Genomic DNA, 57,671 nt, shown 5'->3' on the forward strand with positions numbered 1-57,671 from the left:
TTGGGACTCCGAGAAGCCAGAGCAAAATGCCACGTCCCATGGATGCCTCCTGCGGCGATTGTGATCAACTACAATGCCTTGAAAGCCTTTCCGTTCCGGCGGTCCTGGTGATCTTTGTTGCGTTGCAGCAGTCGTATTGGTGCGCCAAGGCGCACCAATACACTTCATGCCTGCTGGCTGGGTATCTGGATGGCGGCTCAGATGTCCAGATTGGCAACCGACAGCGCGTTTTCCTGGATGAATTCGCGCCTTGGCTCGACCTCGTCGCCCATCAGCCGTGAAAACAAGCTGTCCGCATCAGTCGCGTCATTGACCTTGACCTGTAACAGCGAGCGCACATTCGGGTCGAGCGTCGTTTCCCAGAGCTGCTCGGCGTTCATTTCGCCAAGGCCCTTGTAGCGCTGCATGGTCAGGCCCTTGCGGCCGGTGGCAAACACGGCATTGAGCAGTGCCAGCGGCCCCGAAATGGTTTCCGAGACATCCTTGCGGCGCAGCACCGGCGGCTCGCCGTAGATTTCCGCCAGGCGCGGCGCATAGCGGTCGAGCTGGCGTGCGTCGGCGGAATTGATCAGCGCCAGGTCGAGATGCGCGAACTCCTTGACGCTGCGCACCGTTCGCTCGAAGACATAGCCGCCAATGCCCTCGTTCGAGGTCGACATGCGGCCGATCCAGCCGCGCTCGGTGTCCTCGGCGATAATGTCGAGACGACGGGCAACACGCTCGGCCGTCTCGTTGGCGCGGCGGAGGTCGGTGAATATCTCCGGGTTGAGCGCGCCGGCAATCGCTGCCTGCTCGACCACGCCTCTGTTATAGCGCGTGTGCAATCCGTTGATGAGCTGGCGGACAGCCAAGGCGTCGTCGATGGCACTGCGCAGGTCCTGCCCGGCCCGCACCTCGCCTGTGCTGAGCGCAAGCGACGCTTCTTCCAGCCCGGAGCCGATCAGGAATTCCTCGAAGGCGGCTTCGTCCTTGATGTATTGCGAGCTCTTCCCGCGCGTCACCTTGTAGAGCGGCGGCTGCGCGATGTAGAGATGACCGCGTTCGATCAGTTCCGGCATCTGGCGGAAGAAGAAGGTCAGCAGCAAGGTGCGGATGTGGGCGCCGTCGACATCGGCGTCGGTCATCAGGATGATCTTGTGGTAGCGCAGCTTGTCGGCGTTGAACTCGTCCTTGCCGATCGAGGTGCCGAGCGCGGTGATCAGCGTGCCGATCATGTCGGAGCCGAGCATGCGGTCGAAGCGGGCGCGCTCGACATTGAGGATCTTGCCGCGCAGCGGAAGAATGGCCTGGTTCTGGCGCGAACGGCCGCCCTTGGCCGAGCCGCCGGCGCTGTCGCCCTCGACGATAAAGATCTCGGATTTCGCCGGATCGCGCTCCTGGCAATCGGCCAGCTTGCCGGGCAGCGAGGTAACGCCGAGCGAACTCTTGCGGGTGATGTCGCGTGCCTTGCGCGCGGCTTCGCGCGCGGCAGCGGCCTGGATGACCTTCTCGATGACCGCCTTGCCCTCGGTCGGGTGCTCCTCGAGCCAGGTGCCGAGCGCTTCGTTGACAAGCCCTTCGACCACCGGGCGGACCTCGGACGACACCAGCTTGTCCTTGGTCTGCGAGGAGAATTTCGGGTCGGGAACCTTGACCGACAGCACCGCGGTCAGCCCTTCGCGGCAATCATCGCCGATTAGCGCCACTTTTTCCTTCTTGGTCAGGCCCGAGGAGTCGCCATAGCCGGTTATCTGGCGCGTCAGCGCGCCGCGGAAGCCTGCCAGATGCGTGCCGCCGTCGCGTTGCGGGATGTTGTTGGTGAAGGCCAGCACGTTCTCGTGGTAGCTGTCGTTCCACCACATGGCGACTTCGACCGTGATGCCGTCGCGCTCGGCGCGGATCGAAATCGGCTTGTCGAGCAACGGCTTCTTCGTCCGGTCGAGATATCGGACGAACTCTTCCAGCCCGCCATCGTAGTGCAGTTCATGGCGCACGATGTCGGCATGGCGGGCATCGGTCAAAACGATGCGCACGCCGGAGTTCAGGAAGGCGAGCTCGCGCAGCCGATGCTCCAGCGTACCGTAGTCGAATTCGACCATGGTGAAAGTCTCGGACGACGGCAAAAACGTGATTTCGCTGCCGCTGCGCCCTTCATAGGTGCCGGGGACCTTGTCTTGTTCATAACTGCCGGTGATGCGCAGCGGCGCGTCGGCATTGCCATGCGTGAAGCTCATCTCGTAGATCTGGCCGTTGCGGCGGATCTTCAGTTTCAGCCAGGCCGACAGGGCGTTGACGACCGACACGCCGACGCCGTGCAGGCCGCCTGACACCTTGTAGGAGTTCTGGTCGAACTTGCCGCCGGCATGCAGCTGCGTCATGATCACTTCGGCCGCCGAAATGCCTTCGCCGGTGTGGATATCGGTCGGAATGCCGCGGCCATTGTCGATGACCGTCACCGATCCGTCCGGATTGAGCGTCACCGTCACCAGGTCGGCATGGCCGGCCAGTGCTTCGTCGATGGCGTTGTCGACGACTTCATAGACCATGTGGTGCAGGCCCGAGCCGTCGTCGGTATCGCCGATATACATGCCCGGCCGCTTGCGAACGGCATCCAAGCCCTTCAAAACCTTGATGGAATCGGCGCCGTATTCGGCTTCAACGCCGTTGGCGATGTCGGTCTGGTCGGTCATGAAAACCTGTCTGATTGATGCCGTGTGCAGAGCGCGAAAAATCGGCTTCGAATCGCGCATTTCTAATGTCGTAGATATAGGCGCAAAAGGCGGTTTTTCCAAGGTTTGCAGGCATTTCGGAACGGAATGACCATCGCGTGAGCCGGCTACCGGCGCCTGGCTTCGATCCTGGCCAGCCGCTCACGTAAAAACTTGATCATGAACTTGTGGCGCGGTGCCAACCGCCCGCTCCGGTCGAGCTCGAGCGTCATGTCGAGCGCCTTGGAAAGCACAGCCTTCGGGTCCTTTGCGACTTGGGCGTAGTCGATATAGGCGACCACCAGGTCGCGCTGCCAGGTGGCGTTGTCCGGATCGGACCGGGCAAGTTTCTCGCGAATGGCCAGGCTGTCCTGAAGGGCTTGCCGGGCGCCCCTGACGTCGCGCTGCCTGAGGCGCAGCGTGGCGACTTCGGACAGCGTTATCGATAAGTCCCGCTGCCAGTCGGAATTGGCGGGATCGAGCTTGGCCAGCCTCTGCGCAATCGCGTAGCTGTCCAGATAGGCTTTCAGCGCGCCTTTGTGGTCGCCCTGTATCGCCAGAACGCCGGCGACTTTCTCGATGCACACGGACAGGTCGCGCTGCCATTCGGTGTTGTTCGGGTCGCCGGCGGCGAGCGCGCTGGCCTGGGAAAGTGCCTCACGATAAGCCGAAAGTGCCGCCGGCCAATTCTGCTGGTCGCTCAGCGCATTGCCGATCTTGGCGTTGCCGACCGACAGGTCGCGCTTCAACTCGGTGTCGTCCGGATCGCGTTTCGCCAGTTGTTTGACGATCGCCAGACCTTCCTTGTAGGCCGCCAGCGCCCCGGCGGCGTCGCCGCGTTCGCGCAGCAGGTCGCCTATCGTATCGTGGCTGACCGAGACGTCACGCTGCCGGTCGGCGTCTCCCGGTTTGTCCGCCGCCAGCGCCAGCCGCACCTTCAGGCTCTCTTCATAGGCCGCCTGTGCGTTTTCCAGTTGGCCTGCGATATGGGCAAGGTGACCGATCTCATCGTAGGTGATGGTCAGGTCGCGCTGCAGTTCGGCACGGTCGGGCTCTCCGGCGGCGAGCTGCTTCTTGATGGACAGGCTTTCCTGGTAGACCTCTGCGGCGCCGGCCAGATCGCCTTGCGTCGCCAATACGTTGCCGATCTTGTCGTCGGCCATGGCGAGGTCGCCGAACCACTCCAGATCGTCCGGTTCTGCCTCGGTCAGGCCCTGCAGAATGGTCTTGGCGGTCTCATAATTCTGCAGCGCTGACGGCAGATTGCCTTGCGCCATCCGCATGTTGCCCAGCTTGACGTGGCTGACGGCGAAGTCGCGCTTCACGTTGGGATCGGTTTCATGATGCGACCGCCGCTCGAGATCGGCTTGCAGCGCCTCGAAGGCACGGCCAGCCGCATCGATATTGCCGACCGTGGTATAGAGCTTGCCGAGCTCGTCCAGCGTGCGGATCAAGCGGTCGGCGTCGTCGAGCGACAGCACAACCTGTCCGGCTTCGCCATAAAGCGCGAGCACGGATTCATAGTCCCTGATGGCTGTGGCGTAGTCGAGGTCGGCGCGCGCGGCCCCGCCGGACAGATAGCGCGTTGCGGCCTCGGAGAGCGTGCGGCTGACGAAATTGGCCTTCAGCGCGTTGCGCGAGACATTGTCGATCTCGGCTGCCTCGGCGAGCTTTTTACGCGCGGCATCGAACGCTCCCAGCGAAAGCTGCTCTTCGGCCTGCCGGCGCAACGCTGCCACCCGCAGATCGTCGGAGCCAAGCGTCTGCATTTCGCTCCGCACCTTGACGAAGGCGTCGGCTGCCTCACGCAGCCTGGCGTTCAGACTGTCCGCGGAGAGGTGGCCGGCATCGGAACTGATCAACGCGCCATAGAGCGGTGCCAGCGGCATGTCGGCGTCGCTGGCGATCTTCTCCACTTCGCCGCGCATCGCGGGCGTCACCTCGGCCATGGCCAGCAACAGGCGTTCGCGTTCCGGCAATTTCTCCTTGGCCGAGGCGGCAAAGAACAGCTGCGGCAGGCCGCTCTCGACATAGGGCAATTGCTTGCCGCGCGAGAGGTCGTAGACCTCCTGCTGCACGAGCGTCAGCACGGAGCGGATCTCGAGACCTTCGGTGCCGAGGTATTTCGTCAGCGCCGCGGTAAACGGCGAATTCTGGTCCGTCCCATCCGCGGCGGTCTCGCCGGGCGCCGCCGAGAAGGCAAACAGGATGTTTTCTGCCCGCCCGATGCGGCCAAGACCCGGCCGGACCTTGTCGCTGACCTCTTTTACCAGCGCCGTTGCGCCGCGGCCTTCGCCGCCCGTAGCCGCAAACGGATCGCTGCGGCAGGCATCGAGCACGATCAGTCCGACCTTGCTGGTGGCGGCGACGGTCGCGCGGATCTCCTCCAGCGGCAGGCTGGTCCTTTCCAGCGTAGCGAGCGACGACGCGTCTGCATCGACCGGCAGGAGCCGGTTCTCGCCGGCGATCTCGACGCCGTGGCCGGAGAAGAACACCAGCGCCACGTCGGCGCCTTTGGCATCCTCGCGGAAATCGTCGAGCGCCCGGCGCATGCGCCGCAGGTCGCGGTTGGTTTCGAGGAAGACCTCGAAATCGAGCTTCCTCAGCACCGTTTCCATGACCTCGCCGTCATTGACGGGATTGGCGAGCGGCCGGATCAGCCGATAGTCGTTCTCGGCGATGACCAGCGCAACGCGCCGCTCCGCCGCAGCAGCGGAACCGGTCGAGAGGATCAGCAGCAAGGCAAACAGAAGACGCAAATCGAACCGCCCCGGCTCGGTCATTTGCCGGAGCATTCCATCTCTTTATGGCATGAGCAAGTTACGGCATCGGCAAGCTGGGCCGTTCGCGTTGTCAGCCGACCCGCATCGGCTTCAGCGCTTCGCTCCAGCGGAACAGCTCGTCCAGCATGGTCCTGGCCCCGCCGAGCACCTGCTCGCTGGGGAAGAAGGCGCCGGTCTCGTCGAGCAGCTTCTGGTACATCGGCAGCGCCACGCCTTCCGGAATCGGCATGACGCCGACGGAGGTCAGCAGCGGTTTGATCGCCTGCGCCGCTCGCAGGCCACCGGAGACACCGCCGTAGCTGAGGATGGCGGCCGGCTTGTATCGCCATTCCCTGAGCAGGTAGTCGACCGCGTTGACGATCGCGGGGGCTGCGAAATAATTGTATTCCGGCGCTACGAAGACGAATGCGTCGGCGGCGTCGATTGCCTTCGACCACGCTTTCGTGTGGCTGTTTTCGTATTTGGCGAGTCTCGGATGATGCGGCTCGTCCAGCACCGGCAAGTTGAAGGCGGCGATGTCGGTGAGCACCGGCTCGAATTTCCCGTGCTCGCGCGCAAAGCTCTCCAGCCAATTTGCGAAAACCGGCCCGGCGCGGCCCGGCCGCGTGCTGCCGATGATGACGTTCAACTGGTGCTTCAAGGCAGGCTCCCGCCGGTTAGTGGCATCTGTGGTGCTGCCACCTAAGACACGCAGCCCGACACAGCAAGCAGGCACTTTCCGGTGCCCCGGTCACATTCCAGAGAGCGGATGCATCACCTTGTCGTCCACTCACATGGACGCCTGCCTTGCCCGCCACTACATTGAGGTGTCAGCGGAGCAAGTCATGGACAGTCAGCCCGTCCCCTTCGTCCCGCCGGCGCCGAAGCCGCGCACCGCGCCGCCGTCGACGCTGGAGATGATCCGCATCGTCTACCGCAATCCGCTCGAACTGTGGGGCGAGCCGACCTACAACGAGCCCTGGATTTCGGTGACCGGCATCGGCGGGCCGCTGGTCATCGCCAACGACCCCGGTCTCATTCGCCACGTGCTTGTCGATAACGCCAAGAACTACAAGATGGCGACGGTTCGCCAGCTGATCCTGCGGCCGATCCTGCGCGACGGCTTGCTGACCGCCGAGGGCGAGGTGTGGAGGCGTTCACGCAAGGCGATGGCGCCGGTGTTCACGCCGCGCCATATCTTCGGTTTTGCCGAGCCGATGCTGAGGCGCACGCGGGAGTTCGTCACGCGCTACGAGGGCGGCGGTACGTTCGACATCGCTCACGACATGACGCTGCTTACCTTTGACATCCTGGCCGAGACGCTGTTTTCCGGTGAGATTTCAGGCGAGCCGGGCAGCTTTGCCAAGGAGATCGACCGCCTGTTCGAGACCATGGGTCGGGTCGATCCACTCGACCTTTTGCGGGCACCCGATTGGCTGCCGCGTCTGACCCGCATCCGCGGCCGCAAGACCATGGCCTACTTCCGCAAGATCGTCACCGACACGGTGCAAATGCGCGAGGCGCGGTTGAAGCGTGATCCGGACACGGTGCCGCAGGATTTTCTCACGCTGCTGTTGAAAGCGGAGGGACCGGGCGGGCTGACCCGGGCCGAGGTCGAGGACAACATCATCACCTTTATCGGTGCCGGCCACGAGACTACGGCCAGGGCGCTCGGCTGGACGCTCTACTGCCTTGCCGAAGCGCCGTGGGAGCGCGAAAAGATCGAGCGCGAGATCGATGCCGTGCTGGCGCGTGAGCCCGACCCGACGAAATGGCTCGACGCCATGCCGCTCACCCGCGCCGCCTTCGACGAGGCGCTCAGGCTCTATCCGCCGGCGCCGTCGATCAACCGCGAACCGATCGAGCCCGAAACCTGGAACGGCCTCTACATACCGCGACGTGCAGCGGTGCTGGTGATGCCGTGGGTCGTCCACCGCCATCGGAAATTGTGGGACCGGCCCGACGCTTTCATGCCGGAACGCTTCCATCCGGGAAACCGCGAAAAGATCGATCGTTTCCAGTATTTGCCGTTCGGCGCCGGCCCCCGCGTCTGCATCGGCGCCAGCTTCGCCATGCAGGAGGCGATCATCGCGTTGGCGATCATGCTGTCGCGCTACCGTTTCGACGCCACCGCGGAAACCCGCCCCTGGCCGGTGCAGAAGCTGACGACGCAGCCGCAAGGCGGCCTGCCGATGCAGGTCACCCGGCGCGGCTCGTAGGCAACCGCACGTCCGTTCGTGTTATGCGGCGGACTTGCGTTGGAACTGGCCGGCGGCGCGGTAGCGCCAGAGATAGCTGGGCAGAATGGTTCCGATCGACCGTGGCTGGATCCCGAGGCCGGCGAGCGTCCTGTTGTCCTTGACGGCGGCTTCCGACACCACATTGTGCTGGCGCAACAGCAGGACCTGGTCCTTGGTCAACAACGGATTGGGCAGCAGCCCGAGAATTGATGCCTGGAGGTTCGCCAGCCACCATGGCACGGGCAGCAAAAACCGCTTGCGTTCGATGATGACAAGCAGCTCTTGCATGCATTCCTTGAAGGTAAGCACCTGCGGCCCGCCGAGTTCATAGATCCGGCCGCCCTGGACCTTGCCGTCGACCGAGTGCGCCACCGCTTCGGCGACGTCGCCGACATAGACCGGCTGGAATTTCGTCTGCCCCCCGCCGATCAGCGGCAGCACTGGGGAAAAGCGGGCCATGTTGGCAAAGCGGTTGAAGAAACCGTCCTCCGGCCCGAAATTGATCGATGGCCGCAAGATCACGGCGTCTTGGACCGTCTCAAGAACGGCCTTTTCGCCGAGCGCCTTGGTACGCGCGTAGTCCGATTGCGCGTGGAGGTCCGCTCCCAGAGCCGAAATGTGGGTGAGGCCGGCGCCGACGGCGCGCGCCGCTTCGGCAATAGCGCGCGCGCCGAACTCGTGGACGGCAGTAAATTTCTGCCGGCCGGCCTCATGCGCGATCGCCACCAGATTGACGACATGGTCGGCGCCTTGCACGGCGCGGTCGACCGACCAGCGCACCCGGACATTGGCCTGCACCGGCTGAATCTGCCCGACATTGCCAAGCGGTTGCAAATGGCCGGCGAGATCGGGCCGACGGCAGGCGACCCGGATGCGGTAGCCGCGCTTGGCCAGCGCCCGCACGACATGACGACCGACAAAGCCGGAGCCGCCGAAAACGACGACGAGCTTTGGGGTCTGAAGGATTTCGGTCATGGCTGGCTCCGGCGTGCTATCCAGATGGTTTGGTTTGAAGCCGTTTCATAGTCGGTTTCGCACCAAAGGCAAAGGGCGACCATGGGTCGCCCGGCATTGTTGAAGCATGATTTCCGGTATCAGTTGGAAACGGCAGAAAACCCGCCGACGCCCGGCTTTAGGTAACTCCATTCGGGACAGGAACCTTTGTTCCGGCCGGCGATTTTAGGATGTATGGTTTGATTCCGAATGGAGGATATTGCCGATGACGACAAAACGCGTTGCGATCTTCGCTCTGGCGTTCGCAACAGGCTGCAGCGTCGGTGCCTCGGCATTCGCGGCAAACCGGCATCACCACCAAGCTCAACCCGAACGCTACGTTCCGGCCAACGGCAACATCATCGACATTCTGTTCGGTGGCCCGCGCTACTATGACAACCACCTGTTCACGACGGCCGCCGAACCCTGCTCCTACAACAGGGTAGGGCCGGACGCGAATGCGGCGAACGTCATCAACGATCATTATTGCGGGAAGTAGGCTCGCGCTGCCGGATCGGCCGGCCTCGTCAGCCGCTCATCGGACAAACGAATTTCTTCAGGACGAATAGCGCGCGGCGAATTCGGAAATGCGTTGCACCACGGCTTTCGGCGCGCTTATGCCGCGCGCCGCCGCCTTCTCCGCGGCCTCGGCCCGGGCACGCCCCGGCACATGCACGCCATAGCGCCGCCGCAGCCGGTCGAGCTGATCCTTCATCCGCTTTTCGAAGTCCGGATCGAGCAGCTTGGGCTCGACGGCAAGCACGAACAGGCCGGTCCCCGGACTGTCCGGCCCGCCGCTGAACCATGGCGCATCGAGCGACCAGTTGGCGCCCGACAGGCCCGCAGCCAGCACCTCGACCATCAACGCGATGTTGGCGCCGCGCTGGCCGCCGAAGGCAAGCATGGCGCCCTTCATGGCAGCTGCCGGGTCCGTGGTCGGATTGCCGCTGGCATCCAGTGCCCAGCCTTCGGGTATCTTCTTGCCGTCCTCGGCCGCCTTGCGGATGTTGACGAAGGCGGTGGCGCTCGACGACTGGTCGATGACCAGCGCCGCCCCGTCCGCGGCGGGTGCCGCAAAGGACATCGGGTTGGTGCAGTAGACCGGCTTGACCGAGCCCGAGCCGGCAAGCACGGCCGGGCCGTTGGTGGCGGCGAACGATACCAATCCCTGCGCGGCCAGCCGTCCGGTGAAATAGCCGAGCGCGCCGCATGTATAGGCATTCTTCTGTGAAAAGATGGCGACGCCGAACAGTCGCGCCGCCTTGGCGAGGTCATCGATCGTGCGGTCGAAACCGGTATGCGCCAGTCCGCCGCGGGCATCGGAGAGATAGACTGCGAGCGCCGGCCTGGTGATCACCGGATCGGCATTGCCGTCGATACGGCCGGCTTCCAGCGCTTCGAGATAATCGATGAAATGCGACAGCCCGACGGTCGACAGTCCTTCCGCCTCGGCCGCGACGATCGAGGCAGCCAGCGACTGCGCTGCCTCTTCGTTTGCGCCGGCGCCAAGTGCGGCCATCCGGCACAGCCCTGTCGCCTGGTCGAGACTGAGTTGCATTGTGATTGCCATGGATATCTGAGGGAATGGGTGAATGGTGAATGGTGAGTGGGATTTAGCCGGTAACACTACGGGCTACTCACTACTGACTATTCACCATTCACCTAACCAATCTTGTTCGGAATCCGCGCCTCGATCTTGCCCAGAGTGAAGACGAGGATGCCGGTGATCGCCATATAGATCAACGCCAGGAGCAGCAAGGGTTCATAGGTGAGGTAGGTATCCTGACGCACCTTTGAAGAGACGGCGAATATGTCGATCACGCTGATGGTCGCCACCAGCGGCGTCGATTTCAGCTGCAGCACGATTTCGCCGGTCAGTGTCGGCAGCGCGCGGTAGAAGGCCTGCGGCAGCCAGATTCGCCGGAAAATCCTCCACCGGCTCATGCCGAAGGCGCGGGCGGCTTCCAATTGGCCTTTCGGTACGCCGGCAAAAGCGCCTCGCATCACCTCGCCCTCATAGCCGGCGAAGGACAGCGTCAGCCCGAGCACGCCATAGGGCCATGCCTGCCTCAGATAGGGCCACATCCAGGACTCGCGAATCCATGGATATTGTGGAAACAGCGAGCCCAGCCCGTAATAGAGCAGCCAGAGCTGCAGCAGCAGCGGCGTTCCCCTGATCACCGTGCAGAAGGCCTTGGCGGGCGCCGCGAACCAGAAAGAGCCTGCGGCTTGTGCCAGTCCGAGCGGCATGGCGAGCAGGAAGCCCAGCGTGCAGGTGACGGCAAGAATCCACAGCGCGCGCCAGATGCCGAGCAATCCCATCCCGTAATATTTCGGCAGCCAGTCCCAGCGCATGAAGACGGCCGCCGCCAAAACCAGCCCCAGCGCGATCAGGATCAGCGCGATACGATGCGGCTTCAGCCACAGCGAAGCGCGTGCGGCTATCTCGACGGCCGCTTCGCCAGTCATCGCCGGGCCAGCCATCACCGGGCCTCCTTGAGCGACGGCATGCCGCGGCGGGCCCATGTCTCGATGCGGCCGATGATCAGATTCGAAACCAGCGTCAACAGAAGGTAGATCGCGCCGGCGGCGATAAAGAATGTCAGATAGGCTTTGGTCACGCCGGCCGCCTGCCGTGTCGCCAATGTCAGCTCGAAAAAGCCGACGACCGCCAGCAGGGCTGTGTCCTTGGTGGCGATCAGCCAGAGATTGGCAAGGCCGGGTATGGCGAAGGGCAGCATCGCCGGCAGCGTGATGCGCCGCAGCAGCAGGCCGGGAGACATGCCATAGGCGCGCGCGGCTTCGATCTGGCCCTGCGGAATGGCGAGGATCGCGCCGCGGATCACCTCGGTCGAATAGGCGCCCTGGACGAAGCCGAGCACGGCAATGCCGGCCGCCAGCCCGCTAATGTCCATACGCTGATAGCCCGTTGCCGTCAGCATCTGATTGATCAGGTCGGTGCCGGCGTAATAGAGCAGAAGGATCAGCACCAGCTCCGGCACGGCGCGCACGACGGTCGTATAGACTGCCAGGAGATCGCGCACCACCGGACCACCATACAGCTTGCCGGAGGCGCCGCCGATGCCGATCAAAAGGCCGAGACAGGTGGCGCCGACCGCGATCTCGATCGTATGGAGCAGCCCGACGATGAGCGTTCCACCCCAGCCCGGCGGCGTGGGCGAGAGAAGCGCGATGGCAGAGGCGGCCCAAGCCGGAACAAATGCGTCGATCAGCGTCGCCCTCGAATTGCTGGCGCTAAAACCGCCGGCGATCTCCGCCCGCGGAAGCACGCGTCGATGGATTTCGACTAACCACGCGGCTCTATCGGGGCCGCGTGGTTAATCGCTCATGGATGAGGTCGTCAGTTCGACTGCGTGTCGGCGCCGTAAATGTCAAAGTCGAAGTACTTCTTCGAAATCTCGTCATATTTGCCATTGGCGCGGATGGCCTTGATGCCGGCGTTGATCTTTTCCTTCAACTCGGTGTCTTCCTTGCGGACGCCGGCGCCGACGCCGGGCCCGAGAATGGCCAGATCCGGCGCGACCATGCCCTTCAGATCGCAGCATTGCTTGCCCTGGTCCGATTTCAGGAAGGCGTCGAGGGCAATGGAATCGGCCTGCACCGCGTCGACCCGGCCGGCGGCAAGATCCTGGTTGGCCTCGTCCTGGGTCTGGTATTCCTTGATTTCCGCCGCGTCGGCGAAGTGCTTCTTGGCGTAGTCGGCGTGTACGGTCGAGACTTGGACGCCGATGATCTTGCCCTTGAGGTCCTCCGGTGTTGAGCCGAACTTCTGGTCCTTCGGCCCGATGATCGCAGTCGGGGTGTTGTAATATTTGTCCGAGAAGGCGATCGTCTTCTCGCGCTCGGCGGTGATCGACATCGAGGCGGCGATAAGATCGATCTTCTTGGTCGTCAGCGCCGGAATGATGCCGTCCCAGGCGACGGGGGTGATGACGCAGTCGAGCTTCTCCTCGGCGCAGACGGCATCGATGAATTCGATCTCCCAGCCGACCCATTTGCCGGAAGCGTCCGGCGAGGCGAAGGGCGGATAGGGTTCGGCGGCGACGCCGATCTTGACCGGATCGGCCTTGGCCACGCCCATCGCGGCAACGCCGAGCAGCAGCGCTGCGGCAAAGGTCTTGAGAATAATCTTCATCGTCATGACTCCCAGTTTTGTTGTTGTTCCCGGTTTTCGTCCGCCCACAGTTTAACTGACGTTGCGGATGAACTGCTTCAGCCTTTCGGATTTCGGCGCGCCGAAGATCTGTTCCGGCGGCCCTTCTTCCTCGACCAGCCCGTTGTGGAGGTAGACGACATGCGTCGCGACCTCGCGGGCAAACTTCATCTCATGGGTGACCAGCACCATAGTGCGGCCTTCGCGCGCCAGGTCGCCGATCACCTTCAGCACCTCGCCGACCAGCTCCGGGTCGAGCGCCGAGGTCGGCTCGTCGAACAGCATGACGCGCGGGTTGATCGCCAACGCCCTGGCAATCGCGGCGCGCTGCTGTTGGCCGCCTGACAGATAGGCGGGATAGACGTCGCGTTTTTCGGCCAGGCCGACGCGGGCGAGCAATTGTTCCGCCTCGCCGATCGCCACATCGCGCTTGACGCCGAGCACATGCACGGGAACCTCGATGACGTTCTCGATCAACGTCATGTGGCTCCACAGATTGAAGTTCTGGAAGACCATGCCGAGCTTGGAGCGGATGCGTTCGATCTGCTTGCGGTCGGCGGGCACGGTGTGGCCGTAGCTGTCGGCCTTCAGCTTTATCTCTTCGCCATTGACCCGGATGATGCCGCTGGTCGGGTTCTCCAGGCAGTTGATGCAGCGCAGCAGCGTCGATTTGCCCGAGCCGCTGCCGCCGATGATGGCGATCACCTCGCCATCGCGCGCCGACAGCGAAACGCCCTTCAATACATGCAGCTTGCCGAAATTCTTGTGCAGGTTCTCGACGTGGATGGCTTCGGCAGCGCCGTTCTGCGCCGTATGCTTCAGGGCGGTGGCCGGCGCTGTCATCGTCGCGGCGCCCCGCGGAGCAGCCGAGGCAGTCCTTGCTGGAATTTTTTACCCATTACCCGTCACTGGACAGCGTTCCGATTCTCAAGATGGACCGTTCCGCTTGCCTCCGTCAACCGCAGTTTTTGGACCATTGATCACGGCCTGCCGAGTGGCTATTGGCAGGAGGGGCGCGTTTCAGGAGAATTTAGTGGGCAAAGCATACGGGTCGCAGTCGATGGCCGGGCCGCTGCAGCGCGTGCTGATGCGCTCCGCCGCCAGCGCCATGCGTCGGGCCGAAGCGCTGGAGTGGCACTATGGCCCCGGCTTCGATCCACAAAAAGCGGCGGCCCAGCATGATGCGCTGGCCAGGCTGATTTCTGTCTCAGGCGCCGATATCGAATGGCTGAGCGACGCCGATGACGGGCTTGCCGATTCGGTCTTTACCCACGATCCGTCGCTGATGACCGACCATGGCGCGGTCATCCTTGCCATGGGCAAGGCGCTGCGCCGGCGAGAGCCCGGCCTGCACGAGGCAGCCTATGGGCGCATGGGCATCCCCGTCCTCGGCCGAATCGAGGCTCCCGGCCAGGTCGAGGGCGGCGACTGCGTGTGGGTGGATGCAAACACGCTGGCCATCGGCCGCGGCGTGCGCACCAATCAGCACGGCATCCAGCAGCTCTCCAACCTGCTTTCGCCCAAGGGCATCCAGGTCTATGGCTTCGACCTGCCGCTCTGGCAGGGCGAGGAGGCCTGCCTGCACCTGATGTCGGTGATCAGCCCGCTCGCCGACGATCTGGCGCTGGTCTATGCGCCCCTCCTGCCGGTCGCCTTCCATCAGATGCTGCGCGAACGTGGCATTCGGCTGGTCGACGGCGATGCCGACGAATTCTTCGCCTCGAATGGGCTCAGCCTCAATGTCCTGCCGACCGCGCCGCGCCAGGTTATCGCCGTTGCCGGTTTTCCGAAGACGGCGGCTGCCATGCAGGCCGCTGGCTGTACGGTCTCGACATTCGAGGCCGATGCGCTGTGCATTGCCTGCGAGGGCGGCCCGACCTGCCTCACACGCCCGGTGCTAAGACAATGACGACCATTGGCGAAGCGCTCATCACCTTGCTCGAAGCGCACGGCGTCGACATCGTCTTCGGCATCCCCGGCGTGCACACGGTCGAGCTCTACCGCGGGCTGGCGCGGTCGAAGATCCGTCACATCACGCCGCGCCACGAGCAGGGCGCCGGCTTCATGGCTGACGGCTATGCGCGCGCCAGCGGCAGGCCGGGTATCGCCTTCGTCATCACCGGGCCGGGGCTGACCAACACCATCACCGCCATGGGCCAGGCGCGCGCCGATTCGGTGCCGATGCTGGTAATCTCGGGCGTCAACGCCACACCGACGCTGGGCAAAGGCCTTGGCCATCTGCATGAACTGCCGGACCAGCGCGGCATGATGGAGAAGGTGGCGCTGTTTTCGCACCGTGTCACCGAGGCCGGCGAACTGCCCGGCGTGCTCGCCCGCGCCTTTGCGCTGTTCTCATCCTCGCGTCCGGGTCCGGTGCACATCGAGATCCCGACCGATGTCATGAGCCTGCCTGCCAACGGCATCGTGCCGCTGCTGCGGAGTTCAGCGCCGCCCGAGCCGGATGTGGCGGCGATTGCCGAGGCGGCAAGGCTATGCGCGTCTGCCCGCCGGCCGCTTATCCTGGCCGGCGGCGGCGCCAAAGCGGCCGAAGCGCCGTTGCAGCACCTGGCCGAGAGGCTGGGAGCGCCGGTCGTCCAGACCGCCAATGCGCGCGGCCTGCTCTATCGTCATCCACTTGGCGTGCCGGCCAGCCCCAGCCTGAAGGCGGTGCGTGCGCTGATCGCCGATGCCGACCTGGTCATTGCCGCCGGCACCGAATTCGGTCCGACCGACTATGATGGCTATGGCGACGGCGGTTTTGTCCTGCCCGCCAACCTGATCCGCATCGACATCGGCGCCGACCAGCTTGCCCGCCGGCCTGCGCGGATTTCGATCCAGGCCGATTGCGGAGCGGCGCTCAAGGCGCTGCTTGCCGAAATCGGCACGCACGAGACGCCATTGGATGATGGTTCAGCCCGCGCCGCCGCGACGCGGCAGGCGGCCTTTGCCGAGATCGGCCCGGCCATGCAGGCGCAATTGCGAGCCGTCGAGACGATCCGCGATGCGCTGCCTGGCGCGATCATCGTCGGCGATTCGACCCAGCCGGTCTACGCCGCCAACCTCTATTACGATCACGACCGGCCGGGCGGCTGGTTCAACGCGGCCACCGGCTTCGGCGCGCTCGGCTATGGCCCGCCGGCGGCGATCGGTGCCGTCCTTGCCAGGCCTGAGGCGCCGGTCGTTTGCCTCACCGGCGACGGCGGCTTCCAGTTCACCCTGCCGGAACTGGGCGCCGCGCTCGACGCGGCGGCGCCGGTGATCTTCGCCGTCTGGAACAATCGTGGCTACCGCGAGATCGAAACCTCGATGCTCGACGTCGGCGTCGAGCCGGTCGGCGTCTCCCCGGCACCGCCGGATTTCTGCAAATTGGCCGAAGCCTACGGCATTGCCGCCGAGCGGATTTCTGGCACTGGCGGCTTGGCGGACGCGCTCGGGCGCGCGCGGGCGACTGGACGACCTTACGTCATCGAGATTTCGGTTGAGTGATCGCGCGAAAGGCGCGACCTTCCGCATCGGCGGCGCGCAATGACGGAGCGGTCGAATATGACGGAAACACTGGACGGCAGACATATCGTGGTGACCGGCGGCACCGGTGCCCTTGGCGGCGCGGTCGTAGGAAAACTGCTGGAGCAGGGCGCGATCTGCCATGTGCCCAATGCCCACGCTGCCGCGCCTGCGCATTTTCCCTTTCCGGCGCATGACCGCGTCAGGCTGGCGCACAATGTCGACCTTGCCGACCCTGCCAAGGTCGACGCCTTCTATGCCAGCGTTCCGAATTTATGGGCATCGGTGCATCTGGCCGGCGGCTTCACCGCCGCGCCGGTCGAGAAGATCGAGCCCGCCTCCTTCGCCGAGATGATGGACACCAATGCCCGCACCACCTTCCTGTGCTGCCGCGCGGCGATACGCTCGATGCTGGAATCTTCCGTGCCGGGCCGCATCGTCAATGTCACCGCGCGAGCCGGGCTCGATCCGCGGCGCGGCTCCGGCAAGGTGGCCTACGCCGCCGCCAAGGCGGCAGTCGCCGCGATGACCGTGGCGATAGCCGAAGAGCTGAAGGGCAACGGCATCCTGGTCAACGCCGTGGCGCCCTCGACGCTCGACACGCCGGCCAACCGGGCTGACATGCCGAACGCAGATTTCAGCAGATGGGTCAGCCTTGAAGCGGCCGCCGAGGCCATTGCCTATCTCGCCTCGCCGGCCAACATGGCGATCAGCGGCACGCTGGTGCCACTCTACGGCCGGGCCTGAGCCTGCGGTCCGTCGCAAGCAAAAGGTCACAAGCAAAAGCCCCGCCGGATCGTTCCGGCGGGGCTTTTGTTTCGTTTATAACCCGCGCGAGGCGCGGTGTTGGCTTAGCTGCCCTGCTTCTTCAGCGCGGCACCCAAAATATCGCCCAGCGAAGCGCCGGAGTCGGTCGAACCGTATTGGGCGACCGCTTCCTTCTCTTCGGCGATTTCCAGGGCCTTGATCGAGACCTGCAGCTTGCGGGTCTTCTTGTCGAAGGCGATGACGCGGGCGTCGACTTTCTGGCCGACGGTGAAGCGCTCGGGGCGCTGCTCGTCGCGGTCACGGCTGAGATCGGAGCGCTTGATGAAGGTCTCGATGCCGCTGTCGACCAGCCGCACTTCCAGACCGCCATCCTTCACGCCGATAACCTCGCAGGTGACGACTGCGTTCTTGCGCAGTTCGCCTGACGTCGCTGCTTCGCCGACCGTGTCCTTGGCCAGCTGCTTGATGCCGAGCGAGATGCGCTCCTTGTCTATGTCGACGTCGAGCACCTGCGCCTTGACCATGTCGCCGCGATTGTACTCTTCGATCACCTGCTCGCCCGGACGGGTCCAGTCGAGGTCGGAAAGGTGGACCATGCCGTCGACGTCGCCTTCGAGGCCGATGAACAGGCCGAACTCGGTCTTGTTCTTGACCTCGCCCTCAACCTGGCTGCCGACCGGGTGGCTGCGCGCGAAGGCCTCCCACGGGTTCTCCAGCGTCTGCTTGAGGCCGAGCGAGATGCGGCGCTTGGCCGGATCGACTTCGAGCACCACCACGTCGACTTCCTGCGTCGTCGACAGGATCTTGCCGGGATGCACGTTCTTCTTGGTCCACGACATTTCCGAAACGTGGATGAGGCCTTCGATGCCCGGCTCCAGCTCGACGAACGCGCCGTAGTCGGTGATGTTGGTGACGGTACCCTTGATCTTCTTGCCGATCGGGAACTTGGTGCCGATCTCGGACCACGGATCGCTCTCGAGCTGCTTCATGCCGAGCGAGATGCGGTGGGTTTCCTGGTTGATGCGGATGATCTGCACCTTGACCGTCTGGCCAATATTGAGGATTTCGGTCGGATGGTTGACGCGGCGCCATGCCATGTCGGTGACGTGCAGAAGGCCGTCGATGCCGCCGAGGTCGACGAACGCACCATAGTCGGTGATGTTCTTGACGACGCCTTCGACCACCTGGCCTTCTTCGAGGTTCTGCACGATTTCCGAACGCTGTTCGGCGCGGCTTTCCTCGAGCACGGTGCGGCGCGACACCACGATGTTGCCGCGGCGGCGATCCATCTTGAGGATCTCGAAGGGCTGCGGGTTGTGCATCAGCGGCGAGACGTCGCGGATCGGGCGGATGTCGACCTGGCTGCGCGGCAGGAAGGCCACGGCACCGTCGAGGTCGACGGTGAAGCCGCCCTTGACCTGGTTGAAGATGACGCCTTCGACGCGTTCGCCCTTGGTGAACTTCTCTTCGAGACGGACCCAGCTCTCTTCGCGGCGGGCCTTTTCGCGCGACAGCATGGCTTCGCCAAGCGCGTTCTCGATACGCTCGACATAGACCTCGACCGTGTCGCCGACCTTGAGCGTCGTGTCCTTGCCCTTGACGCCGAATTCCTTCAGCGGCACGCGGCCTTCGACCTTGAGGCCGACGTCGATGATGGCCATGTCCTTCTCAATGGCGGTGATGATGCCCTTGACGACCTGGCCTTCGCCGGAATGGCCGGCGGAAAATGATTCTTCGAGCAGGCTCGCGAAATCATCGCGAGTGGGATTTGCAACTGACATAGTTTCTCCTGGAATGCCCCGCAATCTGTCGCGGGGCGGGCGCCGTGGGTTAGCGTTGCGTTGGCCTGCCAGCGTTCCGGGCAAAAAGCCCTTGGCCGCCCTTGAGCGGCAATTCCGGCGCATGAAGAATGCTGGCAGGCTGGTTCATACCCGATATGGGAAGTCTTTTTGTCGCCGGCAATCGGCGGCGGCAGGAAAACCCGGCTCAGGCTTCGTTTCTCTTGGCCAGGACATCGTCGATGATCGCCTGAGCTGCCAGAAACGCGGCTTCTATAGCCATTTCCGACGTGTCGAGCAAGTGCGCATCGGCGGCCGGCTTCAAGGGCGAGTCCATGCGGCCCATGTCGCGCTCGTCGCGGCGCACGATATCGGCAAGGATTTCATCGAAATTAGCGGTGCCGCCGATGCTCTCGATTTCATCCAGCCGCCGCTTTGCCCGCACTTCGGCACTGGCCGTGACATAGAGCTTCACGTCGGCATTGGGACAGACGACAGTGCCGATGTCGCGGCCGTCGAGCACCGCGCCAGGCGGTGTTCTTGCGAATGCACGCTGCTTGTCGACCAGGATGCGCCGTACCGACGGGATGACAGCCACTTTCGAGGCAGCCTCTCCGACGGCGTGTGCCGCCAGCACCGTCCGGTCGAGCTTTGCCAGATCGACCTGCCGGGCCGCGGTTTCAGCGGCCGAAACATTGTCGAGCGGCAGGCCGAGCCGGAGCAGCGCATGCGCCACCGCGCGATAGGTAAGGCCGGTGTCGAGCAGGTTCAGCCGGTAGTGATCGGCGAGTCGCCGAGCGAGGGTGCCTTTGCCGGCGCCGGCAGGTCCGTCGATGGCGATGGTGAAAGTTGAGGTCATTGGCCGCCCACCGGAATCGAAAAGCGCAATGATCCAGATAGGCGTGGCGATCCTTCGCGCCCCCCTCTGTCCTGCCCGACATCTCCCCCACTTGGGGGGAGATCGGCGGCCATCGCGGCTTTCGCCAATTGTCTACGTCGCAGGATTGAGCGGAGCGCCGAAGCTGCCAATCTCCCTCCTGGTGGGGGAGATGTCCGGCAGGACAGAGGGGGGCGCTGTCCCGCCGACGTTCCAGTTTGACCCCAACCCCCAAGGCTCTTGATTGCTATCAAGCTACTCGATCTCCGCCCCCAGCCCCGTCATCAGGCCCATGAACTCCGGAAAGCTCGTTGCGATCATCGCCTGGTCGTCGATGGTCACCGGTTTTTCCGTCGCCAGCCCCATCACCAGGAAGCTCATGGCGATGCGGTGGTCGAGATGGGTCTGGACGATGGTGCCCTGCCCGTTGGGGTGTTGGCCGAGGCCCTTACCGCCGGGTTTTCCGCGCACGACAAGCGAGGCCTCGCCTTCGCTGCAATCGACGCCGTTGAGCTTCAGCCCTTCGGCCACTGCCGACAGCCGGTCGGATTCCTTCACGCGCAGCTCTTCCAGGCCAAGCATCAGCGTTTCGCCCTCGGCGAAGCTGGCCGCCACGGCAAGCACCGGATACTCGTCGATCATCGTCGGCGCCCGTTCCGGCGGTACTGTGACGCCTTTCAGCTCGGAGTAACGCACGCGCAGGTCGGCGACGTCTTCGCCGCCTTCATTGCGGCGCTCGAGAATGTCGATCCGGGCGCCCATTTCCTGCAGCGTCAGCAGAAGTCCAGTGCGGGTCGGGTTCATCAGCACGTTTTCGATGGTAATGTCTGAGCCCGGCACGATCAGCGCCGCCACCAGCGGAAAGCCGGCCGAGGAGGGGTCGCCCGGCACCGCGATCGTCTGTCCCGTGAGCTTGCCCTGGCCTTCGATGAAAATGTGGCGCACGCCGCGCTCGTCGGTCTCGACCGACAAATTGGCGCCGAACCCCTTGAGCATTTTTTCGGTATGGTCGCGCGTCATAACCGGCTCGATGACGGTGGTGATCCCCGGCGTGTTCAGCCCGGCCAGCAGCACCGCCGACTTGACTTGCGCCGATGCCATCGGCACGCGGTAGGTGATCGGCGCGGCGTGCTTGGGCCCGTGCAGCGTGATCGGCATGCGGTCGCCGGGCGTCGCCTTCAGCACCTGCACGCCCATCTGGCGGAGCGGTTCGAGCACCCGGCCCATCGGCCGGCCGGACAGCGAGGCGTCGCCGATGAAGGTGGTTTCCATGTCATAGGTGCCGACCAGGCCCATGGTGAGGCGTGAGCCCGTGCCGGCATTGCCGAAATCGAGCGGGCCTTCCGGCTGCAGCAGCGCGCCGTTGCCGGTACCGCGGATCACCCACTCAGTGCCATGCTTCTCGATATGGGCGCCCATGGCCTTCATGGCAGCGCCCGTACGCATCACATCCTCGCCTTCCAGCAGCCCGGTGATGCGGGTTTCGCCGGAGGCCAGGCCACCGAACATAAACGAGCGGTGCGAGATCGACTTGTCGCCCGGCACCCGTGCCGCGCCTGAAAGGCCAGATGATTTGCGGGCGGTGGCCTGCTTCGGGGCGGCAGTGTGCGACATGGTTCTTTCCTGGAAACGCCGGCGGCCGGCCATTTTCTGCTGGTTTGCGGGGTCTCCTATCATGGCGTACCGAAATGGTCATCCCCTTGGTATGAAGGCCTTCGAATTCAAGCTTTTTGGGACGCCGGCTTTTCGCTTTGACAGCGCCGTAAACTCTGGTTAAGGGGACCAAACTTTCATCGACGAGGCTTGCTGTGGCAAAACCCGAACTTGGCACCAAACGCATCGACCCGGAGACGGGTCGAAAATTCTATGACTTGAACAAGGACCCGATCGTCTCGCCTTACACGGGCAAGAGCTATCCGCGCTCCTATTTCGAAGAAGGCAAGATCGCCGCCCTCGAGGAGGAAGAGGAAGTTGCCGAGAAGGAAGTGGACGCCGAGGAGGAAGAGGGCGTCGAGGTCGTCTCGCTCGAAGAGGCGGACGAGGACGCGAAGGCCGACGAGCTTCCCGATCTCGGCGATGACGAAGACGACGTTGACCTTGGCGATGACGAGGATGACACGTTCCTCGCCGACGAGGAGGAAGAAGACGACGACGTTGCCGACATGATCGGCGTCGGCGAAGACGACGACGAAGTCTGAGCGAACCGCATTCGCCGGCTTTCGCGGCGCTGCCTAGAAAAAGCGGTTCTTGAAGGCTTGATATTGACTGAAGGCGGGGTTAGAAGCCGCCTTCACTAACGGCGCGGTCTAGAACCCGCGCCGGATCTCTTCGCCGGAAACGGCGCCGGTGAACTGCCGGAGTGGGGCCATAGCTCAGTTGGGAGAGCGCTTGAATGGCATTCAAGAGGTCGTCGGTTCGATTCCGATTGGCTCCACCAGTTCTCTCCGCGAAAATCAGCAGAACGCCCGCCCGTCCGGGCTGGCCGCCGCCTATCGCAGAACCCAGCTGAGACTAGTGTAATCGGCCGCTCTACTTGGGCTCGCCGATCCATTCAGAAGTAATGAGCCCGTGCCCGGTCTGTGCATGTTTCTGGCTGTGGTTTGAACCGCGAGCACCGGTCTGGACCAGGCAGCGGGCTGAAATGACGGCTGAGCAAAACGCCGTTACTTGTTGCAGTTCTGCATATCCGACGTCATGGCGCCGCTGGGGGTATTGTTGTCGGTATCGCTGCTCGCCGTATCCTTACAGCGGTCCTCCATACCGTTTGTCTGCGGCGTGGTGGCGCTCGTTGCGTTCGGATCGATCGTGTTCGGGGTAGTTGCGCTGCCAGTCCCGGTGTTGCCGCCGGAAGTGCCTGTGTTGACGCCGGTATTGGGGTCGTTACCGGTCCCGGAGCCCATGGATTGTGCCATGGCAGATGTGGCCAGGCCGATAGCAAGTAGGGATGCAGAGAGAATTTTCATCATCTTAGTGTCTCCATCGAGTTGCATCGCTATATCGCGATCTATACCAACGAGAGTTTTTTCGAGATGTTCCGTTGGGCAGAAATATTGATCGATACAATCATTATGGATCTTTGTTGCTCGTCGTTTCGTGAATGCGGCTGCGAAATTCCTGCCGCATAGCGGCAATTTCGTCTGGAACCAAATCGAGCATGCCGCGTTCTTGCGCTTGCGGGGAGTTGTGTCGGCCGCAGGGGACAGTTTCACCAGGACATTTAAGAAATCCGTGAGCTGGGAGGGGCGCTGTGAGCGTGCTTGCATCCACAAGGCAATTGGACCACCGTCAAATACTGAACGCGCTGAAGGCTTTTCGGAGCGGTGACTTCTCCGTTCGCATCGACAATATCTATTCTGGCCTCGATTCGGAGATCGCCGACACCTTCAACGAAATCGTCGAGCTCAACGATCAGGTCACGCGCGAGTTTGAGCGCCTCAGCAAGGTCGTCGGCAAGGATGGCCGGATCGGCGAACGCGGCCGTGTCCGCAACGCCACCGGCAGCTGGGAATCGAGCGTCCGTTCCGTCAACGATCTGATCGAGGACATGGTTCAGCCGACGGCCGAAGTGGCGCGCGTCATCGGCGCGGTGGCCAAGGGTGACCTGTCGCAGACGATGATGGTCGAAATCGACGGCCGGCAGCTGCGCGGCGAGTTTCTGCGCATCGGCAAGATAGTCAACACCATGGTCGGGCAACTGGCCTCCTTCGCCTCGGAAGTGACGCGCGTGGCGCGCGAGGTCGGCACCGAAGGCAAGCTCGGCGGCCAGGCCCGCGTGAAAGGTGTGGCCGGGACCTGGAAGGACCTGACCGACAACGTCAACGCGATGGCGACGAACCTGACCGGGCAGGTGCGCAACATCGCCGAGGTGACGACCGCCGTCGCTTCCGGCGACCTGTCGAAGAAGATTACCGTCGACGTGAAAGGCGAAATCCTCGAACTCAAGAACACCATCAACACGATGGTCGACCAGCTCAATTCCTTCGCCTCGGAAGTGACGCGCGTCGCGCGCGAAGTCGGTACAGAAGGCAAGCTCGGCGGCCAGGCGCGCGTCGAAGGTGTCGGCGGCACCTGGAAGGACCTGACCGACAACGTCAACCTGATGGCCGAGAACCTGACCGGCCAGGTGCGCAATATAGCCGAGGTGACGACGGCTGTGGCGCTGGGCGACCTGTCGAAGAAGATCACCGTCGACGTCAAGGGCGAGATCCTCGAGCTGAAATCGACTATCAACACCATGGTCGACCAGCTGAATTCATTTGCCGGCGAGGTGACGCGCGTCGCCCGCGAGGTCGGCACCGAGGGCAAGCTCGGCGGCCAGGCGCAGGTGCGCGGCGTCGCCGGCACCTGGAAGGACCTGACCGACAACGTCAATTCGATGGCCGAGAACCTGACCGGCCAGGTCCGCAACATCGCCGAGGTGACGACCGCCGTCGCTTCGGGCGACTTGTCGAAGAAGATCACTGTCGCCGTGCAGGGCGAAATCCTCGAGCTCAAGGACACCATCAACACGATGGTCGACCAGCTCAATTCCTTCGCTTCGGAAGTGACGCGTGTGGCCCGCGAGGTCGGCACCGAGGGCAAGCTCGGCGGCCAGGCCGAAGTGAAGGGCGTCGGCGGCACCTGGAAGGACCTGACCGATAACGTCAACCTGATGGCCGCCAACCTGACCGGCCAGGTCCGCAATATCGCCGAGGTGACGACCGCCGTTGCCCGTGGCGACCTGTCGAAGAAGATCACCGTCGACGTCAAGGGCGAAATCCTGGAGCTCAAGGATACCGTCAACACGATGGTCGACCAGCTCAATTCCTTCGCCTCGGAAGTGACGCGTGTGGCGCGCGAAGTGGGGTCGGAAGGCAAGCTCGGCGGTCAGGCGCATGTCGAGGGTGTCGGCGGCACCTGGAAGGACCTGACCGACAACGTCAACGCCATGGCCGGCAATCTGACCGTGCAGTTGCGCGACGTCTCCAAGGTGGCGACGGCAATTGCGACCGGCGATTTGACCCAGAAGATCACCGTCGATGCATTGGGCGAGATCCTGCAGATCAAGGACGTCATCAACACGATGGTCGACCAGCTGAATTCCTTCGCCTCCGAGGTGACGCGCGTGGCGCGCGAAGTCGGTTCCGACGGCAAGCTCGGCGGCCAGGCGCAGGTGCGCGGCGTTGCCGGCACCTGGAAAGATTTGACCGACAACGTCAATGCGATGGCTGCCAACCTCACCGGCCAGGTGCGCAACATCGCCGAGGTGACGACTGCGGTGGCGCTGGGCGACCTGTCGAAGAAGATCACGGTCGATGTGCGCGGCGAGATCCTCGAGCTCAAGGACACCATCAATACGATGGTCGACCAGCTGAATTCCTTTGCCTCGGAGGTGACGCGCGTTGCGCGCGAGGTCGGCACTGAAGGCAAGCTCGGCGGCCAGGCGCAGGTGCGCGGCGTTGCCGGCACCTGGAAGGATCTGACCGATAATGTGAATTCAATGGCCGAGAACCTGACCGGCCAGGTCCGCAACATCGCCGAGGTGACCACCGCTGTGGCGCGCGGCGACCTGTCGAAGAAGATCACCGTCGACGTCAAGGGCGAGATCCTGGAGCTGAAATCGACGATCAACACCATGGTCGACCAGCTGAACTCCTTTGCCGGCGAAGTGACGCGTGTCGCCCGCGAGGTCGGCACCGAGGGCAAGCTCGGCGGCCAGGCGCGGGTCGAGGGCGTCGCCGGTACCTGGAAGGACCTGACCGACAACGTCAACCTGATGGCGACGAACCTGACCAACCAGGTGCGCGGCATCGCCGATGTCGTGACCGCGGTCGCGCAAGGCAATCTCAAGCGCAAGCTGACGGTCGATGCCAAGGGCGAGATCGCCTCGCTCGCCGACACCATCAACGGCATGATCGAGACGCTGGCGACCTTCGCCGACCAGGTGACCAACGTCGCCCGCGAAGTGGGCATCGAAGGCAAGCTCGGCGGCCAGGCCCGGGTGCCCGGCGCTGCCGGCCTTTGGCGCGACCTGACCGACAACGTCAATCAGCTCGCGGCCAACCTGACCACTCAGGTGCGCGCCATCGCCGAGGTGTCGACGGCGGTGACCAAGGGCGATCTGACCCGCTCGATCAGCGTCCAGGCCTCCGGCGAGGTGGCGGCGCTGAAAGACAACATCAACGAGATGATCCGCAATTTGAAGGACCAGACGCTGAAGAATGCCGAGCAGGACTGGCTGAAGACCAATCTCGCCCGCTTCTCGCGCATGCTGCAGGGCGAGCGCGACCTGGCCACGATCTCGCGCCTCATCATGTCCGAACTCGCCCCGCTGGTGAATGCGCAATATGGCGTGTTCTATGTGACCAACCGCGACGAGGATGAATTCTATCTGGAGCTCGCCGCCTCCTATGGCGCCGAAAGCAAGGCGGAAATCAAGCAACGCCTCGATCTGCGTGAAGGGCTTGTCGGGCAGAGTGCCGCCGACAAGCGCGCCATCATGCTGGACAATGTGCCGCCGAATTTCCTGCGCGTTACCTCCGGCCTTGGCAATGCCGCGCCGGCGAACGTGATCATTCTTCCGGCTCTGTTCGAGGACGAGGTGAAGGCCGTCATCGAACTCGCCTCGTTCAGCGAATTCCGCGACACGCACCAGTCGTTCCTCAACCAGCTGATGGAATCCGTCGGCATCGTTCTCAACACCATCGCCGCCACCATGCGCACCGAAGGCCTGCTCAAGCAGTCGCAACTGCTGACCTCGGAATTGCAGGCGCGTCAGACCGAGCTGACCAAAAAGCAGGAAGAGCTGCACGCCACCAACGAGGAGCTGCAGGAAAAGGCGCAGCTGCTCGAGAACGAAAAGAAGCAGGTGGAGAACAAGAACCTGGAAATCGAGATGGCGCGGCGGGCGCTGGAGGAGAAGGCCGAGCAGCTGGCGCTTACCTCGAAATACAAGTCGGAATTCCTCGCCAATATGAGCCACGAACTGCGCACGCCGCTGAACTCGCTGCTCATCCTTTCAAACCTGCTCGCAACCAACCAGCAGGGCAATCTCAACGACAAGCAGGTCGAGTTCGCGCGCACCATCAATTCGGCCGGCACCGACCTTTTGAGCCTGATCAACGACATCCTCGACCTGTCGAAGATCGAATCGGGCACCGTCTCGATCGACATCAACGACATGCCGGTGGTGCATCTTCGCCAGCACATGGAGCGAACCTTCCGGCAGCTGGCGACCGACAAGGGGCTTGGCTTCACCATCAACGTCGATCCCGAGCTTCCGGAGACCGTCCGCACCGACGAGAAGCGATTGCAGCAGATCGTGCTCAACCTTTTGTCGAACGCCTTCAAGTTCACCTCGCAAGGCGAGGTTCGCTTGAATTTCCGGGCCGAAAAGACGGGCCGTCACAACGTTTCGGCGCAACCGATGGAGGCGCTCGCGATCGTGGTCACCGATACCGGCATCGGTATTCCGCAGGACAAGCAGAAGCTGATTTTCGAGGCCTTCCAGCAGGCCGACGGCACCACAAGCCGCAAATATGGCGGCACCGGGCTTGGGCTCTCGATCAGCCGCGAGATTGCCCGGCTGCTCGGCGGCGAATTGCGGGTCGAGAGCACGCCGGGCAAGGGTTCGACGTTCACTCTGGTCATTCCATTCGACGGACCCCGGATGGCCTTGGCCCCGCAAGCGGCGTTGCTGCCGGCGATGGAGGTGGCCGCGACGACAGCGCAGCCGAGCCCGCCGTCCTCCGAATTGCTCGATGACCGCGATACGATCTCGTCGGAAGATCGGGTCGTGCTGATCGTCGAGGACGACCCGACCTTCGGCGGTTTGCTGCTCGGCCTTGCACGTTCGGCCGGGCTGAAAGGCGTCCTGTCGACCGCGGGCTCCGGCACGCTGGCTTTGGCACGCAAGCTGGTTCCCGACGCGATTACGCTCGATCTCGGACTATCGGATATCGACGGCTGGGTGTTGTTCGATCTGCTTCGCCATGACCCGAAAACCAAGGACATTCCCGTTCATGTCATCTCGGGCGCCGAAGACATCGAGGTGCTTGCCCGCAAGGGTGCATTCAGCATTTCAACCAAGCCCGTATCGTCGGACGAACTGATGAAGGTCTTCCAGGATATTCATTCCAGAAAGCTCCGCGTCCAGAGCCGCGTCCTGATTGCCGATCCCGATCCCGAGCGCCGCCTTTCGCTGATCGAGGCGATCCGCGACGGCGTCACCTCGGTTACGGCGATCGGCCGCGTCGCGGCGAATGCGGACGAAATCGGCATCGCCAACTATGATGCCGTTGTGCTCGGCTTTGGCCGCTCGGCCAAGGACAACGCCCAGATGCTGGATGAGATTGCCATCCTGTTCGGGCAGTCGGTGTCGCGACTGCTGTTCTTTGCGCCTCATCCGGAAGCGCTGCAACAGTCGCTCGCCTTGCATCCGGCATTGGCGGATGTTCCGCGGGCGGAGAATTTCGCGCAGCTGGCTCTCCTGATGTCGGCAACACTCCCCGGGCGAGGCCACGAAAACGATGGTGCGGCAGCCGAACAGCCGGACAAATTCGACCTCGCCGGCGCAAAGGTCCTCATCGTCGACGACGACATCCGCAACATCTATTCGCTTACCAGCGTTCTCGAGACCTATGACATCCAGGTGCTGCATGCGGAGCGCGGCCGGGAAGGTATCGCGCTTCTGGAGCAGAGCCCGGACATCGATGCGGCACTGATCGATATCATGATGCCGGAAATGGATGGCTACGAGACGATGCGGCAGATCCGCAGCATGCCGGCGATCGCCCATATCCCGTTGATCTCGGTCACAGCGAAGGCAATGAAGGGCGACCGGCAGAAGTGCCTCGATGCCGGCGCCTCCGACTACATCGCCAAGCCTGTCGACCTCGATCTGCTGTTGGCATTGCTGCGTGTCTGGATCGGCCGTTCGCGATCCCGTGTCCATGGTCCGGAAAAGATGCTCATGGCAGTGAACTGACGGCCGCTCGATGCAGAAGCTATCGAGAAACGGAGCAAGGAAGCTGGAGGTCATGGCGCCGGCAGCGGGGCCGGCAAAGGCGCGCATCCTGGCCGTGGATGACGACGAGCGCAATCTGCTGGCGATCGGCGAGGTTCTGGCCCCTATCGGTGAAGTCGTCTGCGTGCAGTCGGGCGAAGAAGCGCTGCGCGCACTGCTGAAGGAGGATTTCGCAGTCATCCTGCTGGACGTGCTGATGCCCCGGCTGGATGGCTACGAGACCGCGGGATTGATCCGCCAGCGCGAGCAATCCAGGCGAACGCCGATAATTTTTCTCACCGCCATCAACAAGGAAGACGCGCACATGCTGCGCGGCTACGACGCCGGCGCGGTGGATTACGTGTTCAAGCCTTTCGACCCGGCCATGCTGCGTTCCAAGGTTGCCGTGTTCGTCGAACTTCATGAGAAGACGCTCGAAATCCAGCAAAAGGCGGCTGCCGAGCAACGGCTGCTGGCCCAGGCACTGCAGGCGCAGAAGGAAAAGCTCGAGGCCGAGCGGGCGCTGCGCAGCGCACAGGAGCGGCAGCATGCCATTTTGAGCTCTCTTCCGGTCTGCTTCCACGCAAGGGCGGCGGAGCCGCCGTTCGGCGCCAGCTTTGTCACCGAAGGGGTCGAACGCCTGACCGGCTTTCCTGCGGAACGGCTGACCGCCGATCCAGGCTTCGGCCTGAGCCGCGTTCATCCCGACGATCTGCCGAGAGTGAGGGAGGTCCTGCTCGCAGCCAAGGCCACCGGCTCCTACACCTGCGAATTCCGCTGGCAATGCGCCGACGGCAATTACCGGATTTTTCTCGACCAGGGCGTCCTGTCGAATGGCTCCGACGGCCGGAAGCCCGAGATCCTCGGCACATTGCTGGACGTTACCGAGCGGCGCGAGCTTGAGGACCAGCTGCTGCAGTCGCAGCGCCTCGACGCGATCGGCAAGCTTACCGGCGGCCTGGCGCATGATTTCAACAATCTGCTTGCCGCAATTCTCAGCGGATTGGGATTGCTCGAGCGCCATGCCGAGTTCGACGGACAGACCAGGCAGGTTCTGGAACTGACACGCCGGTCGGCAAAACAAGGCGCCGAGCTCGTCAACCGCATGCTTGCCTTCTCGCGCCGCCAGACGCTGAGGCCGCGGGCCGTGCGCCTCGCCGCGCTCGGCGATACAATGAACGGGTTGGTGGCCCCGGTCCTGGGCGGCCTGATCCGTTTCGATTGGCTTGTCGACGACACTGTGTGGCCGGCGCATGTCGATGCCAGCCAGCTGGAGCTCGCGCTGATGAACCTGGTCTTCAACGCGCGCGATGCCATGCCGTCCGGCGGCACGATAATCGTGGAGGCGCAAAATCGAACGCTAGGCAGTGCAGCCGAGGATATTTCGGCGGGCGACTATGTCGTGGTCACGGTCAAGGACACGGGGTCGGGCATACCGGCTAACATTCTCGCCAAGGTCGTCGAACCGTTCTTCACCACAAAACCGGTCGGCAAAGGCACTGGCCTCGGTCTGAGCACGGTGCATGGTTTCGTCAAGCAATCGGGCGGCACGCTTCGCATTGAAAGCACCGTCGGCAGTGGAACATCCGTCCAGCTCTGGCTGCCGCGTTCAATCGAGCGTCCGGTCGAAATCGCCGAGAAATCCGATGCCAACGACACCGTCGTGAATGCCGGCGAGGACTATCCATCGGTCCTGCTGATCGACGACAGCAACGCACTGAGGGAACTGACGGCGCAATCGCTTCGCCAACATGGCTTTGCGGTTACCTGTGCCGGGGGCGGTGCCGAAGCGCTGGCGATGATCGAGCGGGCGCCGTACGATTTCGATGTCATCGTCACCGATTTTGCCATGCCGCTGGTCTCGGGCCTGGAGGTCATTCGGTTCGCCCGCAATCTGCGGTCCGATTGGCCGGCGGTGATGATAACGGGATATGCCGATGCCGACGCGATCGCCGACCGGCCCCCCGACGTGCCGCTGCTCGGCAAACCGCTGCGCGAAAAGGACCTGATGGAGAGCATTCTTGCGGCGGCCGCGCGCGCCGGCTCGCAGAAAGCCAGGCAGGCCCACCCGGTGAAAGGCGGGTACCGCTTTTCGACCTGAAGAGACAAGCCTCATCGAATCGAAACGGTTCCGTATCCTCGATCGTCCGCGACATCCAGCCTGTGCGCAACACGGAGCGCCGGCCATGGCGCGCTCGACGGGCTGTGATGCGGTTGATAAGCCCTCTCCGCAAGGAGACTCGAGACATGACCGTTGCGATCGAGATGGGCCAGACGAGCGCAGGCGCCCCGGCGGCGCTGGATCTTGAGGAACTGCTGGCGACGCGGCTTCTGGTGCAGGGCAATTCGGGCTCCGGCAAGTCCCACCTGCTGCGCCGGCTCTTGGAGCAGAGCGCGCCCTGGGTGCAGCAGACCATCATCGACCCCGAAGGCGACTTCGTGACGCTGGGCGACCGTTTTGGCCATCTGGTGATCGACGCCGAGGAGCATACCGAGCGCGGCCTGCAGAGCGCCGGCGAGCGGGCGCGCATCCACCGCGTCTCCACGGTGCTCAATCTCGAGGGGCTCGACACCGAGAACCAGATGCGGCGCGCCGCCGCCTTCCTCGGCGGGCTTTTCGAGGTCGCCCGCGACCACTGGTACCCGATGCTGGTGGTGGTGGACGAGGCGCAGCTGTTCGCGCCGGCCGTCGCCGGCGAGGTTTCGGACGAGGCACGCAAGCTCTCGCTCGGCGCCATGAGCAATCTGATGTGCCGCGGCCGCAAACGCGGGCTGGCCGGGATTATCGCCACCCAGCGGCTGGCCAAGCTCGCCAAGAACGTCGCCGCCGAGGCTTCCAATTTCCTCATGGGCCGGACTTTTCTCGACATCGACATGGCGCGCGCCGCCGACCTTCTCGGCATGGAGCGGCGCCAGGCCGAGGCCTTTCGCGACCTCGAGCGCGGGCAGTTCATGGCGCTCGGCCCGGCGCTGTCGCGCCGTCCGCTCGGCTTGCGCATCGGCCCGACAGATACAAGCCCGCGCAACGCGACCCCGCGCCTGATGCCGCTGCCGGAATCGGCGTTGGAGGATGCCCGCGCGATCATCCTGGCGGCGCCGCCGCCGGAAACCGTGCGGCCGCAGCGCCGCTCGTCGCCGGACCTGCTCGATCAGCTGATGGCAGCAAAATCGGCGGCGCTGGAAATCCGCCCCGAAGCGGTGGAGCCGCCGATCAGCGCCGAGGATTTGGCGGAGCGGCGCGAGCGCGTCGACCGGGTGCTGCGCGCCGTGCTGGCGCAACCCGATGCCGGCTTCCGGGTCATCGGCGTGCTTTATCAGGAGTTCGTGGTCCGCTGCCGCATCGAGGGCCTCGCCTCGGTCGTGCCGGACCTGCCCGAGTTCCGCCGCATGCTGACCCGCGCCCGTGCCGGCCTCGGCTCCGACATGGCAGGCGACGACGCCTGGCAGGACGTCTCGGCGCGCGCCTCGCTGCTGCCCGAGGACATGCAAGGCGTGTTCATGATGATCGCTCGCGCCGCCAAGGAGGGCTGGCCCTGCCCGAGCGACGCGGCAATCGCTCGCGCCTACGGCTCGCACTCGCTACGCCGCGCCCGGCGCCTGCTGAGCTATATCGAGGAACAGGGCCTGATCGTCTGCCAGCTGGATGGGGTTGGCCGGCGGACGGTGACACTCGTCGAACTGGCCTGGGCGACGGCACCGGGCGACCCCAATGCGGAGGAGGTGGTGCAGGGGAGGGTGGCTGTTTAATTGGGGTGGTTTAGGCCAAAACTGACGTTACTCAACATCAGCAAAGCGCCATATCCGGACCTTGCCAGTGATGCCGTGAATGTTAAGTCTCGGCTCCGATGCGGACGTTCCGCCCGAGTTCGAAGACTGACCGCGACCGTTCTGCGACCTTCGCATCGATAGCGCCAATGAGCGGCGTCCCACATCCCACTCCTTGTGTCCATTGGGAGGGGTCGTTGTGGACCAAGCCCTACTACCCAGGCTTGTGACGAAGCCGATCCAGCGCGTCTCGAAGTGCATTGGCGGCATCGCCACGCTCGTCAGGGGACATCAGCTCCGGTTCAAGTTCCAACCTGAAGTGCGGCAGCTCCGTTCGAACAGCACGACGAGCGGCCGCCAAATTGGCCTTCAGATCGATGACGCGGTAGGTGGCGACGGGATAGGCGATCCCCTTGATCTGGACTTGCCCCAGTTCCTCACAGTCGATTGCGTCCTTCACTTGCGCAAACGTCTCGTAGGAAATGAGGATGGCCCCCGGCGGCGCCTCCTGCTCCAGGCGCGAGGCGAGATTCACGGCGCCGCCGATTATCGTGTAGTCCATCCGGTCCTCGCTGCCGAAGTTACCGACGGTGCAGTAGTCGGTATGGATGCCGATGCGACAGCGCAGCGGTGTTTCGATCCCCATGTCCCGCCAGACTTCGGCAAGCTCGCTAATCCGCTTTTGCATTGCAAGTGCCATCTGCGCGCAAGCCAGCGCGTCCTCCTTGACGCCGCGAGTCTCGGGATCGCCGAAAAACATCAGGATCGCGTCGCCGACATATTTGTCGATCGTCGCGCCGTGATCCGAAGCAATTTTCGACATTTCCGTCAGATAGTGATTGAGGAGTTGGGTGAGATCCTCGGATTCCATTTTGTCAGTGGTCTCGGTAAAGCCGGCGATATCGGAGAAGCATATTGTCAGTTTCTTCCGCTGGCTGGCGATCCTGACCTCCTGGCGGCCGGTGAATATCGAGCGATACACCTGGGGCGCCAGATACTTCGCCAGCTTGCTGGAAAGCGCCTCCAGAACCACGGATTTCTCGGCGAGATTCTCCTCCCTTTGCTTCAGCTCAGTGATGTCCGAATAGACGGCGACCGTGCCGCCGGCGCTGATCCGCCGCTCGCTGACCATGACCCATCGCCCGTCGCCTCGCCTCTGCACCCAAGGTTCGCCAGGGTTGCGGTGCCGCGAGAGGCGCTCGGCGACCCACTCCTCGACCCGCCCCTCGGCGTCCCTGATGTAGCCGCGCTCAGCGGATCGGCGAATGATTTGCTCGAATGTCGTGCCGGGCGTCAGTTCGCTCTCCAGACCGGTGTAGAGCAATTCGCGGTAGCGGCTGTTGCTGAGGACGAGCCGGTCCTCCCAGTCGTACAGAGCGAATCCTTCGGAGATGCTTTCGATGGCATCGATGAGCCGCTGACGAGCTTCCGCAACGTCGCGCAGGTTCTTTTCCTCGACCTCGACAGCAGTATCCCGGAAGAGTCTCAGCGCTTCGGCCATGCGCCCGATTTCGTCGCTGCCCGCGGCTGGCAGCGGCGCACGAAGATTGCCCCCTGCAATCGCGAGCATGCCTTGGCTCACGGCCCCCAGTCGGGCGAGGAGGCTGCGGTCGACATAGAGCCAGACAACCAGAACCGAACTCAGGAGGCTGAGAAAGGCGGAGCCGAGTACAACCGCGGTGCCGTAGCGCTGGACGAGCGCGGCTTCGCGACCGGACGCAGCGATCTCCTGATCTGCCGTGGCGACCAGGCGATCGACGCCAGCGGTGAGATTGCGCGACAGTCGATTGTTCTCGGCCAGAAGCCTTTCGCCCTGTGCCAGGACAGCAAACTCGTCCTCCCGCACCTTGGGGATGCTGTCCTCGCCGTCGGTCAAACCCCTGAACTCGTCAACACGCTGCCGGAAGCGGGTCCGCAGCTTTTCGTCGATCTCCGTGGAAACCTTTTCAAGAGCAGTGACCGAACGGCGTAGCGGAAAAAGGATCAACGCCAGGTCGCCCGGCGTCGGCGCGTTCGCGACCTTCACCAGCGCGTCGTTGACCGCCGAGATCTCCAGCTGCGCCTTCTGCTGGGGAATGTAAGCCGCAATCGCCTGGACCAGGTCGGCCATCGCCGCTGCGCGTCGATCGGGCGACAGCGACGTGTCGGCCGCGACCGCCCTCCATTGCGGGAGCCTGGAATCCATTACTAGGATGCCGGTGGCCACAAGGCGCTGGCTTCCGGTCGTCGTCGCGGCGAGGCGGTTCAGGAGCTCCTCCTTGCGGGCGACCACGTCGAGCCGGGCGACAACAAGAGAGTCGAGCTCCTTCAGGTTGCGCCTCAGAACAATCGCGGCTTCCTCGATCTCGGCCAAAGGCACTGTGCCCAACGTGGCATCCCGGAGGTCCGTGCGCAGGGCCTCGAGGCGGGACATCTCGAGCGCGACGGCAGCCGAGACCTCGCTGTGCTGAGCCCTGCTTGTCGCTGCTAGCACCGATGGCGCGGCAGCAGCGACCCGTTCGGCCTGGCGCGACAGCTGGAGGGAGGCGAGCGCCGACGGCACTCGATCCGTGGTAATTCGGTCCACGACGTCGCCAACCTGGAGGAAGGCATAAAGCGCCGCAGCGGTTGCCAGCACCGCAAGGGCGCTGATCCCGAAAAAGGCGAGCAACAGCCGGCCGCGTATGCCGAGGCGTTCAAGCTCGGCGAGTCGGAACAGTCCGGCCACACTGGTCTGCATCAGACTAGACATCTCAGCCGGCACGCCGGCGATCAGCGAACCCTATTCAACCGGCACGTACTCTCCGCCGCGCCAGACGTACCAAACCCAACTCTGCTTCGTGAGGTCGCCCTTGTCGTCGAAATCGACCCGGCCGATGACGGTGTCGAATTCCTGTTCGTGCAGTGCCGCAATGATGGCCTTCTGCTCCAGCGAACCTGCCTTCGAGACTGCCTGGGCCCAAACCTGGACCGCGCAGTAGCTCAACAGCGTGTAGCCCGCGGGTTCGAAATTCTCCGCACGGAACTGCTCAACGACCGCGGCCGCTTCGGGGCTTCGCCTCGGGTCCGCCGGGAACGTGAAGAGGGTCCCCTCCGCCGCGGGGCCGGCGATCAGGGCAAATTCCTCGGTCGCCAAAGCATCTCCGGATATGAGCTGAACCGTGTAGCCACTGTCGTGTGCAGCGCGAGCAATCAGCGCAACCTCGGCATGATACCCACCCACATATAAGGCGGAGACGCCGGCGGTCTGCAACGTAGCGACCTCGGCCGAATAGTCGTCCTTCCCGGGAATGTATGCGTCGTAAACGGCCTCAGTCACGCCCCGCTTGTTCAGCTGCTTCCTGGTCTCGTCGGCGAGACCCTTCCCATAGGTCGAATTGTCGTGGAGGATCGCAATCTTCTTGTTGCCCCAGCGATCGGCAAGGTAGTTGCCGGCGATGAAACCTTGCGCGTCGTCGCGGCCAATGGTGCGAAAGACATTGGCACGGCCCTGTTCGGTCAGCTGCGGATTGGTCGAGCCTGGGGATATCTCAACGACGCCCGCCTCCTCGTACACTTTTGATGCGGGGATCGAGGCCCCGGAGCAATAATGCCCGACGACGAGCACGACCCCGTCAGCCACCAGCTTCTTGGCGGCCGCCACAGCTTGCTCGGGATCGCAGAAGTCGTCGACCGAGATGAGCCTCACCTTCTGGCCGAGCACGCCGCCCGCCGTGTTGACGTCGGCCACTGCCATCTCCGCGCCGCGCTGTCCCTGCTCGCCGATCCAGGCGAGCCGTCCCGTCATCGCAGCCGAGACGCCGATCAGCACCTCCGCCTGCGCGGAACTGAACACGGCCGCGAGAACTAAGATCGCTATGGCGATGATGCGGTGCATGTGTGCACCCCCTTAACTGTAGCTTACGCCAATCCCGTCAAAGCCGACAGCCCCTTCGGCAAGCGCGACTGTCTCGGGCTGCTATTGCAGCGCACACCCAATTTGGCGAAGCAAGCATACACTGGAATGGCGTGTCATAACTTCGTTCACTGAGGTCGGAATCGCGCGCCAAATCCGGACGTTACCACTGACCGGAGTGAGCGTCGTGATTGGGTCAAAGCAGCCCCCCGCCTCAGCTTCCCCCTATCTCTCCTCCACAATCCGCAAATAAGCCGCCGTCACAAACAGCACGATTAACCCAAACAATATCCACCACGCCCCTTCCGGCATCTGCAAAATCGTCAGCAGCGTCGTCAGCGCGGTGGGGATCAGCGCCGTTGATTGTGCCGGTGCAGGCGCCGCGGCCGCCGAAGATCGAGGTGCCGCCGACGACGGCGGCGGCCACCCAAGGCAGCACCAGCGGGTCGGCGAGCGACGGCCTTGATCAGGCCGATGTAGTGCAGTGCCGACGAGCACGCTCGAGATAACGTAGAGCGCCGTGATCACCTGCCAGCAGCGTACGCCGGACAGGCGTGTTGCCCGTTCGTTGTCGCCGACCGCCCCAGCACCACCGCCGCGACGCTGGCCGTCGCGTCCAATTCCTCAGGCGACGCCTGGACGCCGGCATTGTTTCCGTGAATCTCGGGATGCCGCATTGCACAATCGTCTCGCCTGCGCAAAATGCGGCATGATCCGCAAATCCCTCACTGTCCTGGTGATCGATGAAAACCACATCCGCGCTTCGATAATCGAAGCGGGATTGCGGGAGGCTGGGCATCAGCAGGTCACGGTCATCCACGACGTCGCCGGCATCGCGCGACGGATCGCCGAGATCGAACCCGACGTCATCGTCATCGATCTCGAAAATCCCAACCGCGACATGCTCGAAAACATGTTCCAGCTTTCGCGCGTGGTGAAGCGGCCGATCGCCATGTTCGTCGACCGCTCGGATCAGGCTTCGATCGAAGCCGCGGTGGAAGCGGGGGTATCAGCCTATGTCGTCGACGGCCTGCGTCAGGAGCGGGTCAAGCCGATCCTCGACATGGCGATCAGCCGCTTCAACGCCTTCTCGCGTATGGCGCGCGAACTGGAAGAAGCCCGCAGCGAGTTGGAGAGCCGCAAGGTGATCGATCGCGCCAAGGGCATCCTGATGAAGTCGCGCGGCCTGTCGGAGGACGCGGCCTACACGCTGCTGCGCAAGACCGCCATGAACCAGAACCGCAAGATCGCCGAGATCGCCCAGAGCCTGGTAACGGCGGCAGGCCTGCTGGATCCCGAGGAGAGTTGAGAATGGCGGCCGAGCACCGGATCAATGCTGGCTTCATGCCGCTCTTCGACAGCGCTATCCTTGTCGCGGCGAAGGAAATCGGCTTCGCCCTGCGCGAAGGCATCGACCTGACGCTCAACCGGGAAACGTCCTGGGCCAACATCCGCGACCGCATCGCCATCGGCCATTTCGATCTGGCGCACATGCTGGGGCCGATGCCGATCGCCTGCAATCTGGGGCTGACACCGCTCGCCTCCGATACCGTCGTGCCGTTCTCGCTCGGCCTCGGCGGCAATTGCGTGACGGTTTCGAACGCGGTCTGGGTGGGCATGGCCGCGCACGGCGCCCAACCCGATCTCGATCCGGCGCGGGCCGGCAAGGCGTTGGGAGCGCTGATTCGTGAACGGGTGAATGCCGGCGGCGATCCGCTTCGCTTCGCCGTCGTCCATCCGCACTCCGGGCACAATTATGAATTGCGCTACTGGCTCGCCGCCTGTGGCATCGACCCGTCGCGTGAAATCGAGATCGTCATCGTGCCGCCCCCGTTCATGGCCGACGCACTCGCCGCCGGCAGGATCGACGGCTACTGCGTCGGCGAACCCTGGAACAGTGCCTCGGTCGTCGCGGGCACCGGCCGTATCGCCACGGTCAAGGCGGCCATCTGGAAGACCAGCCCCGAGAAAGTCGTCGGCGTGCGCAAGGCATGGGCGGAAAGAGAGCCGGACGCGCTTTCAGCCCTGCTGCGTGCGCTTCATCACGCGGCGCGCTGGTGCCAGGATCCGGCAAACCGTGACGAACTCGCGGCCCTGATGGCGCAGCCGGCCTTCCTCGGGCTTGCGCCGGCGCTGCAGATGCCGATCCTCAGCGGCCATCTGGCGCTCGGCGGCGGCGCCGAACTCAACGTCGGCGACTTCTTTCTGCCCTTCGGCAAGGCGGCGAACTTCCCGTGGAAGAGCCATGCCCTGTGGTTCTACACGCAGATGGTGCGCTGGGGGCATGTCGCGCACACGCCGGAAAACCTCGCTATTGCCCGCGACTGCTACCGCCCCGATCTCTACCGCTCGGCGTTGAAGCCGCTTGGCGTAGCGCTTCCCGGTGCCAATGCCAAGGTCGAGGGCGCGCTGAAGGCCGCGACTCCGGTCGGTTCGGCGGGGGCAAGCCTGGTGCTCGGTCCCGATGGTTTCTTCGATGGCCAGATCTTCGATCCCGACGAGATCGACGCCTACATTGCCGGCCAGAAATTGGCGCGCGCCGAAGTCTGATCATTTCGGCGCCATTCTTGTGCGCTGCACAAAAAATGTGCGTGCAACTGCGCTAATGAACAATCTTTGGCTTGCTCGCCCAGCGGGCCGGCGCGCCGACGATTTTGGCAAGTCGTTGATCTCATTGATGTTTGTCATCCATTCCGAAACTGGCACGGTTCCTGCGTTGCAATAGGCAGACTCTTCTCGGGTCACGGAATAGGCGTCCAATGGCGGGCGCTACAGGCAACGCTGCCGCTCAGGTCAACACGCGATCCCGGATGGACGGACGCGCGCGGCCTGGCCGGCGGCTTTTTTGTTTTGGTCGAACACGCAATCGACGGCGCCGATCCCAAGCCGCGCCCAACCGGAGATGACGATGACGAAAAGCAGCAATAGCCATTCCGCCCAAACGGCGATCAGCCGCCGCGATTTCCTGAGGATCAGCGCGGCCACCACGGCAACGCTGGCCGCGGCGCGTGCGCTGCTGCCCTCCGGCGCCTATGCGGCGCCCGCCGCGCCGGAAGTCACCGGCGCCAAGCTCGGCTTCATAGCGCTGACCGATGCGGCGCCGCTGATGATTGCCAAGGAGAAGGGCCTGTTCGAGAAATTCGGCATGCCCGACGTCGAGGTGCTCAAGCAGGCCTCCTGGGGGGCGACGCGCGATAATCTGGTGCTCGGCGGCGAAGCCAACGGCATTGACGGCGCCCATATCCTGACGCCGATGCCTTATCTGATGCACACCGGCAAGGTGACTCAAAACAAGCAGCCACTGCCGATGGCGATCGTGGCCCGGCTCAACTACGACTGCCAGGGCATTTCCGTCGCCCAGGAATATGCCGGCACCGGCGTCGGCCTCGACGCATCAAAGCTGAAGGACGCCTTCGCCGTCAAGAAGGCCGCAGGCAAGGAGGTGAAGGCCGCCATGACCTTTCCGGGCGGCACGCACGATCTTTGGCTGCGCTACTGGCTGGCCGCCGGCGGCATTGATCCCGACAAGGACGTCTCGACCATCGTCGTGCCGCCGCCGCAGATGGTCGCCAACATGAAGGTCGGCAACATGGACGTGTTCTGTGTCGGCGAGCCGTGGAACGAGCAGCTGGTTCACCAGGGCGTCGGCTTCACCGCCGCCACCACTGGCGAGCTGTGGAAGGGCCATCCGGAAAAGGCGCTCGGCCTGCGCGCCGCCTTCATCGACAAGTATCCGAACGCCACCAAGGCGATCCTGATGGCCGTCATGGAAGCCCAGCAATGGTGCGAAGCCAAGGAAAACAAGGACGAGATGGCCGCCATCATCGGCAAGCGGCAATGGATGAACGTGCCGACCGCCGACATCATCGGCCGCCTCAAGGGCGACATCAATTACGGCAATGGCCGCGTCGCCAACGGCACCGATCTCTACATGAAGTTCTGGCAGGGCGGCGTGTCCTATCCCTTCAAGAGCCACGACAGCTGGTTCCTCGCCGAAAATATTCGCTGGGGCAAGTTCGCGCCGACCACCGACATCAAAGCACTGGTCGGCCAAGTCAACCGTGAGGATCTGTGGCGCGAGGCGGCCAAGGATCTTGGTGTCGCCGCGGCCGATATTCCGGCGTCTACGTCGCGCGGCGTCGAGACCTTCTTCGACGGCAAGATCTTCGATCCGGAGAACCCGTCCGCCTATCTCGACAGCCTGAAGATCAAGGCATCGGCCTGAGCCTGACATAGATGCGCGGCAGGCGGTGGCAGCGCCGCCTGCCTTGCACCCGCCGCCAAGGAGTTTTTCGAGAAATGTCTATCCAAGCCATCGAGGACCGCAAGGTGAAGCCGTTCCCCGCACCGGCCAAGCCCGCCGAGGTCATCGCCTTGACCGCCAGGGCGCGGCGCCGCTTCGACCCGGCCGCGATCGCCGCCAAACTGGCCAGCACGCTGGTGCCGCCGGTCATCGTCATCACCATTATGCTCGTCGTCTGGCAGCTCGCCTGTTCGTCGCCCACAGCCAGCCTGCCACCGCCGAGCCAAGTGTGGAACGAGGCCTATGACCTGATCGCCCACCCGTTCTTCGACAATGGCTCGCAGGACATCGGACTCGCCTGGCGGGTGCTGATGTCGCTGCAGCGCGTCGCCATGGGCTTCGGCCTGGCAGCAATCGTCGGCGTCGCGCTCGGCGCGCTCGTCGGCCAGTCGATCTGGGCGATGCGCGGTCTCGATCCGGTCTTCCAGATCCTGCGCACGGTGCCGCCGCTCGCGTGGCTGCCGCTGTCGCTGGCGGCGTTCCGCGATTCCAGCCCGTCGGCGATCTTCGTCATCTTCATCACCTCGATCTGGCCCATCATCATCAACACCGCGGTCGGTGTCCGCAACATCCCCGAGGACTACCGCAACGTCGCCCGTATCCTCCGGCTCAATCAGTTCGAGTTCTTTGTGAAGATTATGGTGCCGGCGGCCGCGCCCTACATCTTCACGGGCTTGCGGATCGGCATCGGCCTGTCCTGGCTCGCCATCGTCGCCGCCGAAATGCTGACCGGCGGCGTCGGCATCGGCTTCTTCATCTGGGACGCGTGGAACTCGTCGCGCCTGCCCGACATCATTGTCGCGCTCGCCTATATCGGCGTCACCGGCTTTTGCCTCGACCGCCTGGTCGCGGCGGTCGGCGTCTTCGTCACCCGCGGCACAACGGCAAAGTGAGGAGAGGGACGATGACGGCCTATCTGAAACTCGACCACATCGACAAATCCTTCGCCCGCGGCAGCCAGGTCAGCGACGTGCTGAAGGACATCCGGCTGACCATCGACAAGGGCGAATTCGTCTCGATCATCGGCCATTCCGGCTGCGGCAAGTCGACCTTGCTCAACCTGATCGCCGGCCTGACCAAGGTCTCGGCCGGCGCCGTTCTGCTCGAAGACAAGGAGGTCGATAGTCCCGGCCCGGAACGCGCCGTGGTGTTCCAGAACCACAGCCTGCTGCCATGGCTCACCGTCTACGAAAACATCAATTTGGCAGTCACGAAGGTCTTTGGCCGGAGCAAGAGCCGGGCCGAGCGGCATGAATGGATCATGCGCAATCTCGATCTCGTGCAGATGGGGCATGCCAAGGACAAACGTCCGGCCGAGATTTCGGGCGGCATGAAGCAGCGCGTCGGCATCGCCCGGGCGCTGGCCATGGAGCCGAAGATCCTGCTGCTCGACGAGCCGTTCGGGGCGCTCGACGCGCTGACGCGCGCCCATCTTCAGGACGCGGTGATGGATATCCATTCGAGGCTCGGCTCGACGACGATCATGATCACCCATGATGTCGACGAGGCGGTGCTGTTGTCCGACCGCATCGTGATGATGACCAACGGCCCGGCGGCCACCATCGGCGAGGTTCTTGCCGTGCCGCTGGCCCGGCCGCGCCGGCGCATCGAGCTTTCCTCCGACCGCACCTTCCTGCGCTGCCGCGAGGCGGTGCTGAAATTCCTCTACGAACGCCACCGCTTCGTCGAAGCCGCGGAGTAAGGCCATAACGGGAAAACTCGTCATCATCATTGGCAATCTGCATCGGCAATAGGCAATCTACCGCATTGCACAAATATTATGCTGCTGTGCAAGGCATTTTGACTAATCTTTGATCCGCTGCCGAGCTTGGTCAAAAGTCGCGCGGCTGCGGTTCATATTGATTTCATTCGATAATTAAGAGCGCTGTCGAATTGGCACGCTTCCTGCTTTCCGAAATGTAGGGTCCGCAAGGGCCAAGTGAAACGGCGTCCAATGGCGGGCGCCACAGGCAAAGCTGCCGCTCAGGTCCACACGCGCTCCCGGAACCCGGACGCGAAGACCTGGCCGGCGGCTTTTTTGTTTTAACGCAATCGACGGCGCTGATCCCAAGCGGCGTCCAACCGGAGACGACGATGACGAAACGGATCGGAACTGCCGCGTCCCTCGCGGACTTCACGCGCCGTGATTTTCTGGCCGTCAGCGCGCTGACGGCGGCGCTGTTCACCGCCGCGCTCCTCCTCTTTCCCGACGGCGCCAAGACTGACGGCAAGGGTCTCGAAGTGACCGCGCACAGCTCGGTTTCAACCAGTTCGCCGATGCTGCGCCGCTGACAGTCGCGAACGAACAGACAAGGGCGGTGCCTCCCACGCCGCAAACCGGAGCCAGAAAATGACCGCAAATCTCCCAGCCGCGCCCAGCCAGGACAGCGCTCCCCGGCAGGCGCTTGCCATGTCCACCATCGCCTTCACCGTCTGCTTCGCGGTGTGGACGATCTTTTCAATTATCGGCGTGCGCATAAAGCAGGAGCTGGGGCTGAACGAGACGGAGTTCGGCCTGCTCGTCGGCACGCCGATCCTCACCGGCTCGCTCGTGCGTATGGTGCTCGGTGTCTGGACCGACCGTTTTGGCGGACGGCTGGTATACACCGCGACCATGCTTGCGGCGGCGGTCGCGACCTTTCTGCTCGCTTTTGCGCACACCTACGGGCAGATGCTGGTCGCCGCACTAGGCGTTGGGCTCGCCGGCGGTTCCTTCGCCGTCGGTGTCGCCTATGTCTCGCGCTTCTTCCCGGCCGGCAAGCAGGGTACGGCGCTTGGCATTTTCGGTGTCGGCAATGTCGGCGCCGCGGTCACCAAGTTCCTGGCACCGTTCGTGCTTCTCTCCTGGGGCTGGCAGTCGGTCGCGCTGATCTGGGCGGCAGCACTCGTCGTCATGGCCGCCGTCTTCTGGTTCACGACTGGCGACGACCCGGTCATCCGCGAGCGCCGCGCCGGCAAGGCAGCGCCCAAGAGAAGCTTCTTGCAGGAATTCGCGCCGCTCAAGAACCTGCAGGTCTGGCGCTTCGCCTTCTATTATTTCTTCGCCTTCGGTGCATTCGTGGCGCTCTCGCTGTGGCTGCCCCGGTACCTGATCGGCGTCTACGGCTTCGGGCTTGCGACCGCCGGCATGATTGGCGCGGCCTATTCAATTCCGGCAAGTATTTTCCGCGCCTATGGCGGCGTGCTTTCCGACCGGATCGGCGCCCGCACCGTGCTCTACTGCACCTTCGCTGTCAGTGCCGTCGCGACTCTCGTTCTGTCTCTCCCCTCGGCAGACTACGTCGTGCGCGGTATCAGCGGGCCGATCGCCTTCCATTTCGAGATCGGCCCGCTCGCCTTCATAGCCGTTGCCTGTGTGCTCGGCTTCTTCATGAGCCTCGGCAAGGCCGCCGTCTACAAGCACATCCCGGCTTACTATCCGCAGAGTGTCGGCGCGGTCGGCGGCGTTGTCGGCATGATTGGCGGGCTCGGCGGCTTTATCCTGCCAATCGCCTTCGGCGTGCTCAACGACCTCACCGGCGTCTGGTCGAGCTGCTTCATGCTGCTCTTCGTCATCGTCGCCACCTGCTTTGCCTGGATGCATTTTTCCATCCGGCGGATGGAGCGCACGGCGTCTGACGAAGCTTCAGGCCTTTCCTACGCGGCTGAGTGAGAGCGGAGTGGATCAGGACATGACCGAGAAACTCGTCATCATCGGCAACGGCATGGCCCCCGGGCGCATGCTGGAGCATCTCCTGGAAAAGGCGCCTGGGCGCTACCAGGTCACCATCTTCAACGCCGAGCCGCGCGTGAACTACGACCGCATCATGCTGTCGCCGGTTCTGTCGGGAGAAAAGGCCTATGAGGAGATCATCATCCATGGCGACGGCTGGTACATCAAGCACGGCATCACCCTCTACAAGGGCCACAAGATCGTCGCCATCGACCGGCAGGCAAAGACCGTCACCTCCGATCATGGCGTGACCGAGCCTTATGACAAACTCGTCATCGCCACCGGCTCGGTGCCGTTTATCATTCCGGTGCCAGGCCATGACCTGCCGGGCGTGCTCACCTATCGCGATCTCGACGACGTCCGGGCGATGATGCTTGCCGCCCAGTCGCGGGCCAAGGCTGTCGTCATCGGCGGCGGCCTGCTCGGCCTGGAAGCGGCTGCGGGTCTGAACGCGCAGGGCATGGACGTCACCGTGCTGCACGTCATGCCGACGCTGATGGAGCGTCAGCTCGATCCGGCCGCCGGATATCTCCTGCAGCGCGCCGTCGAGCAGCGCGGCATCAAGGTCATCACCAAGGCCAACACCCAGGCGATCACCGGCAACGGCAAGGTCGAGCGGGTGGAGCTTGCCGACGGCACAGTCATTCCCGCAACGCTCGTCGTCATGGCGGTGGGCATCAGGCCGAATGCGGCGCTGGCGAAGGAAGCCGGCATTGCGGTCAATCGCGGCATCGTCGTCGACGCCGGCATGCGCAGCAACGATCCCGATATCTACGCAATCGGCGAATGCGCCGAGGTCAACGGCCAGGTCTACGGGCTGGTCGCGCCGCTCTACGAGATGGCGCGCGTCGCCGCCAGCCATCTGGCCGGCAATGAGGCGGCGGCTTTCGTCCACATGGACACGCCGACTAAGCTCAAGGTCACCGGCATCGAGCTGTTCTCTCTCGGCGACTTCGCCGAGGGCGATGACCGTCAGGAGATCGTGCTGCGCGATGCCGCGGCCGGCGTCTACAAGCGCCTGGTACTCAAGGACGACCGCATCATCGGCACCGTGCTCTATGGCGAGACGGCGGACGGCGCCTGGTTCAACGACCTCAAGAAGAAGCAGACAGACATATCCGAGATGCGCGATACGCTCATCTTCGGCCAGTCCTACCAGGGAGGCGCCCCCCTGGACCCTATGGCGGCCGTTGCAGCCTTGCCGGATGATGCGGAAATCTGCGGTTGCAACGGCGTATGCAAGGGAAAGATCACCGGCGCGATCACGGCCAGGGGCTTGACCTCGCTCGACGATGTGCGCGCCCACACCAAGGCGTCGGCCTCCTGCGGCTCCTGCACCGGGCTGGTCGAAAAGCTGATGGTGCTGACCATCGGCGACAAATACAACCCCGCGGCGGTCCAGCCGATGTGCAGCTGCACCGCGCTTGGCCATGACGAGGTCCGCCGGCTGATCAAGGCCAAGGGCTTGAAGACCATTCCCGCCGTCATGCAGGAACTGGAGTGGAAGACTTCCTGCGGCTGCGCCAAATGCCGGCCGGCGCTCAACTACTATCTCGTCTGCGACTGGCCCGACGAATACGCCGACGATTACCAGTCGCGCTTCATCAACGAGCGCGTCCACGCCAACATCCAAAAGGACGGCACCTATTCGGTAGTGCCGCGCATGTGGGGCGGCGTCACCAACGCCGCCGAATTGCGCGCCATCGCCGACGTCGTCGACAAGTTCGAGATCCCGATGGTCAAGGTCACCGGCGGCCAGCGCATCGACATGCTCGGCATCCGCAAGGAAGACCTGCCGGCGGTATGGGCCGATCTCGGCCAGGCTGGCTTCGTCTCCGGCCACGCCTATGCCAAAGGACTGCGCACGGTGAAGACCTGTGTCGGCTCGGACTGGTGCCGCTTCGGCACGCAGGATTCGACCGGCTTGGGCATCCGTATCGAAAAATTCATGTGGGGCTCGTGGACCCCGGCCAAGGTCAAGATGGCGGTGTCGGGCTGTCCGCGAAACTGTGCCGAGGCGACCTGCAAGGATGTCGGCGTGATCTGCGTCGATAGCGGCTACGAGATCCATTTCGCCGGCGCCGCCGGTCTCGACATCAAGGGCACCGAAGTGCTCGGCCAGGTCAAGACCGAGGACGAGGCGCTGGAGCATATCGTGGCGTTGACGCAGATGTATCGCGAGCAGGGCCGCTATCTCGAGCGTATCTACAAATGGGCCAAGCGCGTCGGCATAGCTGAGATCAAGCGTCAGATCATGGACGATGGCGAGAAGCGCAAAGCCTATTTCGACCGCTTCGTCTTTTCGCAGAAATTCGCCCAGGTCGACCCATGGTCGGAACGTGCTTCCGGCAAGGACAAGCATGAATTCCGGCCGATGGCTTCGGTCGGCTTTGCCCAGGCGGCGGAGTAGGCGCGTGTTCCCGAAAAGTGGAATGCGGTTTTCGGACAAGAACACGCGCAAAAGAGGAATGGCCACATGAACTGGGTATCGATCGGCACGCTCTCGGACATTCCGCGTCGCGGCGCGCGCTGCGTCGCCACGCCGGAAGGAAAGATCGCCGTCTTTCGCACGGCCGACGATCAGGTCTTTGCCATCGACGACCATTGCCCGCACAAAGGTGGGCCGCTCAGCCAGGGCATCGTCCATGGCACGGCGGTGACCTGTCCCTTGCACAATTGGGTGATCTCGCTGGAGACAGGCAAGGCGCTCGGCGCGGACGAGGGCGCGGTGCGCACCATTGCCGTGCGGGTCGACGGCGAGCGGCTGTTCATTGCGCTGGAAGCGCTGGCCAGCCGCGCGGCGTGAACCATGCAGATTGATGAAGCGCGCGAGGTGAGGACCACCTGCCCCTATTGCGGGGTGGGTTGCGGCGTGCTGGCGAAGGTCGCCGCGGACGGTGAAATAACCGTTCGCGGCGACCCGGACCACCCGGCGAATTTCGGCCGGCTCTGCTCCAAAGGCTCGGCGCTGGCTGAGACCATCGACCTCGACGGCAGGTTGCTATACCCGGAGATCCACGGTCGCCGCACCGACTGGGACGAAGCGCTCGACCTTGTCGCTTCGACCTTCTCGCAAACCATTGCCGAACACGGCCCCGGTTCGGTCGCCTTTTATGTTTCCGGCCAGTTGCTGACCGAGGACTATTACGTCGCCAACAAGCTGATGAAAGGCTTTATCGGCTCGGCCAATATCGACACCAATTCGCGCCTGTGCATGGCCTCGTCGGTCGCCGGCCACCGCCGCGCCTTTGGTTCGGACACCGTTCCGGGAAATTACGAGGACCTGGAACTTGCCGACCTGATCGTGCTGGTCGGCTCCAATCTCGCCTGGTGCCATCCGGTACTCTACCAGCGCATTGCGGCCGCCCGGGAAAAGCGGCCCGAGATGAAGGTGGTGCTGATCGACCCTCGCCGCACCATGACCTCAGACATCGCGGACATGCATCTGGCGATCGCGCCCGATGGCGACGTCGCTTTGTTCACCGGGCTGCTCGCCTATCTCGGCCAGCACAACGCGCTGGACCGCACCTATATCACGGCGCACACGACCGGCTTCGGGCAAGCGCTTTTCGCCGCCTCGGCGCTCGATCTTGCCGGCATCGCGGCTGCCACGGGTCTCAGTGAGGACGAACTGGCCCGCTTCTACAGCCTGTTTGCCGCGACGGCGAAGACGGTGACCGTCTACAGCCAAGGCGTGAACCAGTCGTCTTCGGGCACCGACAAGGTCAACGCCATCATCAACTGCCATCTGGCCACCGGCCGCATAGGCAAGCCCGGCGCCGGGCCGTTCTCGGTGACCGGCCAGCCCAACGCCATGGGCGGCCGTGAGGTCGGCGGCATGGCCAACATGCTGGCCGCCCACATGGAGATCGAAAACCCCGAGCACCGCGAACGCGTGCAGCGCTTCTGGAATGCCCCAACCGTCGCCGAAAAACCCGGCCTGAAAGCGGTCGAGATGTTCCGAGCGGTGGCCGACGGACGCATCAAGGCGCTGTGGATCATGGCCACCAACCCGGTCGATTCGATGCCGGATGCCGATGCCGTCGAAGCGGCGATCAGGGCCTGCCCGTTTGTTGTGGTCTCGGACGTGCTGGGCGAGACCGACACGGTCCGCCACGCCCATGTCCGGCTGCCGGCCACCGCATGGGGCGAAAAGGATGGCACCGTCACCAATTCGGAGCGCCGCATCTCGCGCCAGCGGGCTTTTTTGGCCAGGCCCGGCGAGGCAAGGCCAGATTGGTGGATCATCACTGAAGTCGCCAAGCGGATGGGCTTCGGCGAGGCTTTTTCGCATGTGTCGCCGGCCGACATCTTCGCCGAGCACGCGGCGCTGTCGGGCTTCGAGAATGACGGCGCGCGCGATTTTGATATAGGCGCGTATGGCGATATCGGTGCAGAGGCCTATGAGGATCTTCTGCCGTTCCAATGGCCAGCGCCGGCTCCACCCTCCCCCTTGAGGGGAGGGTCGGCACGCGCGTTGAGCAAAGCGAAACAAGCGGGACGGGGTGGGGTCGGTGGTGAAGTCTCGACCTCTCCGGGTCGCCCCACCGAGGTGGAGGCCGTCGCAGATGACCCCCTCTGGCCTGCCGGCCATCTCCCCCTCAAGGGGGGAGATCAGCCTGCTGCTCGGCTATCGCCAGTCTCCCAGGTTGATGAGTGGGCGCAGCCGGCAAAACTGCCAATCTCCCCCCTTGAGGGGGAGGTGGCCGGCAGGCCAGAGCGGCGCGCGCGGCGCCAGCCGGAGGACAAAAGCACCCGCTTCTTCGCCAACGGCAATTTCTACACACCCGACGGCAAGGCACGCTTCATTGCCATCCGCCCAGCCGCACAAACCCGCACCAGCCTGGACTACCCGCTCGTCCTCAACACCGGGCGCGTCCGCGACCATTGGCACACCATGACGCGGACCGGCAAGAGCCCGCGCCTGTCGCAGCACATGGCCGAACCGTTCGTCGAAATCCACCCGGCGGATGCGCAGCACTTCGGTATCGGCGATGCCGACATCGTGCGCGTCTCGACTGGCCATGGCGAGGTGCTGGTCCGCGCCCTGGTGACGGTGCGCCAACGCCAAGGCTCTGTATTCGTTCCGATGCACTGGACCGATCAGATCTCCGCCCGCGCGCGTGTCGATGCACTGGTCCCGCCGACGACCGATGCGATTTCAGGTCAGCCGGCCTCGAAGAACGTTGCCGCCCGCCTCGAACGCTTCGCTGCCGCAGCCTTCGGTTTCGCGGTGCTTGCCGAACGGCCCGCCTCGATCGACGCCGATTACTGGAGCCTCGCCCGCTGCCCCGCCGGCTGGCGGCTTGAAATTGCGCTGCAGGACAGCCGTGACTGGACCGGGTTTGCCGCCTCCCTGTTAGGCATGGAAGGCGAGACGCTCGCCTATCACGACATCGCCGGCGGGCACCATCGCTTCGCCCGTTTCGCAGGCAATCGGCTGGTCGGCGCGCTCTATCTTGCGCCTACCCCGGTAGCGGTGTCGCGCGGGTGGGCAGTCGAACAACTTGGTGCTGACCATGCCGATCGGCAGGCGCGGTTGGCGATTGTCGCCGGGCGGCCGGGCGGCAACAGCGTCGACCGCGGTGCCACCGTCTGCGCCTGTTTCGGGGTCGGTGCCAACCAGATCGCGGAAGCGGTACGCGGCGGCTGTACCAGCGTCGCGGCAATCGGCGCCGCCCTTCACGCCGGCACCAATTGCGGCTCTTGCCGCGCCGAGATCAAGACCATTATCGACGGGCGGCGTCTGCAAGCTGCGGAGTGAATGCACCGAGAAACTCTGCCGTGCCGCTGCATGATGCTTACTAGCAATTTACAAACCATGGGCTACCAACGTCCTGACTTCGATTCGCTCGGAACGGGAGCCCCATGAGCAAAGCCCTGACCTCATTCGCGCTTGCCACCATGCTGACGGCCTTGCTGATGGCGCTCAGCCTGGCGGTGGCCAGGCATGGCTATCCCTATGGCGCGATCGGCGCCAAGCGCTTGAGCGACGTCGCCGATGCGGGGACGTTCATTCCGCTCGCGGCGATCTATTTTTTCAGCGCACTGCTGATGATGGTTCTGCCGATCAGGCTCGCTGGCATCGTCCTGACACATGCCGCCGATGCGATCTTCTGGACGGTCATCGTGTTGTTTGCGGTCATCGTTGGATGTCTCGCCGCGAGATTTGCTTTCGGTCAGCGCGATGTGCTCTCCGCACTGCTGAACTGGCGCTTCCTGTTTGTCGCAGCCGTCGTCGGGTGTCATCTGTTCATCAACGAGCTGCGCCGCAACATCTTGTTGAGAAGCCTGTTCTTCGTCGTCTTCGCCGCAGCGACACTGGCCTGCCTGTTTTGGTCCTTCACCGTCTGAGCATGTGCGACCGTCGGCAGGCGGCTTAATTCTTGTCGACCGGCTTCGAACGCATTCGCGAAACGGTCTCACGCTCGGCCCGCTTCGAACGCATCGGCGGCAGGCCGCGGTCGATCAGGTCCATGTCTTCCAGCACCATGTCGCCCATCCGCTTGAAGGCGATGTCAAGCGCGCCGGCCCGGTGGGCGGAGCGCAGGAACCCCGGCAATGTACGGACCGGGTGATCCTGGGCCAGAGGCTCCTCAGGAAAAACATCGCTGGCGGCGACGATATGGCCGCTGTGGACGGCGTCCATCAGTGCCGGGAAATCGACCACGCCGGCTCGGCTGAGCAGGATGAAAGCGGCTCCCTTGCGCATCCTGGCAAACGCCTCGGCACCAAGGAAACCCTGGTTTTCGCTGGTCACCGAAGCGACGACGAAGATGAAATCGCTGTTCGACAGAACGTCGTCGAGAGAGGCCGGCTCGACGCCGTTTTCGATCAGGATTGACGGCGGCAGCCACGGGTCGAAGACTTTTGTCCGCGTGCGAAAGCCTGACAGCAGCCGGTTGAGCGCACGGCCAAGATCGCCGAAGCCGATAATGCCGACATCCGCGCCGGAAAGAAGCCGTGCCGTCCGGTTGCCGTCGCCGCCCCACAGCTCCTTGCCGTGACGAAATGCGAGATCGGCGTCGACGATGCCGCGGGCGAGGTTGAGCGCCATGGCAAGGCCGAGCTCGGCCACCGGTTCGGCAAACACCAGCCCGGTGGTGACGACATGGATGCCGCGCGAAAACAGCGTCTTGTAGGGCATGTTGTTGATGAGGTTGCTCTCGACATTGAAGATGCAGCGCAGCGCCTTCATTCTTTCCAGCGTCTCCGGCGCGATAGGTGGCTGGCCGACGATGTAGCGCGCCTCGGCAAGGATATCGGCCGGCAGCGCCGCCACCGCTTCGGGCGATATTTCGACGATACGGTATTTCGATCGAAATTTCGCCAGCGCAGCCGGCGTGAAGATCAGGTCGAGCGTGCGCGGTTCGGGTGCGCTGATCACCAGCGGCAAGGCGCTGTCGGACATGATGATTTCCTCCCGTGCGATCCGCGTCGCACCACACTAGAATCGTCTTCCCCGCCCCGACACCTATCACATGCCTGTCGAGGAGGAGAAGTTTGCCTGCCTTCGGCCTTGCGGTGCGGCGGTCGGTGGTCCAGATAGACGGCGATCGAAGGACGACAAGGAAGACAGCGACATGATCCCGTTTCGAAAGAACCTCATCGATGGCGAGTGGGTAGGCGATGCCGGCTCCCGCAACATCAACCCGTCCAATCTCGACGACGTGGTCGGCGAATATGCATCGGGGGGCACGGAGCATGCTCGGCAGGCCATCGCGGCGGCGAAAGCGGCATTTCCGGCATGGTCTAGATCGGGCCTGCTGGCACGCCATGCGGTGCTGAGGAAGACGTCGGACGAGATCAACGCGCGGAAAGATGAAATAGGCCGGGCGTTGGCGCGCGAGGAAGGCAAGACGCTGGTCGAGGGCATCGGCGAGACTGTGCGGGCGGCCCAGATATTCGATTTTTTCGCCGGCGAGACGCTGCGCTTGTCGGGCGAGCTGGTGCCGAGCGTGCGGCCCGGCGTCGGCGTCGAGATCACCCGCGAAGCGGTCGGCGTCGTCGGCATCATCACGCCGTGGAATTTCCCGATCGCCATTCCGGCTTGGAAAATCGCTCCGGCGCTGGCCTACGGCAACACCATCGTCTTCAAGCCGGCGGAACTCGTTCCGGAGAGCGCCTGGACTATTGTCGACATCCTGCACCGCGCCGGGCTGCCCAAGGGTGTGCTCAACCTGGTGATGGGCAAAGGTTCGGTGGTCGGCCAGGCGATGCTCGACAGTCCTGACCTCAACGCGATCACCTTCACCGGATCGGTCGGCACCGGCAAGCGCGTCGCCGCCGCCAGCGTCGAGCACATGCGCAAGTTCCAGCTCGAAATGGGCGGCAAGAACCCGCTTGTCGTGCTCGACGATGCCGACCTTGCCGTCGCCGTCGAATGCGCTATCAACGGTGCCTACTTCTCGACCGGCCAGCGCTGCACGGCGTCGTCCCGCCTGGTGGTGACGGACGGCATCCACGACCGCTTCGTCGAGGCGCTCAAGGACCGCATGGCCAAGCTGGTCGTCGGCGACGCTCTCGATACCAAGACCCAGATCGGGCCGGTTGTCGACCAGAGCCAGCTCAAACAGGACGAGGACTATATCGCCATCGGACGTCAGGAAGGCGCCGATCTCGCCTTCGGCGGCGAGCGGCTCGATCGCGAAACCCGCGGCTTCTATTTGCAGCCTGCGCTGTTCACCGAAACCACCAACGCCATGCGCATCTCGCGCGAGGAGATTTTCGGCCCGGTCGCCAACGTCATCCGCGTCAAGGATTATGACGAGGCGCTGGCGGTGGCCAACGACACGCCGTTCGGGCTGACGTCCGGCATCTGCACCTCGAGCCTCAAGCATGCCACGCACTTCAAGCGCAATTCGGAAGCCGGCATGGTCATGGTCAATCTGCCGACGGCCGGCGTCGACTTCCACGTGCCTTTCGGCGGGCGCAAGGGATCGAGCTACGGCCCGCGCGAGCAGGGCCGCTATGCCGCAGAGTTCTACACCACGGTGAAGACCGCTTACACGTTTGCCGGCTAAGAAAAGGCGGCAGACCAGCCAGGCAGCGAGCAAGTCGATGGCATCTGAGAATACGGACCTGACCTGGCTCAATCCGCCGCCGCACCACGCCTTCGGCAACAATACGGTGCATGTACGGACCGGTGAGGAGACCGACTTCTGGCGCGAGACGTTCTACGGCTTCTGGCGCGACAATGGCCATTTCCTCTATCGTGAGGTCGAGGGCGATTTCAGCGCCGAAGTCACCGTCAAGGGGCACTATGAGGTGCTTTACGATCAGGCCGGGCTTATGGTCCGCCTGAGCGAGACGCACTGGATCAAGGCCGGCATCGAATACACCGACGGGCTGATGTATTTTTCCGTCGTCGTCACCAACGATGCCTCCGACTGGTCGCTGGCCAGCATTCCGGCCGATCCGGACGGGGTCAGGATCCGCATGACCCGCCATGCCGAGACGATCCGCGTCCAGTATCGCGACCCATCTGACAAGCACTGGAAACCGGTGCGGCTTGCCTATTTCCCCCCGTCGAAAACGGTCGATGTCGGCATGATGTGCTGTTCGCCGCAGCGCGAGGGCTTCGAAGTGACATTCAGCGACTTTTCGATCGGCCCGCCGATCTCGCGGGAGCTTCACGACTGAGGCGCCGCGATCCGGTCGGGCGGTTTGCGTCCGGCCCCGCCTCAGTAGGTCGCCCGGCCGCCGGAGACGTCGAAGACGGCCGCCGTTGTGAACGAGCATTCCTCGGACGCGATCCAGCAGATCAGCGCCGCCACCTCCTCGACCTCGCCGAACCGCGCCATCGGTATTTTGGACAGCATGAAGTCGATGTGTTGCTGGCTCATCTGCTGGAAGATCGCGGTGCGCACGGCCGCCGGCGTGACGCAGTTCACCGTTACTTTGGTCTTGGCCAGTTCCTTGCCGAGCGATTTGGTCATGCCGATCACCGCCGCCTTGGAGGTGCTGTAGGCCGAGGCGTTCGGGTTACCTTCCTTGCCGGCAATCGAGGCGATGTTGATGATCCTGCCGTAATTGCGTTCGAGCATATGCGGGACCAGCGCCTTGTTGCAGAAGAAGACGCCGTTGATGTTGATGTCGGTGACCCGGCGCCAATCCTCCACCGAATACTCCCAGGTCGTCATGTTCGGCCCGGTGATGGCAGCACTGGTGACAAGGACATCGACCGCGCCAAGCGCTTCGATCGTCTCTCCGGCGGCGGCTTCGACCGCTATGGGGTCGGCGACGTCTAAGGTGACGCTGTGCAGGCCTGGAACAATGGCCTTGGCCCGCTCGATCTGGGCGGCATCGCGATCCCAGACCGAAACACGCCCGCCTTCGCCAGTGATCCTTTGCGCGACGGCCAGGCCGATGCCTGAGGCGCCGCCGGTGATAACAGCAGATCGTCCGGCAAATCGTCCCGCGAAACTCATCGGCATGTGGTCTTCCTCCCAATTGGCGGCGAATGTGAAGTCAACGGCGGACAAGTTCAAGCGCGGACTTGCAACCTCAGAACAGCTTATGATGGGCCAGCACCGGTCAATTGTACGGCACTGCCTTCTGGCCAAATCGTCTCGCCCGGTATGGAGAGAACGGCTGGAACGACGCGCCCGGTTGGCATCCGGGTGACAGGCGGCGCCGGATGGGTTATATTGCACTGCACAATGCGAGCGCCTGCAGGCGAGGCTCCCATCGATCCGACGAATCGGCCCACGAGCGGCCCATGAAATCGGCATTGAGCTGCAAGGACGGAAAACCGCTATCGAGATGAAGATTCCAAAATCTCTGTTGATCGATCCGGACAAGAACACGGTCTATGGCAGCTTTGCCGTTGCCGTCTCGATCTGGGCGTTTTCCTACTCGACCATTTTCGGCCAGGCCATGATCCTGGCCTACTATGCAGTCTGGCTACCGCTCATCCTGGTCGACTACCGCAAGATATTAAGGCACGCTTCCAGCGCCTGGCTTCCGCTGGCCTTTGCAACCTATGTCTGCTTCTCGGTGTTCTGGTCGGCGGCTCCCGGCACCACGGCAAGAACGGCCGTCCAATATTGCTCCCATATCGCCTGCGCCTACATTGCCGCGCGCACCGTCAGCGTCCGGACCTTGACCATAGGCGCCCTGATCGGGATTTTCGTCGTCCTGCTCTACTCGCTCAAGGTCGCGAGCTATTCCTACGACGTTCTCGATGGGACGTATAATTTCGTCGGCGCGTTCAGCTCCAAGAACCAGATCGGCTTTGTCGCATCGCTTGGCATCTATTTCTGCGTTGTCTACCTGGCCTTTCTCAGGCGCGGCCGGATAAGCTGTTTGTTGATCGTACCGATTGTCCTTCTATCGGGCTATCTGCTGGTGGTGTCGCATTCCGCCACTTCGATGGCATCTACCCCCGCGGTTCTCGCTCTGGTCGCCCTGCTTTCCATCGGCAAGCTGCTTTCGCTCCGCCATCGCCGGGTAATTTTCATAATCGGTGCGGGCGGGCTGGTCGCCTGCACCGTGATTGCGCTGAATCTCGGGCTGATGGACTTTGTCCTTGGCCTTTTCGGCAAGGATTCGACGCTCACCGGACGAACCTACCTCTGGCAACAGGGCTGGAATGCCGCGCAGCAATCGCCCATCCTCGGCGTCGGCTACGCGGCTTATTGGGTGCAGGGCTTCTCCGAGGCCGAGCGGCTGTGGAACGAATTCTATATCGCCGCGCGAAGCGGCTTCCACTTCCACAACACCTACATCGAGACCTTGGTGGAACTCGGCTTCGTCGGCGCGACACTGCTTTCGCTGATCATCCTGCGCACGCTCTGGGGTCACGTCTCGGCGCTGATATTCAGGACATGGCAAGCCGACTCCGTGATTCTTGCCGGCGTCATGGTGCTTCTGTTCATCCGATCCTTCGTCGAGGTCGAGACCCTCAATCCCTACATCATGGGATCGTTCCTGCTGTACTACAGCTACTTCAAGCTGGTGAGGGTGCCGGCCGTCGCTCCTTCCCGGTGGAGCGCCGTGAACCATCTCGAGGAACCGGACGCCGTGCGAGGCTAGAGCGGGCGGATCCAGGCGGTTCGTTGCCCGAAGGCCGCCTTGTTTTCTGATCCATAAGATCCCAAACGCAAAAACCCCGCAGACCGCTGCCTGCGGGGTTGGTGCTTTGCTCCGGTGGAAAGAAGCTACTGGATGGCCATGGGCGCCGGTTTGACCTTGATCACGTCCCCTGGCAGCACCGGCGTGTCTTCATCGGCGGTGATTTCGCTGGTCTTGCCGTCGACCACCCGCACCAGGGAAAATGACAAGGCCGCTGGTTCGTTGTTGCCGTAGAATTGCGGCATGGGGCTGCCCGACAAGGCTTCGGACATCAAGGCCTTTTCCATATTCAGCTTCAGCGTCGCCTCGTTGAGATCGGCTTCCGTCTGTTGCCGGTCGGTCGCGAGGCTGGAGTTCTGGGTGTTCTCGAGATCGATGGCGTCCTGGGTGGCCTTGCTGATCGACTGCTTGGCCGTGAGAATCGCCGTTTCGTAATCCAGGATCTGGCCCTCGAGGTCGGCGATGGTTTGCTGCGAGTTCAAAACCCGCGTGTTGACGACCAGGCCCTTTTGCGCCAGCGAGCCGATGCCGTTGAGCTGCTCCTTCGCCAGATCAACCTGCTTCTGCTGGTTGACGATCTTTTTCTGCAGCGAATCGATCTCGCTCTGCAGCAGCGCCTTCAAATCGTCGAGCGCCTGCAAGCGCAGCTTGAGTTTCTTCTGGTCGGCCGCCAGGATCGCCGTCTCATCGGCAACGATGCTGGGCAGCTTCGGATCGTCGGCCACCTCTTTCGGCACCGCGAATGTCGGCTTGTCCGCCAGTTCCGCTTCGATGCGGGCGCGCTTGACGGTCAGCCTGACCAATTGGTCTTGTAGTACGTCGAAATTGCCCTTGGCATTGATCAGGTCGCGGTCGTAGCGCTGTCCGCTCTCCGGGTTCCGCCGGGCTCCGCCGGCAATGCTCATCGCTTTCAGCACGGACAACCCAGGCACACAAGGATACTGGCCGGGCGATTGCACCTCGCCAGAGATGTAGAATGGCCGGTACTGCGCCATTTCGACGGAAGCCTCCGGCTTGTCGGCCAGAGCGAGCTTGCGCTGCAGCGCCTCGCCGAGCGATGCCGCGATCTCCGAAGTCGTCTTGCCGGATGCGGGCATCTCGCCGACGAAGGGAACCGACAAGGTTCCAGCGGGGCCGACCGTGTATTCTCCATTGATGGCCGACCAGTCACGAAAC

General features: G+C 63.6%; 42 protein-coding genes, 1 tRNA gene and 1 pseudogene (1 of these 44 running past the window's edge). 24 read left to right on the plus strand and 20 right to left on the minus strand.

The features are described 5' to 3' along the window. Positions 1-197 precede the first annotated feature (197 nt). From gyrB to NKI97_RS17645, 3 genes are all read right to left on the minus strand, one after another. Positions 198-2,669: a DNA topoisomerase (ATP-hydrolyzing) subunit B gene (gyrB, locus tag NKI97_RS17635; protein ID WP_352835577.1), complete on the minus strand. Its 2,472-nt coding sequence runs from the start codon at positions 2,667-2,669 to the stop codon at positions 198-200. A gap of 146 nt (positions 2,670-2,815) precedes the next feature. Continuing rightward, on the minus strand, positions 2,816-5,482 hold the full coding sequence (locus NKI97_RS17640; protein ID WP_352453678.1) for a caspase family protein: 2,667 nt from the start codon (positions 5,480-5,482) through the stop codon (positions 2,816-2,818). A 58-nt stretch (positions 5,483-5,540) separates the two neighbouring features. After that, the gene (locus NKI97_RS17645; protein ID WP_352453679.1) at positions 5,541-6,110 is read right to left on the minus strand and encodes an NADPH-dependent FMN reductase; all 570 of its coding nucleotides are present in this window, start codon (positions 6,108-6,110) and stop codon (positions 5,541-5,543) included. A gap of 184 nt (positions 6,111-6,294) precedes the next feature. Here NKI97_RS17645 and NKI97_RS17650 point away from each other — a divergent pair, with 184 nt between their 5' ends. Further along, positions 6,295-7,668 (plus strand): cytochrome P450, encoded by a 1,374-nt coding sequence (locus NKI97_RS17650; protein ID WP_352453680.1) that lies wholly within the window; start codon positions 6,295-6,297, stop codon positions 7,666-7,668. Positions 7,669-7,689: 21 nt separating this feature from the next. On the opposite strand, the gene NKI97_RS17655 is transcribed toward NKI97_RS17650, so the two are convergent. Further along, the gene (locus NKI97_RS17655) at positions 7,690-8,664 is read right to left on the minus strand and encodes a complex I NDUFA9 subunit family protein (RefSeq protein WP_352453681.1); all 975 of its coding nucleotides are present in this window, start codon (positions 8,662-8,664) and stop codon (positions 7,690-7,692) included. 244 nt (positions 8,665-8,908) lie between these two features. Here NKI97_RS17655 and NKI97_RS17660 point away from each other — a divergent pair, with 244 nt between their 5' ends. After that, positions 8,909-9,181 (plus strand): hypothetical protein, encoded by a 273-nt coding sequence (locus NKI97_RS17660; protein WP_352453682.1) that lies wholly within the window; start codon positions 8,909-8,911, stop codon positions 9,179-9,181. A 57-nt stretch (positions 9,182-9,238) separates the two neighbouring features. Here NKI97_RS17660 and NKI97_RS17665 read toward each other — a convergent pair whose 3' ends face one another. The 5 genes from NKI97_RS17665 to NKI97_RS17685 form a co-directional block, all read right to left on the minus strand. Then, positions 9,239-10,240, minus strand: a complete 1,002-nt coding sequence (locus NKI97_RS17665; protein ID WP_023676270.1) for an Ldh family oxidoreductase — start codon at positions 10,238-10,240, stop codon at positions 9,239-9,241. A gap of 104 nt (positions 10,241-10,344) precedes the next feature. Continuing rightward, the gene (locus tag NKI97_RS17670; protein ID WP_352470176.1) at positions 10,345-11,151 is read right to left on the minus strand and encodes an ABC transporter permease; all 807 of its coding nucleotides are present in this window, start codon (positions 11,149-11,151) and stop codon (positions 10,345-10,347) included. 14 nt (positions 11,152-11,165) lie between these two features. Next, positions 11,166-11,831 (minus strand): ABC transporter permease, encoded by a 666-nt coding sequence (locus NKI97_RS17675; RefSeq protein ID WP_352470177.1) that lies wholly within the window; start codon positions 11,829-11,831, stop codon positions 11,166-11,168. Between the two features lie 212 nt (positions 11,832-12,043). Next, positions 12,044-12,838 (minus strand): transporter substrate-binding domain-containing protein, encoded by a 795-nt coding sequence (locus tag NKI97_RS17680; protein WP_023676273.1) that lies wholly within the window; start codon positions 12,836-12,838, stop codon positions 12,044-12,046. A 51-nt stretch (positions 12,839-12,889) separates the two neighbouring features. Beyond that, positions 12,890-13,699 (minus strand): ABC transporter ATP-binding protein, encoded by an 810-nt coding sequence (locus NKI97_RS17685; RefSeq protein WP_352454717.1) that lies wholly within the window; start codon positions 13,697-13,699, stop codon positions 12,890-12,892. A gap of 217 nt (positions 13,700-13,916) precedes the next feature. On the opposite strand from NKI97_RS17685, the gene NKI97_RS17690 reads away from it, so the two are divergent. Genes NKI97_RS17690 through NKI97_RS17700 form a run of 3 tightly spaced genes read left to right on the plus strand, consistent with a single transcriptional unit; the run spans position 13,917 to position 17,107 of the window. Continuing rightward, complete coding sequence (locus NKI97_RS17690) at positions 13,917-14,765, plus strand: dimethylarginine dimethylaminohydrolase family protein (protein ID WP_352454835.1); 849 nt, start codon at positions 13,917-13,919, stop codon at positions 14,763-14,765. Continuing rightward, complete coding sequence (locus NKI97_RS17695) at positions 14,762-16,342, plus strand: 5-guanidino-2-oxopentanoate decarboxylase (protein ID WP_352743809.1); 1,581 nt, start codon at positions 14,762-14,764, stop codon at positions 16,340-16,342. Before NKI97_RS17690 ends, NKI97_RS17695 begins: the two co-directional genes overlap by 4 nt. Positions 16,343-16,399: 57 nt before the next feature. Further along, positions 16,400-17,107: an SDR family NAD(P)-dependent oxidoreductase gene (locus NKI97_RS17700; RefSeq protein ID WP_352453685.1), complete on the plus strand. Its 708-nt coding sequence runs from the start codon at positions 16,400-16,402 to the stop codon at positions 17,105-17,107. A 104-nt stretch (positions 17,108-17,211) separates the two neighbouring features. Here NKI97_RS17700 and rpsA read toward each other — a convergent pair whose 3' ends face one another. From rpsA to aroA, 3 genes are all read right to left on the minus strand, one after another. Beyond that, entirely contained in the window at positions 17,212-18,909 is a 1,698-nt protein-coding gene (gene rpsA / locus NKI97_RS17705) for a 30S ribosomal protein S1 (protein WP_023676278.1), read from the minus strand. A 205-nt stretch (positions 18,910-19,114) separates the two neighbouring features. Then, positions 19,115-19,765, minus strand: a complete 651-nt coding sequence (gene cmk, locus NKI97_RS17710; RefSeq protein ID WP_352448426.1) for a (d)CMP kinase — start codon at positions 19,763-19,765, stop codon at positions 19,115-19,117. Positions 19,766-20,038: 273 nt separating this feature from the next. Continuing rightward, positions 20,039-21,397 carry a 3-phosphoshikimate 1-carboxyvinyltransferase gene (gene aroA, locus NKI97_RS17715; protein WP_352835585.1) on the minus strand — a complete coding sequence of 453 codons (1,359 nt, stop codon included), beginning with the start codon at positions 21,395-21,397 and terminating at the stop codon, positions 20,039-20,041. A 194-nt stretch (positions 21,398-21,591) separates the two neighbouring features. Here aroA and NKI97_RS17720 point away from each other — a divergent pair, with 194 nt between their 5' ends. Together NKI97_RS17720 and NKI97_RS17725 are read left to right on the plus strand one after the other, a co-directional pair. Further along, complete coding sequence (locus NKI97_RS17720; protein WP_023676282.1) at positions 21,592-21,981, plus strand: TIGR02300 family protein; 390 nt, start codon at positions 21,592-21,594, stop codon at positions 21,979-21,981. 163 nt (positions 21,982-22,144) lie between these two features. Continuing rightward, positions 22,145-22,220, plus strand: a tRNA-Ala gene (locus tag NKI97_RS17725). Positions 22,221-22,446: 226 nt separating this feature from the next. Here the strand turns inward: NKI97_RS17725 and NKI97_RS17730 are convergent. Beyond that, positions 22,447-22,749 carry a hypothetical protein gene (locus tag NKI97_RS17730; protein WP_352835588.1) on the minus strand — a complete coding sequence of 101 codons (303 nt, stop codon included), beginning with the start codon at positions 22,747-22,749 and terminating at the stop codon, positions 22,447-22,449. Between the two features lie 287 nt (positions 22,750-23,036). Between NKI97_RS17730 and NKI97_RS17735 the strand changes: the two genes are divergently transcribed. From NKI97_RS17735 to NKI97_RS17745, 3 genes are all read left to right on the plus strand, one after another. Continuing rightward, positions 23,037-28,748, plus strand: a complete 5,712-nt coding sequence (locus tag NKI97_RS17735; protein WP_352747284.1) for a HAMP domain-containing protein — start codon at positions 23,037-23,039, stop codon at positions 28,746-28,748. A 52-nt stretch (positions 28,749-28,800) separates the two neighbouring features. Continuing rightward, positions 28,801-30,867, plus strand: coding sequence for a PAS domain-containing hybrid sensor histidine kinase/response regulator (locus tag NKI97_RS17740; protein WP_352835590.1), 2,067 nt, complete (start codon positions 28,801-28,803; stop codon positions 30,865-30,867). 146 nt (positions 30,868-31,013) lie between these two features. Further along, positions 31,014-32,513, plus strand: a complete 1,500-nt coding sequence (locus NKI97_RS17745; RefSeq protein ID WP_352835593.1) for a helicase HerA domain-containing protein — start codon at positions 31,014-31,016, stop codon at positions 32,511-32,513. Between the two features lie 232 nt (positions 32,514-32,745). Here NKI97_RS17745 and NKI97_RS17750 read toward each other — a convergent pair whose 3' ends face one another. The 3 genes and pseudogenes from NKI97_RS17750 to NKI97_RS17760 form a co-directional block, all read right to left on the minus strand. Further along, entirely contained in the window at positions 32,746-35,250 is a 2,505-nt protein-coding gene (locus NKI97_RS17750) for an adenylate/guanylate cyclase domain-containing protein (RefSeq protein WP_352835596.1), read from the minus strand. 42 nt (positions 35,251-35,292) lie between these two features. Continuing rightward, on the minus strand, positions 35,293-36,387 hold the full coding sequence (locus NKI97_RS17755) for a branched-chain amino acid ABC transporter substrate-binding protein (protein ID WP_352747172.1): 1,095 nt from the start codon (positions 36,385-36,387) through the stop codon (positions 35,293-35,295). Between the two features lie 243 nt (positions 36,388-36,630). Further along, positions 36,631-36,987: pseudogene (locus NKI97_RS17760) on the minus strand (ABC transporter permease subunit); the annotation flags it as partial. 127 nt (positions 36,988-37,114) lie between these two features. Here NKI97_RS17760 and NKI97_RS17765 point away from each other — a divergent pair. Continuing rightward, positions 37,115-37,714 carry an ANTAR domain-containing response regulator gene (locus NKI97_RS17765; protein WP_023676288.1) on the plus strand — a complete coding sequence of 200 codons (600 nt, stop codon included), beginning with the start codon at positions 37,115-37,117 and terminating at the stop codon, positions 37,712-37,714. 2 nt (positions 37,715-37,716) lie between these two features. Continuing rightward, complete coding sequence (locus NKI97_RS17770; RefSeq protein WP_352835599.1) at positions 37,717-38,955, plus strand: CmpA/NrtA family ABC transporter substrate-binding protein; 1,239 nt, start codon at positions 37,717-37,719, stop codon at positions 38,953-38,955. A 243-nt stretch (positions 38,956-39,198) separates the two neighbouring features. On the opposite strand, the gene NKI97_RS17775 is transcribed toward NKI97_RS17770, so the two are convergent. Then, a complete protein-coding gene (locus NKI97_RS17775; protein ID WP_352747178.1) occupies positions 39,199-39,330 on the minus strand; it encodes a hypothetical protein in 132 nt (43 codons plus the stop codon). Between NKI97_RS17775 and NKI97_RS17780 the strand changes: the two genes are divergently transcribed. The 9 genes from NKI97_RS17780 to NKI97_RS17820 all read left to right on the plus strand — a co-directional run bounded on the left by NKI97_RS17780 (position 39,314) and on the right by NKI97_RS17820 (position 50,774). Beyond that, on the plus strand, positions 39,314-40,630 hold the full coding sequence (locus tag NKI97_RS17780; protein ID WP_352747181.1) for a CmpA/NrtA family ABC transporter substrate-binding protein: 1,317 nt from the start codon (positions 39,314-39,316) through the stop codon (positions 40,628-40,630). The two genes, NKI97_RS17775 and NKI97_RS17780, sit on opposite strands and share 17 nt — an antisense overlap. A gap of 74 nt (positions 40,631-40,704) precedes the next feature. Beyond that, positions 40,705-41,601 (plus strand): nitrate ABC transporter permease, encoded by an 897-nt coding sequence (gene ntrB, locus NKI97_RS17785; RefSeq protein WP_352835603.1) that lies wholly within the window; start codon positions 40,705-40,707, stop codon positions 41,599-41,601. A gap of 11 nt (positions 41,602-41,612) precedes the next feature. Next, positions 41,613-42,410: an ABC transporter ATP-binding protein gene (locus NKI97_RS17790; protein WP_352448436.1), complete on the plus strand. Its 798-nt coding sequence runs from the start codon at positions 41,613-41,615 to the stop codon at positions 42,408-42,410. Between the two features lie 392 nt (positions 42,411-42,802). After that, a complete protein-coding gene (locus tag NKI97_RS17795; RefSeq protein WP_352448437.1) occupies positions 42,803-43,000 on the plus strand; it encodes a twin-arginine translocation signal domain-containing protein in 198 nt (65 codons plus the stop codon). Between the two features lie 58 nt (positions 43,001-43,058). Continuing rightward, entirely contained in the window at positions 43,059-44,360 is a 1,302-nt protein-coding gene (locus NKI97_RS17800; RefSeq protein WP_352448438.1) for an MFS transporter, read from the plus strand. A gap of 19 nt (positions 44,361-44,379) precedes the next feature. Then, positions 44,380-46,830 carry a nitrite reductase large subunit NirB gene (gene nirB / locus NKI97_RS17805; protein ID WP_352448439.1) on the plus strand — a complete coding sequence of 817 codons (2,451 nt, stop codon included), beginning with the start codon at positions 44,380-44,382 and terminating at the stop codon, positions 46,828-46,830. 66 nt (positions 46,831-46,896) lie between these two features. Beyond that, the gene (gene nirD, locus NKI97_RS17810) at positions 46,897-47,226 is read left to right on the plus strand and encodes a nitrite reductase small subunit NirD (RefSeq protein ID WP_352448440.1); all 330 of its coding nucleotides are present in this window, start codon (positions 46,897-46,899) and stop codon (positions 47,224-47,226) included. Positions 47,227-47,229: 3 nt separating this feature from the next. Further along, complete coding sequence (locus NKI97_RS17815; RefSeq protein ID WP_352448441.1) at positions 47,230-50,184, plus strand: nitrate reductase; 2,955 nt, start codon at positions 47,230-47,232, stop codon at positions 50,182-50,184. Between the two features lie 104 nt (positions 50,185-50,288). Continuing rightward, the gene (locus tag NKI97_RS17820; RefSeq protein ID WP_352448442.1) at positions 50,289-50,774 is read left to right on the plus strand and encodes a hypothetical protein; all 486 of its coding nucleotides are present in this window, start codon (positions 50,289-50,291) and stop codon (positions 50,772-50,774) included. Between the two features lie 25 nt (positions 50,775-50,799). Here the strand turns inward: NKI97_RS17820 and NKI97_RS17825 are convergent, their stop codons facing one another. After that, complete coding sequence (locus NKI97_RS17825) at positions 50,800-51,831, minus strand: hydroxyacid dehydrogenase (protein ID WP_352835609.1); 1,032 nt, start codon at positions 51,829-51,831, stop codon at positions 50,800-50,802. Positions 51,832-52,006: 175 nt separating this feature from the next. On the opposite strand from NKI97_RS17825, the gene NKI97_RS17830 reads away from it, so the two are divergent. Then, positions 52,007-53,443 carry an aldehyde dehydrogenase family protein gene (locus tag NKI97_RS17830; protein WP_352835683.1) on the plus strand — a complete coding sequence of 479 codons (1,437 nt, stop codon included), beginning with the start codon at positions 52,007-52,009 and terminating at the stop codon, positions 53,441-53,443. 37 nt (positions 53,444-53,480) lie between these two features. Next, entirely contained in the window at positions 53,481-54,062 is a 582-nt protein-coding gene (locus NKI97_RS17835) for a DUF1349 domain-containing protein (RefSeq protein ID WP_352448444.1), read from the plus strand. A 41-nt stretch (positions 54,063-54,103) separates the two neighbouring features. On the opposite strand, the gene NKI97_RS17840 is transcribed toward NKI97_RS17835, so the two are convergent. Further along, on the minus strand, positions 54,104-54,856 hold the full coding sequence (locus NKI97_RS17840) for an SDR family NAD(P)-dependent oxidoreductase (protein ID WP_352835612.1): 753 nt from the start codon (positions 54,854-54,856) through the stop codon (positions 54,104-54,106). Positions 54,857-55,184: 328 nt separating this feature from the next. Here NKI97_RS17840 and NKI97_RS17845 point away from each other — a divergent pair, with 328 nt between their 5' ends. After that, on the plus strand, positions 55,185-56,456 hold the full coding sequence (locus NKI97_RS17845; RefSeq protein WP_352448446.1) for an O-antigen ligase family protein: 1,272 nt from the start codon (positions 55,185-55,187) through the stop codon (positions 56,454-56,456). Positions 56,457-56,581: 125 nt separating this feature from the next. Here NKI97_RS17845 and NKI97_RS17850 read toward each other — a convergent pair whose 3' ends face one another. Continuing rightward, positions 56,582-57,671, minus strand: partial view of a polysaccharide biosynthesis/export family protein gene (locus NKI97_RS17850; protein ID WP_352448673.1) — the 3' portion only. It continues 122 nt past the right edge of the window; 1,090 of the gene's 1,212 nt are visible here — the last part of the coding sequence; the start codon falls outside the window, past its right edge; the stop codon is at positions 56,582-56,584.

Source organism: Mesorhizobium sp. M0296 (genome assembly GCF_040321675.1).
In the GTDB taxonomy this organism is placed as follows: domain Bacteria; phylum Pseudomonadota; class Alphaproteobacteria; order Rhizobiales; family Rhizobiaceae; genus Mesorhizobium.

What these genes read in the sequence shown, in the direction of transcription:
- gyrB (WP_352835577.1), bottom strand. Translation starts at nt 2,669, where the DNA reads ATGACCGACCAGACCGACATCGCCAACGGCGTTGAAGCCGAATACGGC.
- NKI97_RS17640 (WP_352453678.1), bottom strand. Translation starts at nt 5,482, where the DNA reads ATGCTCCGGCAAATGACCGAGCCGGGGCGGTTCGATTTGCGTCTTCTG.
- NKI97_RS17650 (WP_352453680.1), top strand. Translation starts at nt 6,295, where the DNA reads ATGGACAGTCAGCCCGTCCCCTTCGTCCCGCCGGCGCCGAAGCCGCGC.
- NKI97_RS17655 (WP_352453681.1), bottom strand. Translation starts at nt 8,664, where the DNA reads ATGACCGAAATCCTTCAGACCCCAAAGCTCGTCGTCGTTTTCGGCGGC.
- NKI97_RS17660 (WP_352453682.1), top strand. Translation starts at nt 8,909, where the DNA reads ATGACGACAAAACGCGTTGCGATCTTCGCTCTGGCGTTCGCAACAGGC.
- NKI97_RS17665 (WP_023676270.1), bottom strand. Translation starts at nt 10,240, where the DNA reads ATGCAACTCAGTCTCGACCAGGCGACAGGGCTGTGCCGGATGGCCGCA.
- NKI97_RS17670 (WP_352470176.1), bottom strand. Translation starts at nt 11,151, where the DNA reads ATGACTGGCGAAGCGGCCGTCGAGATAGCCGCACGCGCTTCGCTGTGG.
- NKI97_RS17680 (WP_023676273.1), bottom strand. Translation starts at nt 12,838, where the DNA reads ATGAAGATTATTCTCAAGACCTTTGCCGCAGCGCTGCTGCTCGGCGTT.
- NKI97_RS17685 (WP_352454717.1), bottom strand. Translation starts at nt 13,699, where the DNA reads ATGACAGCGCCGGCCACCGCCCTGAAGCATACGGCGCAGAACGGCGCT.
- NKI97_RS17690 (WP_352454835.1), top strand. Translation starts at nt 13,917, where the DNA reads ATGGCCGGGCCGCTGCAGCGCGTGCTGATGCGCTCCGCCGCCAGCGCC.
- NKI97_RS17695 (WP_352743809.1), top strand. Translation starts at nt 14,762, where the DNA reads ATGACGACCATTGGCGAAGCGCTCATCACCTTGCTCGAAGCGCACGGC.
- NKI97_RS17700 (WP_352453685.1), top strand. Translation starts at nt 16,400, where the DNA reads ATGACGGAAACACTGGACGGCAGACATATCGTGGTGACCGGCGGCACC.
- rpsA (WP_023676278.1), bottom strand. Translation starts at nt 18,909, where the DNA reads ATGTCAGTTGCAAATCCCACTCGCGATGATTTCGCGAGCCTGCTCGAA.
- cmk (WP_352448426.1), bottom strand. Translation starts at nt 19,765, where the DNA reads ATGACCTCAACTTTCACCATCGCCATCGACGGACCTGCCGGCGCCGGC.
- aroA (WP_352835585.1), bottom strand. Translation starts at nt 21,397, where the DNA reads ATGTCGCACACTGCCGCCCCGAAGCAGGCCACCGCCCGCAAATCATCT.
- NKI97_RS17730 (WP_352835588.1), bottom strand. Translation starts at nt 22,749, where the DNA reads ATGATGAAAATTCTCTCTGCATCCCTACTTGCTATCGGCCTGGCCACA.
- NKI97_RS17740 (WP_352835590.1), top strand. Translation starts at nt 28,801, where the DNA reads ATGGCGCCGGCAGCGGGGCCGGCAAAGGCGCGCATCCTGGCCGTGGAT.
- NKI97_RS17745 (WP_352835593.1), top strand. Translation starts at nt 31,014, where the DNA reads ATGACCGTTGCGATCGAGATGGGCCAGACGAGCGCAGGCGCCCCGGCG.
- NKI97_RS17750 (WP_352835596.1), bottom strand. Translation starts at nt 35,250, where the DNA reads ATGCAGACCAGTGTGGCCGGACTGTTCCGACTCGCCGAGCTTGAACGC.
- NKI97_RS17755 (WP_352747172.1), bottom strand. Translation starts at nt 36,387, where the DNA reads ATGCACCGCATCATCGCCATAGCGATCTTAGTTCTCGCGGCCGTGTTC.
- NKI97_RS17765 (WP_023676288.1), top strand. Translation starts at nt 37,115, where the DNA reads ATGATCCGCAAATCCCTCACTGTCCTGGTGATCGATGAAAACCACATC.
- NKI97_RS17770 (WP_352835599.1), top strand. Translation starts at nt 37,717, where the DNA reads ATGGCGGCCGAGCACCGGATCAATGCTGGCTTCATGCCGCTCTTCGAC.
- NKI97_RS17780 (WP_352747181.1), top strand. Translation starts at nt 39,314, where the DNA reads ATGACGAAAAGCAGCAATAGCCATTCCGCCCAAACGGCGATCAGCCGC.
- ntrB (WP_352835603.1), top strand. Translation starts at nt 40,705, where the DNA reads ATGTCTATCCAAGCCATCGAGGACCGCAAGGTGAAGCCGTTCCCCGCA.
- NKI97_RS17790 (WP_352448436.1), top strand. Translation starts at nt 41,613, where the DNA reads ATGACGGCCTATCTGAAACTCGACCACATCGACAAATCCTTCGCCCGC.
- NKI97_RS17795 (WP_352448437.1), top strand. Translation starts at nt 42,803, where the DNA reads ATGACGAAACGGATCGGAACTGCCGCGTCCCTCGCGGACTTCACGCGC.
- NKI97_RS17800 (WP_352448438.1), top strand. Translation starts at nt 43,059, where the DNA reads ATGACCGCAAATCTCCCAGCCGCGCCCAGCCAGGACAGCGCTCCCCGG.
- nirB (WP_352448439.1), top strand. Translation starts at nt 44,380, where the DNA reads ATGACCGAGAAACTCGTCATCATCGGCAACGGCATGGCCCCCGGGCGC.
- nirD (WP_352448440.1), top strand. Translation starts at nt 46,897, where the DNA reads ATGAACTGGGTATCGATCGGCACGCTCTCGGACATTCCGCGTCGCGGC.
- NKI97_RS17815 (WP_352448441.1), top strand. Translation starts at nt 47,230, where the DNA reads ATGCAGATTGATGAAGCGCGCGAGGTGAGGACCACCTGCCCCTATTGC.
- NKI97_RS17820 (WP_352448442.1), top strand. Translation starts at nt 50,289, where the DNA reads ATGAGCAAAGCCCTGACCTCATTCGCGCTTGCCACCATGCTGACGGCC.
- NKI97_RS17825 (WP_352835609.1), bottom strand. Translation starts at nt 51,831, where the DNA reads ATGTCCGACAGCGCCTTGCCGCTGGTGATCAGCGCACCCGAACCGCGC.
- NKI97_RS17835 (WP_352448444.1), top strand. Translation starts at nt 53,481, where the DNA reads ATGGCATCTGAGAATACGGACCTGACCTGGCTCAATCCGCCGCCGCAC.
- NKI97_RS17840 (WP_352835612.1), bottom strand. Translation starts at nt 54,856, where the DNA reads ATGCCGATGAGTTTCGCGGGACGATTTGCCGGACGATCTGCTGTTATC.
- NKI97_RS17845 (WP_352448446.1), top strand. Translation starts at nt 55,185, where the DNA reads ATGAAGATTCCAAAATCTCTGTTGATCGATCCGGACAAGAACACGGTC.